General features: G+C 72.4%; 49 protein-coding genes and 1 riboswitch (2 of these 50 cut by a window edge). Of the genes, 36 read left to right on the top strand and 13 right to left on the bottom strand.

Annotated features, from left to right (window positions below):
• The 15 genes from ftsW to C8K30_RS00440 form a co-directional block, all read left to right on the top strand.
• On the top strand, positions 1-424 hold the 3' portion of the coding sequence (gene ftsW, locus C8K30_RS00510; protein WP_108490953.1) for a putative lipid II flippase FtsW. 809 nt of this gene lie to the left of the window's left edge; 424 of the gene's 1,233 nt are visible here — the last part of the coding sequence; the start codon falls outside the window, past its left edge; the stop codon is at positions 422-424.
• Positions 425-530: 106 nt separating this feature from the next.
• Complete coding sequence (gene murG / locus C8K30_RS00505; protein ID WP_369939329.1) at positions 531-1,691, top strand: undecaprenyldiphospho-muramoylpentapeptide beta-N-acetylglucosaminyltransferase; 1,161 nt, start codon at positions 531-533, stop codon at positions 1,689-1,691.
• A complete protein-coding gene (gene murC / locus C8K30_RS00500) occupies positions 1,688-3,226 on the top strand; it encodes a UDP-N-acetylmuramate--L-alanine ligase (RefSeq protein WP_233256891.1) in 1,539 nt (512 codons plus the stop codon). The genes murG and murC overlap by 4 nt, the downstream gene beginning before the upstream one ends.
• Positions 3,226-4,254 (top strand): cell division protein FtsQ/DivIB, encoded by a 1,029-nt coding sequence (locus tag C8K30_RS00495; protein ID WP_108490951.1) that lies wholly within the window; start codon positions 3,226-3,228, stop codon positions 4,252-4,254. Before murC ends, C8K30_RS00495 begins: the two co-directional genes overlap by 1 nt.
• A gap of 209 nt (positions 4,255-4,463) precedes the next feature.
• Positions 4,464-5,813 (top strand): cell division protein FtsZ, encoded by a 1,350-nt coding sequence (gene ftsZ / locus C8K30_RS00490; RefSeq protein WP_108490950.1) that lies wholly within the window; start codon positions 4,464-4,466, stop codon positions 5,811-5,813.
• A gap of 22 nt (positions 5,814-5,835) precedes the next feature.
• The gene (gene pgeF / locus C8K30_RS00485) at positions 5,836-6,630 is read left to right on the top strand and encodes a peptidoglycan editing factor PgeF (RefSeq protein WP_233256890.1); all 795 of its coding nucleotides are present in this window, start codon (positions 5,836-5,838) and stop codon (positions 6,628-6,630) included.
• Between the two features lie 268 nt (positions 6,631-6,898).
• Positions 6,899-7,369: a cell division protein SepF gene (locus C8K30_RS00480; RefSeq protein ID WP_108490949.1), complete on the top strand. Its 471-nt coding sequence runs from the start codon at positions 6,899-6,901 to the stop codon at positions 7,367-7,369.
• A gap of 129 nt (positions 7,370-7,498) precedes the next feature.
• Positions 7,499-7,777, top strand: coding sequence for a YggT family protein (locus C8K30_RS00475; protein WP_108491824.1), 279 nt, complete (start codon positions 7,499-7,501; stop codon positions 7,775-7,777).
• A 264-nt stretch (positions 7,778-8,041) separates the two neighbouring features.
• The gene (locus tag C8K30_RS00470) at positions 8,042-8,683 is read left to right on the top strand and encodes a DivIVA domain-containing protein (RefSeq protein ID WP_108490948.1); all 642 of its coding nucleotides are present in this window, start codon (positions 8,042-8,044) and stop codon (positions 8,681-8,683) included.
• Between the two features lie 187 nt (positions 8,684-8,870).
• Positions 8,871-9,338 carry a TraR/DksA C4-type zinc finger protein gene (locus C8K30_RS00465; protein WP_108490947.1) on the top strand — a complete coding sequence of 156 codons (468 nt, stop codon included), beginning with the start codon at positions 8,871-8,873 and terminating at the stop codon, positions 9,336-9,338.
• Between the two features lie 303 nt (positions 9,339-9,641).
• A complete protein-coding gene (locus C8K30_RS30585; protein ID WP_158280890.1) occupies positions 9,642-10,190 on the top strand; it encodes a hypothetical protein in 549 nt (182 codons plus the stop codon).
• A gap of 237 nt (positions 10,191-10,427) precedes the next feature.
• The gene (locus C8K30_RS00455) at positions 10,428-11,096 is read left to right on the top strand and encodes a signal peptidase II (protein WP_233256889.1); all 669 of its coding nucleotides are present in this window, start codon (positions 10,428-10,430) and stop codon (positions 11,094-11,096) included.
• A complete protein-coding gene (locus C8K30_RS00450; protein ID WP_108490945.1) occupies positions 11,096-12,025 on the top strand; it encodes an RluA family pseudouridine synthase in 930 nt (309 codons plus the stop codon). Before C8K30_RS00455 ends, C8K30_RS00450 begins: the two co-directional genes overlap by 1 nt.
• A gap of 96 nt (positions 12,026-12,121) precedes the next feature.
• Positions 12,122-15,673 (top strand): DNA polymerase III subunit alpha, encoded by a 3,552-nt coding sequence (gene dnaE, locus C8K30_RS00445; RefSeq protein WP_108490944.1) that lies wholly within the window; start codon positions 12,122-12,124, stop codon positions 15,671-15,673.
• Positions 15,670-16,164 carry an NUDIX domain-containing protein gene (locus C8K30_RS00440; RefSeq protein WP_233256888.1) on the top strand — a complete coding sequence of 165 codons (495 nt, stop codon included), beginning with the start codon at positions 15,670-15,672 and terminating at the stop codon, positions 16,162-16,164. The genes dnaE and C8K30_RS00440 overlap by 4 nt, the downstream gene beginning before the upstream one ends.
• A gap of 273 nt (positions 16,165-16,437) precedes the next feature.
• Here the strand turns inward: C8K30_RS00440 and C8K30_RS31645 are convergent, their stop codons facing one another.
• A complete protein-coding gene (locus C8K30_RS31645) occupies positions 16,438-20,967 on the bottom strand; it encodes a S8 family serine peptidase (RefSeq protein WP_146197286.1) in 4,530 nt (1,509 codons plus the stop codon).
• A 209-nt stretch (positions 20,968-21,176) separates the two neighbouring features.
• On the opposite strand from C8K30_RS31645, the gene C8K30_RS00425 reads away from it, so the two are divergent.
• The gene (locus C8K30_RS00425) at positions 21,177-21,632 is read left to right on the top strand and encodes a cupin domain-containing protein (protein WP_108491823.1); all 456 of its coding nucleotides are present in this window, start codon (positions 21,177-21,179) and stop codon (positions 21,630-21,632) included.
• 70 nt (positions 21,633-21,702) lie between these two features.
• Here the strand turns inward: C8K30_RS00425 and hisD are convergent, their stop codons facing one another.
• Positions 21,703-23,028 (bottom strand): histidinol dehydrogenase, encoded by a 1,326-nt coding sequence (gene hisD / locus C8K30_RS00420; protein WP_108490941.1) that lies wholly within the window; start codon positions 23,026-23,028, stop codon positions 21,703-21,705.
• 36 nt (positions 23,029-23,064) lie between these two features.
• Between hisD and C8K30_RS00415 the strand changes: the two genes are divergently transcribed.
• Complete coding sequence (locus C8K30_RS00415) at positions 23,065-23,304, top strand: RNA-binding S4 domain-containing protein (RefSeq protein ID WP_108490940.1); 240 nt, start codon at positions 23,065-23,067, stop codon at positions 23,302-23,304.
• 12 nt (positions 23,305-23,316) lie between these two features.
• Here C8K30_RS00415 and C8K30_RS00410 read toward each other — a convergent pair whose 3' ends face one another.
• Complete coding sequence (locus tag C8K30_RS00410) at positions 23,317-23,721, bottom strand: pyridoxamine 5'-phosphate oxidase family protein (RefSeq protein WP_108490939.1); 405 nt, start codon at positions 23,719-23,721, stop codon at positions 23,317-23,319.
• 131 nt (positions 23,722-23,852) lie between these two features.
• Here C8K30_RS00410 and C8K30_RS00405 point away from each other — a divergent pair, with 131 nt between their 5' ends.
• Positions 23,853-25,166 carry a glycosyl hydrolase family 18 protein gene (locus C8K30_RS00405; protein ID WP_108490938.1) on the top strand — a complete coding sequence of 438 codons (1,314 nt, stop codon included), beginning with the start codon at positions 23,853-23,855 and terminating at the stop codon, positions 25,164-25,166.
• 38 nt (positions 25,167-25,204) lie between these two features.
• Here C8K30_RS00405 and C8K30_RS00400 read toward each other — a convergent pair whose 3' ends face one another.
• Entirely contained in the window at positions 25,205-25,882 is a 678-nt protein-coding gene (locus C8K30_RS00400; RefSeq protein WP_158280889.1) for a class I SAM-dependent methyltransferase, read from the bottom strand.
• 80 nt (positions 25,883-25,962) lie between these two features.
• Here C8K30_RS00400 and C8K30_RS00395 point away from each other — a divergent pair, with 80 nt between their 5' ends.
• The 7 genes from C8K30_RS00395 to C8K30_RS00365 all read left to right on the top strand — a co-directional run bounded on the left by C8K30_RS00395 (position 25,963) and on the right by C8K30_RS00365 (position 33,218).
• Positions 25,963-28,491, top strand: coding sequence for a RecQ family ATP-dependent DNA helicase (locus tag C8K30_RS00395; RefSeq protein ID WP_108490936.1), 2,529 nt, complete (start codon positions 25,963-25,965; stop codon positions 28,489-28,491).
• 82 nt (positions 28,492-28,573) lie between these two features.
• Positions 28,574-29,773, top strand: a complete 1,200-nt coding sequence (locus C8K30_RS00390; RefSeq protein WP_108490935.1) for a histidinol-phosphate transaminase — start codon at positions 28,574-28,576, stop codon at positions 29,771-29,773.
• A complete protein-coding gene (gene hisB, locus C8K30_RS00385; protein WP_108490934.1) occupies positions 29,770-30,369 on the top strand; it encodes an imidazoleglycerol-phosphate dehydratase HisB in 600 nt (199 codons plus the stop codon). Before C8K30_RS00390 ends, hisB begins: the two co-directional genes overlap by 4 nt.
• Before the next feature lie 5 nt (positions 30,370-30,374).
• Complete coding sequence (locus C8K30_RS00380) at positions 30,375-30,977, top strand: hypothetical protein (protein WP_108490933.1); 603 nt, start codon at positions 30,375-30,377, stop codon at positions 30,975-30,977.
• A 2-nt stretch (positions 30,978-30,979) separates the two neighbouring features.
• Positions 30,980-31,624 carry an imidazole glycerol phosphate synthase subunit HisH gene (hisH, locus tag C8K30_RS00375; RefSeq protein ID WP_108490932.1) on the top strand — a complete coding sequence of 215 codons (645 nt, stop codon included), beginning with the start codon at positions 30,980-30,982 and terminating at the stop codon, positions 31,622-31,624.
• A 110-nt stretch (positions 31,625-31,734) separates the two neighbouring features.
• The gene (gene priA, locus C8K30_RS00370) at positions 31,735-32,493 is read left to right on the top strand and encodes a bifunctional 1-(5-phosphoribosyl)-5-((5-phosphoribosylamino)methylideneamino)imidazole-4-carboxamide isomerase/phosphoribosylanthranilate isomerase PriA (protein WP_108490931.1); all 759 of its coding nucleotides are present in this window, start codon (positions 31,735-31,737) and stop codon (positions 32,491-32,493) included.
• A complete protein-coding gene (locus tag C8K30_RS00365) occupies positions 32,490-33,218 on the top strand; it encodes an SseB family protein (protein ID WP_108490930.1) in 729 nt (242 codons plus the stop codon). The genes priA and C8K30_RS00365 overlap by 4 nt, the downstream gene beginning before the upstream one ends.
• Positions 33,219-33,228: 10 nt before the next feature.
• On the opposite strand, the gene C8K30_RS00360 is transcribed toward C8K30_RS00365, so the two are convergent.
• Genes C8K30_RS00360 through C8K30_RS00350 form a run of 3 tightly spaced genes read right to left on the bottom strand, consistent with a single transcriptional unit; the run spans position 33,229 to position 34,900 of the window.
• Positions 33,229-33,978: a S1C family serine protease gene (locus tag C8K30_RS00360; RefSeq protein WP_233256887.1), complete on the bottom strand. Its 750-nt coding sequence runs from the start codon at positions 33,976-33,978 to the stop codon at positions 33,229-33,231.
• Complete coding sequence (locus tag C8K30_RS00355; RefSeq protein ID WP_108490929.1) at positions 33,975-34,523, bottom strand: hypothetical protein; 549 nt, start codon at positions 34,521-34,523, stop codon at positions 33,975-33,977. Before C8K30_RS00355 ends, C8K30_RS00360 begins: the two co-directional genes overlap by 4 nt.
• On the bottom strand, positions 34,523-34,900 hold the full coding sequence (locus C8K30_RS00350) for a DUF1844 domain-containing protein (protein WP_108491821.1): 378 nt from the start codon (positions 34,898-34,900) through the stop codon (positions 34,523-34,525). Before C8K30_RS00350 ends, C8K30_RS00355 begins: the two co-directional genes overlap by 1 nt.
• A gap of 95 nt (positions 34,901-34,995) precedes the next feature.
• Between C8K30_RS00350 and C8K30_RS00345 the strand changes: the two genes are divergently transcribed.
• The 11 genes from C8K30_RS00345 to C8K30_RS00295 all read left to right on the top strand — a co-directional run bounded on the left by C8K30_RS00345 (position 34,996) and on the right by C8K30_RS00295 (position 51,545).
• Positions 34,996-38,052, top strand: a complete 3,057-nt coding sequence (locus C8K30_RS00345) for a glycoside hydrolase family 38 C-terminal domain-containing protein (protein ID WP_108490928.1) — start codon at positions 34,996-34,998, stop codon at positions 38,050-38,052.
• A 305-nt stretch (positions 38,053-38,357) separates the two neighbouring features.
• Complete coding sequence (locus C8K30_RS00340; RefSeq protein ID WP_108490927.1) at positions 38,358-39,641, top strand: ABC transporter substrate-binding protein; 1,284 nt, start codon at positions 38,358-38,360, stop codon at positions 39,639-39,641.
• Positions 39,638-40,594 (top strand): carbohydrate ABC transporter permease, encoded by a 957-nt coding sequence (locus tag C8K30_RS00335; protein WP_369939035.1) that lies wholly within the window; start codon positions 39,638-39,640, stop codon positions 40,592-40,594. The genes C8K30_RS00340 and C8K30_RS00335 overlap by 4 nt, the downstream gene beginning before the upstream one ends.
• A complete protein-coding gene (locus tag C8K30_RS00330) occupies positions 40,594-41,487 on the top strand; it encodes a carbohydrate ABC transporter permease (RefSeq protein ID WP_108490926.1) in 894 nt (297 codons plus the stop codon). The genes C8K30_RS00335 and C8K30_RS00330 overlap by 1 nt, the downstream gene beginning before the upstream one ends.
• A complete protein-coding gene (locus tag C8K30_RS00325; protein ID WP_108490925.1) occupies positions 41,484-42,533 on the top strand; it encodes a LacI family DNA-binding transcriptional regulator in 1,050 nt (349 codons plus the stop codon). The genes C8K30_RS00330 and C8K30_RS00325 overlap by 4 nt, the downstream gene beginning before the upstream one ends.
• Positions 42,530-45,859, top strand: a complete 3,330-nt coding sequence (locus C8K30_RS00320) for a GH92 family glycosyl hydrolase (RefSeq protein ID WP_108490924.1) — start codon at positions 42,530-42,532, stop codon at positions 45,857-45,859. Before C8K30_RS00325 ends, C8K30_RS00320 begins: the two co-directional genes overlap by 4 nt.
• Before the next feature lie 271 nt (positions 45,860-46,130).
• Positions 46,131-46,243: riboswitch (SAM riboswitch) on the top strand.
• A gap of 388 nt (positions 46,244-46,631) precedes the next feature.
• Complete coding sequence (locus C8K30_RS00315) at positions 46,632-47,795, top strand: LLM class flavin-dependent oxidoreductase (RefSeq protein ID WP_158280888.1); 1,164 nt, start codon at positions 46,632-46,634, stop codon at positions 47,793-47,795.
• A 73-nt stretch (positions 47,796-47,868) separates the two neighbouring features.
• Positions 47,869-48,222: a rhodanese-like domain-containing protein gene (locus tag C8K30_RS00310; protein ID WP_108490922.1), complete on the top strand. Its 354-nt coding sequence runs from the start codon at positions 47,869-47,871 to the stop codon at positions 48,220-48,222.
• A complete protein-coding gene (locus tag C8K30_RS00305) occupies positions 48,219-49,586 on the top strand; it encodes an O-acetylhomoserine aminocarboxypropyltransferase/cysteine synthase family protein (protein ID WP_108490921.1) in 1,368 nt (455 codons plus the stop codon). Before C8K30_RS00310 ends, C8K30_RS00305 begins: the two co-directional genes overlap by 4 nt.
• Complete coding sequence (locus tag C8K30_RS00300; protein WP_108490920.1) at positions 49,583-50,920, top strand: LLM class flavin-dependent oxidoreductase; 1,338 nt, start codon at positions 49,583-49,585, stop codon at positions 50,918-50,920. Before C8K30_RS00305 ends, C8K30_RS00300 begins: the two co-directional genes overlap by 4 nt.
• A 112-nt stretch (positions 50,921-51,032) precedes the next feature.
• Positions 51,033-51,545 (top strand): GNAT family N-acetyltransferase, encoded by a 513-nt coding sequence (locus C8K30_RS00295; RefSeq protein WP_233256976.1) that lies wholly within the window; start codon positions 51,033-51,035, stop codon positions 51,543-51,545.
• A 170-nt stretch (positions 51,546-51,715) separates the two neighbouring features.
• On the opposite strand, the gene C8K30_RS00290 is transcribed toward C8K30_RS00295, so the two are convergent.
• The 6 genes from C8K30_RS00290 to C8K30_RS00265 form a co-directional block, all read right to left on the bottom strand.
• The gene (locus C8K30_RS00290; RefSeq protein WP_108490919.1) at positions 51,716-52,702 is read right to left on the bottom strand and encodes an intradiol ring-cleavage dioxygenase; all 987 of its coding nucleotides are present in this window, start codon (positions 52,700-52,702) and stop codon (positions 51,716-51,718) included.
• A gap of 148 nt (positions 52,703-52,850) precedes the next feature.
• Positions 52,851-54,323, bottom strand: coding sequence for an NtaA/DmoA family FMN-dependent monooxygenase (locus C8K30_RS00285; protein ID WP_108490918.1), 1,473 nt, complete (start codon positions 54,321-54,323; stop codon positions 52,851-52,853).
• A gap of 11 nt (positions 54,324-54,334) precedes the next feature.
• Positions 54,335-55,498, bottom strand: a complete 1,164-nt coding sequence (locus C8K30_RS00280) for an LLM class flavin-dependent oxidoreductase (RefSeq protein WP_108490917.1) — start codon at positions 55,496-55,498, stop codon at positions 54,335-54,337.
• Positions 55,499-55,523: 25 nt separating this feature from the next.
• The gene (locus tag C8K30_RS00275; protein WP_108490916.1) at positions 55,524-56,099 is read right to left on the bottom strand and encodes a flavin reductase family protein; all 576 of its coding nucleotides are present in this window, start codon (positions 56,097-56,099) and stop codon (positions 55,524-55,526) included.
• Positions 56,096-56,680 carry an NAD(P)H-dependent oxidoreductase gene (locus C8K30_RS00270; RefSeq protein WP_165919765.1) on the bottom strand — a complete coding sequence of 195 codons (585 nt, stop codon included), beginning with the start codon at positions 56,678-56,680 and terminating at the stop codon, positions 56,096-56,098. Before C8K30_RS00270 ends, C8K30_RS00275 begins: the two co-directional genes overlap by 4 nt.
• A 141-nt stretch (positions 56,681-56,821) precedes the next feature.
• Positions 56,822-57,671, bottom strand: partial view of a PLP-dependent aminotransferase family protein gene (locus C8K30_RS00265; RefSeq protein WP_108490915.1) — the 3' portion only. 383 nt of this gene lie beyond the right edge of the window; only the last 850 of its 1,233 coding nucleotides appear in the window; the start codon falls outside the window, past its right edge; its stop codon occupies positions 56,822-56,824.

Here is a 57,671-nt window from a genome sequence, read left to right as displayed (position 1 = left end):
GAAGTGGAACTACCTGCCCGAGGCGCACAACGACTTCATCTTCGCCGTCATCGGCGAGGAGCTCGGCCTGTTCGGCACGGTGCTGGTGCTCGCGTTGTTCGCCGTGCTGGGGCTGGCGATGAGCCGCGTGATCCAGCGGCACAAGGACCCGTTCGTCAAGGTGACCACTGCCGCCGTCGGCTGCTGGATCGTGGGCCAGGCGTTCGTGAACATCGGCGTGGTGATCGGGGTGCTGCCGGTGATCGGCGTGCCGCTGCCGCTGGTGTCGGCCGGTGGTTCGGCCCTGATCACCACGATGGCCGCGCTCGGGATGGTCATATCGTTCGCCCGGACGGAGCCGGGGGCTGCCAAGGCACTCGCTGCACGCGGTAGCGTCGTCCGCAAGCCACTGGCCGTGCTGGGCGGAGCGGTCCGGAGACGGTAGAAATGTGCACAACGGCTCCATCTGTGACGAGATCCTGCACGCAGATCCCGCAGCTGGCCGTACCCGATTCGCCTGGGCGGCACGCCCGGGCGGCGACGAGAAGGTGATGATGAGCTCAGCAGTTGTGTCGGTGGTGCTCGCCGGAGGCGGCACCGCGGGCCACGTGAACCCCCTGCTCGCGGTGGCCGACGAGGTGCGGCGCCGGGAGCCCGGCGCGCGCGTGCTCGTGCTCGGCACCACGACCGGCCTGGAGGCCGAGCTCGTGCCCGCCCGCGGCTACGAGCTGCGGCCCATCCCGCGCGTGCCGATGCCCCGCCGCCCGAGCCCCGAGCTGCTGCGGCTGCCGGGCAGGCTGGCGGCCGCGGTGAAGGCCGCGGAGGACGCCATCGACGAGATCGACGCGCAGGCCGTGATCGGGTTCGGCGGGTACGTCGCCACCCCGGCCTACCTCGCGGCCAAGCGCAAGGGCGTGCCGATCGTGATCCACGAGCAGAACGCCCGGCCCGGCCTGGCCAACCGGCTCGGCGCCCGCTGGGCGGCCCGCGTGGGCCTCACCTTCGCCGGGACGCCGCTGCGCGGCGGCGTCCTCACGGGCCTGCCGCTGCGGCAGGCCATCGCTGCCCTCGTGCAGGCGCGGGAGGCCGACGCCGCGGGCGTGCGGGCCCGGGCCGCCGCCGAGCTCGGCCTGGACCCCGCACTGCCGACCCTCGTCGTCACCGGCGGCTCCTCGGGTGCGCTGAACCTGAACCGCGCGGTGTCGGGCGCCGCGGCCCAGATCCTCGCGACGGGTGCGCAGGTGCTGCACCTGACCGGCAAGGGCAAGGGCGACGAGGTGCGCGAGACCGTCGCCGCCTCCGCCGTCGACGAGCGCCGGTACCAGGTTCGCGAGTACCTCGAGCAGATGGAGCTCGCCTACGCGGTGGCCGACCTGGTGCTCTGCCGCTCCGGCGCGGGCTCGGTGGCCGAGCACGCCGCGCTCGGCATCCCCGCGATCTACGTGCCGCTGCCCATCGGCAACGGCGAGCAGCGCCTCAACGCGGCCCCGCTGGTGGAGGCGGGCGGCGGTCTGCTGGTGGACGACGCCGACCTCACCCCCGCGTGGGTGTCCACGAACGTTCCCACGCTGCTTGCGGACCGCGAGCGGCTCGGTGTCATGGCGAAGGCCGCAGGGTCGGCCGGCACCAGCGACGGCGCGGCACGCGTCGTCGATCTCGTCGAGCAAGCCGTACGGTCAGCAGGTAACGACACCTCGGAGGTCAGGTCATGAGCACCACGGTCACGGATCAGATGACGGATCAGGTCGCGAAGCTCGGCCGCGTCCACATGATCGGCATAGGCGGGGCCGGCATGTCCGTCGTCGCCCGCCTGCTCGCCGGGCACGGGGTGTCCGTGCAGGGCTCCGACGCGGCCGAGTCGGAGACCCTGGAGGCACTGCGGGCCGAGGGCATCCAGGTGTGGGTCGGCCACGACCCGGCGCACCTCACGGGTGTCGACTCCGTGGTGATCTCCAGCGCGGTGCACGAGGACAACCCGGAGCTCTCCGCCGCCCGGGCCCGTCGCCTCAACGTCCTGCACCGCTCGCAGGCGCTGGCCGCCCTCATGGAGGGGTCGCGCGGCGTCGCCGTCGCCGGCGCGCACGGCAAGACGACGACGTCGGCGATGATCGCGACGATCCTGCGCGAGGCGGGCTGGGACCCGTCGTACGCGATCGGCAGCACCGTGCGTACCGCCAACGGGTCGACGCCGGGCGGCCACCTGGGCACGTCCGACGTGCTCGTGGCCGAGGCCGACGAGTCGGACGGCTCGTTCCTCAACTACACGCCCACCATCGCGGTGGTGACCAACGTCGAGGCCGACCACCTGGACCACTACGGCACCCCGGAGGCGTTCAACGGGGCGTTCATCCGGTTCGCGCGCCGGCTGGTGCCCGAGGGCTGGCTCATCGCCTGCGCCGACGACGAGGGCTCGCTCTCGGTGGGCGCCACCATCTGCGCCACGGGCGGCCACGTCATCACCTACGGCACCAACGACACCGCACGCGTGCGGGTCACGGACATCTCCACCACGCCCGAGGGCACGACGGCGGTGCTGCGCGGCGACATCCTGGGCACCAACGAGCAGGTGGCCGACGGCGCAGGCGTGTCCGGCAACGTGCCGGGCATCCCGATGCGGCTGTCGGTCCCGGGCAAGCACAACGTGCTCAACGCGACGGCCGCCGTCATCGCCTCGGTGAAGCTGGGCGTATCGCCCGAGCAGGCGGTCGCCGGGGTCGAGGCGTTCGTCGGCACGGGCCGCCGCTTCGAGGAGAAGGGCGTGGCCGACGGCGTACGCGTCATCGACGACTACGCGCACCACCCCACGGAGATCCGGGCCATCGTCACGGCGGCCCGCGAGATCGCCGACGGCGGGCGCGTGCTCGTCCTGTTCCAGCCGCACCTCTACTCGCGCACGAGGATCTTCGCCGACCGGTTCGCCGCGGAGCTGTCGGCGGCCGACGAGGTAGTGGTCACGGGCATCTACGGGGCGCGCGAGGAGCTGGACCCGTCGGTCACGCCGAACACGATCGTCGACCTGATGACCGGCCACGGCGCCGCCTACGCGGTGCAGGACCGGCTGGACGCCGCGCACGTGATCGCCGACCTCGCCCGGCCGGGCGACGTGGTGCTCACGGTGGGCGCGGGCGACGTGACCCAGCTCGGCCCCGCCGTGCTGGCGCGCCTGGCGGGCCGCGTGGCGGGCCTCGTCGCGGGAGGTTCTGCCACTGGTGCTCGTACTTCTACCTCGGGGCTGGGCGAGGACTGATGCGGCCGCCCGCGCGCCCTCGCGCCGCGGGCACGGCACGGCCGCGCCCGGCGGACCAGGGCTCGGCACAGCAGGGAACCACGGCTCGGGAGGCGAAGGCCCGAGCTCCGCAGGCTCAGGAGCCCGACGCTCGGGCTCCTGAGCCGGGCCGGCCCGGCCGGAGGACGTCCGCGCAGCGGCATCCGGCCGAGCCGCGGTCCGTCCAGCAGCGACCGGCCCGGACGCAGCCCCCGGCGAGCCGTCCCGAAGCCGGCCGTGCGACGCCGTCGGGCCTTCGCGACGACGTGGTCTCGGACCAGCTTGCCGACCGCCTCGCCGAGCGCACCGCGATGGCCCGCTACCGCGTGTGGCGCCGGATCGGCTGGACGACGATGACCGCCGCGGTCTTGGCGGGGCTGGTGTGGGTGACGTTCTTCTCGCCGCTGTTCGCGCTCGACCCGGAGCAGGTGCGGGTGTCGGAACAGGGCACCACCGTCGACGTCGGGCAGGTGCGCGAGGCCGTGACCGACGAGGCGGGCGTGCCGCTGCCGCGGATCGACACGGTGGGCCTGCGCGAGGAGATCCTCGCGATGAACGCGGTCAAGAACGTCCGGATCACGCGGACCTGGCCGGACGGGCTGGAGGTGGCCCTCACGGCGCGCGAGCCGGTCGCCGCGGTGCCGCAGCCGGGCGACGTCTACGCCCTGATGGACGCCGAGGGCGTGCGCGTCGGCACGGCGGAGGACGTCCCGGACGACCTGCCCTCGATAGTGGTATCGCTCTCCGACGCCGAGGCCGGCCGGCGCGCACTGGACGCGGCGCTCGCCGTGCTGGGCGCCCTGCCGCCGAAGCTTGCGGCCGACATGCAGACGGTGAGCGCGGCGACCCAGGACGACGTGCGCACGACCCTTGCCGACGGGCGCGTGATCCGGTGGGGGAGCGGCGCGCAGGTGCCGCTCAAGATCAAGGTCGCCCAGACGCTGCTGCGGGCGGAGCCGTCGGCGATGACCATCGACGTGTCGTCGCCCGACCTGCCGGTCACGCACTGAGCCGGGTCCGCACGACCTCGGAATGACATCGGTGTGATTTCTCGCGTGCATCGTTGCGCGACACGCGCAACGATGTCTTCGACACACCCCGGCGGCACACCTACCGTCGAACTCAGCAGCAACCTGACATAACTCTAACCCTCTACCTCAGCCTGAGACTTGGGAGGGATGAGAGTCGGGACTCGGGACCCGAATCGAAAGGCGACGACGTGGCAACTCCGCAGAACTACCTGGCAGTGATCAAGGTGGTCGGCATCGGCGGCGGTGGTGTGAACGCCGTCAACCGCATGATCGAGGTCGGCCTCAAGGGCGTCGAGTTCATCGCGATCAACACAGACGCGCAGGCGCTCCTGATGTCGGACGCCGACGTCAAGCTGGACGTCGGGCGTGAGCTCACGCGCGGCCTCGGTGCCGGCGCGGACCCGGAGGTGGGCAAGAAGGCCGCCGAGGACCACGCCGAGGAGATCGAGGACGTCCTGCGCGGCGCCGACATGGTCTTCGTCACCGCGGGCGAGGGCGGCGGTACCGGCACGGGCGGCGCCCCTGTCGTGGCGCGGATCGCTCGCGCGCTCGGCGCGCTGACCGTCGGCGTCGTGACGCGTCCGTTCACGTTCGAGGGCCGCCGTCGCGCCGTGCAGGCCGACAGCGGCATCGAGAACCTCCGCGACGAGGTCGACACGCTGATCGTCATCCCGAACGACCGGCTCCTGTCGATGTCGGACCGGAACGTGTCCGCGATCGCGGCGTTCCACTCTGCCGACCAGGTCCTGCACTCCGGTGTGCAGGGCATCACGGACCTCATCACCACCCCCGGCCTGATCAACCTGGACTTCGCGGACGTGAAGTCGGTCATGCAGGGGGCGGGCTCGGCGCTCATGGGCATCGGCTCGGCACGGGGCGAGGACCGCGCGGTGCAGGCCGCCGAGCTGGCGATCTCCTCGCCGCTGCTCGAGGCGTCGATCGACGGCGCCCACGGCGTGCTGCTCTCCATCCAGGGTGGCAGCGACCTCGGCCTCTTCGAGGTCCACGAGGCCGCGCGCCTGGTGCAGGAGGCCGCGCACCCGGAGGCGAACATCATCTTCGGTACGGTTATCGACGACGCGCTGGGCGACGAGGTGCGGGTCACCGTCATCGCCGCGGGCTTCGACGGCGGCCTGCCCAAGGAGCGCAAGGACAGCCGGGCGCTCGGTCAGGTGTCGGGCGCGGTCGGGGCCGGTGCGGTGGCTACGCGCAGCCCCGCGACGGCGCCGGTCCCGCTGCCCGACATGTCGGACGCAGCCCGTCGCGCCCCCGAGCAGCACGGCGTGAACGGCATGCCGCCGTCGGTCCCGCCGACGCACCAGCCGGCCCCGGTGTCGACGCTGCCGCGCGTGATCGACGACGAGGGTTCGGACGACGTGCCGCGCACGCTGGACGAGCCGGCCGTCGTGGTGCAGGGCTCGTTCAACCGGCAGGAGGTCACGCGCGAGAACGGCGAGCGCGTCGAGGTCCCGCCGCTGTACGACGAGAACCCGCGCCGGTCGTCGGAGGACCTGGACGTCCCCGACTTCCTGAAGTGATCGGCCGGGTACCCTCACACTCGTGAGCGACACCCGGATCCTTGCAGGCGTGCACCCCGTCGATCTCGGCGACGGGGTGCACGCCTTCTTCACGACCGGCGCGGGCGGCGTCTCGCCCGCCCCGTGGTCGACGTCGGGCGGTGGCGGCGGCCTGAACCTCGGCCTGAACGTGTCCGACGACGCGGCGCGGGTGGCGGTCAACCGTTCCCTGGCCGCCGAACGGCTCGGCGCGCCGGTGGCGTTCGCCACCCAGGTGCACGGTGACGTCGTGCTCGAGCTGGGTGCTGCCGAGCGCGCGCTGTGGGCCGGCCGCCGACCGCCGGGGTCGGCGGGGGAGGGCGACGCGCTCGTCACCTCGGAGCGCGGACTGGGCCTCGGCGTCCTGGTCGCGGACTGTGTGCCGGTGCTGCTGGCCGACCCGGAAGCGCGGGTCGTCGGGGTCGCGCACGCGGGACGCAAGGGCGTCCTGGCCGGCGTGGTGCACCGCGCCCTGGACGCGCTGGTCGCTCGGGGCGCCGACCCCGCGCGCGTGCGCGCCGCCGTCGGGCCCGCGGTGTGCGGGCGGTGCTACGAGGTGCCGGCCGCGATGCGTGACGAGGTGGCCGCGGCCGTACCCGAGGCCTTCGCGACGACGAGCGATGGCACGCCCGGCCTGGACCTGCCGTCCGGGGTGGTCGCGCAGCTCGCTGCGCGGGGCGTCGTGGCGACGCGCGTCGAGCGCTGCACGCTCGAGGACCCGGAGCTGTTCTCGCACCGCCGCGCGAGCGCGGCCGGCACCACCACGGGGCGGCAAGCCGGCATCGTCGCGCTCCGCTGACCGTCCACGCCCGCGTCCGGCGACCTCGCGACACGCCGATAATGCCCTTCTGACCTGCGAAATCACACAGATGTCGTTTTTAACGAGCAATCGCTGAACAACTTTGGCAAAGTTGTTCGTGGCACGGCGTGTCGCACTTCCGGGTCGGATTGCGCCGGGCTACTTTTGCCAAGGCGACCTCGATCAGGGGTCAAGGTCGGACCTGTTGTACGGGCCCGCTGGACACGGACAGAAGGACGCACAGCAGGCGACGAACGGAGAATGAGCGATGGCCGGAGCGCTTCGCAAGACCATGCTGTATCTGGGCCTCGCCGACGATCAGGGCGAGCAGGAGTACCTCGACGAGTACGACGAGGGCCTGGAGGAAAACGTGGAGGATCACCGGCACGCACAGGTCACGCCGTTGCACCGCGACGGTGTGCCCCGTGAGGCCCTGTCCTCCTCGGAGCTGCGCCGCATCACGACGGTGCACCCGCGGTCGTACAACGACGCACGGAGCATCGGCGAGGCCTTCCGCGCCGGAACCCCCGTCATCATGAACCTCTCCGACATGGACGACGCCGATGCCAAGCGCCTGGTCGACTTCTCCGCCGGCCTGATCTTCGGTCTGCACGGCTCGATCGAGCGGGTGACCAACAAGGTCTTCCTGCTCTCCCCCGAGCACGTGGAGATCGCGGCCGAGGAGCAGGCGCCCACTGAGAAGCCGAACGGACGCGGCGGCTTCTACAACCAGAGCTGACCCGACACACGAGACCATGGGTGAGGGGCGGCCGCTGCTGCGGTCGTCCCTCACCCATGTCCGTCTCTGCGCTTGTCCACCACTGGCGCTTCACGCGTTTTCCGGTCCGGACGCGTTAGATTGTCCTTCGTGATCTGGGACTTCATCGGCTTCGTGCTGTGGCTCTTCCTGCTGTTCCTCATCGGACGGCTCATCTTCGACTGGGTACAGTTCTTTGCTCGGGACTGGCGGCCACGTGGCGTGCTGCTCGTGGTCGCGGAGGCGATCTACACCGTCACCGACCCACCGCTGAGGTTTCTGCGCCGCCTGATCCCGCCGCTGCGGCTGGGGCAGGTTCAGCTGGACCTGGCGTTCATCGTCCTGTTCTTCGGCGTCTCGCTGCTCTCGTCGCTGATCGGCCAGCTCTAGGGTCGCCGGTCACGTGTTGAATCTGTGCGGGTTCAAGGCGGGCCCGATCGGCGTCTGGCCGCCGGACGCGCGAAAACATTGACCGGGGCATGGATATGGCCTGGGGTGACGCGGCACACTCTGTGAGGAAATCGTGCCCGGAGGTGCTCCCGGTGTCCCGCGCCGATGTCGTCCGCTACCGTGGGCTTCGACGGAGGGCGCGCAGCTGGGCAGCTCCGACGTCCGAGATCTGCGTTCCTACGTTCTAACTTTCGAGGTGACACGATGGCACTGCTTACTGCAGAGGACATCCTCAACAAGAAGTTCTCCGCGACGAAGTTCCGCGAGGGCTACGACGTCGAGGAGGTCGACGACTTCCTCGACGAGGTCGTGCGGACCCTGACCAACGTCCAGGAGGAGAACGAGGGGCTCCGGCAGAAGGTCGCGGCAGCGGAGCGGCGTATCGCGGAGCTGTCGCGCAACGACGCCGCGGCCCCCGCTCGCTCGCAGGCCGCACCGGTCGCGGCGCCCGTCATGCCGACAGGTCCCGCCGGCCCCAAGGGCAACGGCCCGGAGCCCGAGTCGGCGACCGGGATGCTCCAGCTGGCCCAGAAGCTGCACGACGACTACGTGCGCTCCGGCCAGGAGGAGGGCGACCGCCTCATCACGGAGGCCAAGACCGAGGGTGCGCGCATCGTGCGCGACGCCGAGGAGACGTCCCACCGCACGCTCTCCCAGCTCGAGCAGGAGCGTTCGCTGCTGGAGCGCAAGATCGACGAGCTGCGCCTGTTCGAGCGCGACTACCGCACGCGGCTGAAGAGCTTCCTGCAGAACCTGCTGGGCGACCTGGACGCACGTGGATCGGCCCTGCCGCCGCGGAACAACCAGCAGTCCGGCCGGCCGGCCGAGATGGCCCAGGGAATCTGACGGCAGAGTCTCACTTTGTCGAGCACGGCGGCCGGGTGTCCCCACCTCACGGCCGGCCGCCGCGCGCGACATGCCATGCGCCCACATGATTGGGGCACGCCACATCGGCGTGCCCCGTTGTGCGTATGGCCGCATGTGCTTACGCTTCGTGCACTTGACCACCGGGGGCGACCGCGAAGGGGAACCCATGACCAAGATCTCGACTGCTACGAGGGCCGCGATCAAGCAGGAGTTCCCGAACCTGACACGTGACGTGAAGAGGTTTCCCGTCCGGGACGGTGAGGAGCCCTGGACCGTGCGTGAGGCCGAAGAGCTGGCCGCGCTGCTCCTCGAGGACAAGGAGCGGCTGGAGCGTGAGCTGCACGCCGCTGACAGGGAGCTGTCGGACCTGTTGCGGAACTCGGGCGACGGCGCGGGCGACGACCAGGCCGACTACGGTTCGAGCGCCCTGGAGCGCGAGCAGGAGCTGACGCTGGTCAACAACATGCGTGACCTCCTGGACCAGACGAACCACGCGCTCGACCGCATCCGCAAGGGCACCTACGCCACGTGCGAGCTCACGGACCTGCCGATCGGCAAGGCGCGGCTGCAGGCCTTCCCGAGGGCCACGCTGTCGGTCGAGGCCAAGGCGCGCGAGGAGCGCCGCGGGGCCTGAGTGGCAGGCGTGGCATCGGCGCCGCGCGCGATCCTGAACCGGATATCAACCCTGTGATGTCTGAGTTACGGGTATTCCTGGCGCATTGCCGGGGAGTTCGATCCTGGAATGTCTTGTTTCATTCCACGCCCGTGTCGTGCGCCGGGTCACGCTCCGATTGACAGGGTGAATTTCTCCATCGATGCTCATGCAGGTGAACCACACGTGTGTGGTTCATCGCTATTTCGTCAGAGCTATATCAAGGGGGAAAACACAATGATCCGAGGATTCCGTGCAACCTGCCGTGCAGGGGCAGCCGTGGTCATGTCGGCCGGTCTGGTCGTCGCCGCGGCATCGGGTGCGAGCGCGATGGTGATGCCGGGGGGCGACACCCCCGAGCTGATCAGCGCACCCTCCGCCGGCAGCGCGACGGACCTGGTCGACGGCGCCACGAGCGCTGCCGACGCCGCCGACGTGCTCGGCACCACGAACCCGCTGGGCGTCGTCGGCGCCGACGGCGCCCTGGACGTGCTCGAGGGCTACGGCACCACGGACGCCCCGGTGGGCGTCGACGGTGCGATGGTTCCCGAGGAGGTCGCCACCGCCGGTGAGGTCGTCGAGATCGAGAGCGACGGCAGCTTCAACGCGCTGAACGACGTCTGCGTCGCTCCCTGGTACTGGGAGGGCCCGGGCAACGTTGGTAGCACCGCGAACCTGACGGACTACCAGGCCTGCAACGACGGCGACACCGAGCTCGGGGGCGACGGTTCGGTCAACGTCCTCAACAACTGGTGTGTCGCCCCGTGGCACTGGGACGGCCCGTTCAACCTGTTCAACACGGGTAACGTGACCGGCTACGCGGCCTGCAACTGACGCACGCGTCAATTGATTGTCGCCGTGCGGTGACGCGGCGATAGTCTCGCACCAGGTGAGGCCCTTTCCCGGATTTCCGGGAAAGGGCCTCACTGCTTTTGCGCACCCATACCGCTTTCTGTATCTTGTCCGCCGACTCCCCGTATTGCTGGTTCGAGAGGCGCGGCGCGGCCTTGTGCTCGGGGCCGAGCCGACGGCCGGGCCCGGTACGGTCCGCGGCATGGGAGACTTTGCCTGATGTCTACTCCCGCTGAACCCTCCGCCGTGGCCGGTGACGAGACGAGTCCCGCAGCCACGCCCCCGCCGTCGGGCAGCCGTGTGCTTGTTGTCTGGACCGGCGTGCTCGCGGCCTTCGTCCTGGCCGCCGACCAGCTGACCAAGTGGTGGGCCGAGTCCGCCCTGTCCGTTGACGGTGCCCCGATCCCGCTCGTGGGCGAGCTGCTGCAGCTGCGCCTGATCTACAACCCGGGTGCCGCGCTGTCGATCGCGTCGGGCTACACCTGGATCCTGACCATCGTGGTGGTGGTCGTCGTGGTCTTCATCGTCCGAGCGATCGGGCGGCTCGGGTCGCGGGGCTGGGCCGTCGCGCTCGGCCTGCTGCTCGGTGGCGCCGTCGGGAACCTCGTGGACCGCCTGGCGCGGGAACCGGGGTTCGCGCGCGGCCACGTCGTGGACTTCATCGACTACGCGGGCTTCTTCGTGGGCAACGTGGCGGACATCGCCGTCGTCGGCGCGGCCGTGCTGATCGCGCTGCTGTCCCTGCGGGGGATCGGTTTGGACGGCAAGCGCCACACGGGCGAGGAGCCTGCTGAGAAGCCGGCCGACGAGCGCGATGAGGCGCCCGTCGACGAGTCCGCTGTCAAGCCGGCCGGCAAGCCGGATGCCGCCCAGGGCGACTCGGCCTGATGGCGCTGCGGACGCTGCCCGTCCCTGACGGGCTGGCGGGCGACCGCGTCGACGCCGCGCTGGCCCGGATGCTCGGCTTCTCCCGGACGCGCGCGGCGGAGCTCGCGGAGGCGGGCGCCGTGCGCCTCGACGGGCGCCAGGTGGGCAAGTCGGACCGGGTCGTGCCGGGCGGCTGGCTCGAGGTGGACATGCCGGAGGAACGCCCCGCCGTCGAGGTGGTGGCGGAGCCCGTGCCCGGCATGGGCATCGTGTACGACGACGACGACCTGGTCGTGATCGACAAGCCGGTCGGCGTGGCGGCGCACCCGTCGCCGGGCTGGACCGGACCCACCGTGGTCGGGGCACTCATCGCAGCGGGCTACCGCGTGTCGACGTCGGGTGCCGCGGAGCGGCAGGGGATCGTGCACCGGCTCGACGTCGGGACCTCCGGCCTGATGGTCGTGGCGAAGTCGGAGCTCGCGTACACGGGCCTCAAGCGCGCCTTCAAGGAGCGCACCGTCGACAAGGTCTACCACGCGCTCGCCCAGGGGCACCCGGACCCGACGTCGGGCACCATCGACGCGCCGATCGGCCGGCACCCCAGCTCGGACTGGAAGTTCGCGGTGACCGCGGACGGCAAGCCTTCGGTGACGCACTACGAGACGCTCGAGATGCTGTCGGCGGCCTCGCTGCTGGAGGTGCACCTGGAGACCGGGCGCACCCACCAGATCCGGGTGCACTTCGCGGCGCTGCGCCATCCGCTCGTGGGGGATCTCACCTACGGCGCGGACCCCGTGCTGGCCTCCAAGGTGGGGCTGACCAGGCAGTGGCTGCACGCGCACCGGCTGGGCTTCGAGCATCCGACGACGGGGCGCTGGATCGAGGTGGAGTCGCCGTATCCGGCCGATCTGGAGGCCGCGCTCGACGTGGTGCGGGGCGCGTACAAGTAGCAGTTTGCATCTGCCCTGTCGGCTCCTTTCGAAGCAGAACGCGGAACGCCGAGCGGGGTGCTTTGAGTGTCGGACAGCCGTCATAGGATCGACGGCATGCCCACCGCCACCGCTTCGAAGAGCGACGACTTCGTCCACCTCCACGTCCACACCGAGTTCTCGATGCTGGACGGTGCGGCGCGGATCGGCGACCTCATGGAGGAGGTCGCGCGGCAGGGCCAGCACGCCATCGCGACGACCGACCACGGGTACCTGTTCGGTGCGCACGAGTTCTGGGCGCAGGCGCAGAAGGTGGGCATCAAGCCGATCATCGGCGTCGAGGCGTACGTCACGCCGGGCACCAGCCGGTTCGACCAGACGCGTGTGCGCTACGGCGAGGCGGGCCAGGAGTCCGACGACGTCTCCGCGCGCGGCGCGTACACCCACATGACGCTGCTGAGCAAGAACAACACCGGTATGCACAACCTGTTCCGGGCGTCCTCCCTGGCCTCCCTGGAGGGCCAGATGGGCAAGTGGCCCCGGATGGACCGGGAGCTGCTGGAGCGGTACTCCGACGGGCTCATCGCCACCACCGGCTGCCCGTCGGGCGAGATCCAGACGCGGCTGCGGCTCGGGCAGTGGGACGAGGCGGTCCGGTATGCGGGTGAGCTGCAGGAGATCTTCGGCAAGGAGAACTACTACGTCGAGCTGATGGACCACGGGCTCGACATCGAGACCCGGGTGACCAAGGAGCTACTCGAGCTGTCCAAGGTCATCGGCGCCAAGCTGGTGGCCACGAACGACCTGCACTACGTGCGTGAGGAGGACTCGACCAGCCAGGAGGCGCTGCTGGCGATCAACTCCGGCTCCACGCTGGACGACCCGAACCGCTTCAAGTTCGACGGCTCGGGCTACTACGTGAAGTCCGCCGCCGAGATGCGCAAGGTCTTCAAGGAGCTTCCCGAGGCGTGCGACAACACGCTGCTCATCGCCGAGCAGTGCGAGGTCTCGTTCGACACCTCGGCCAACTACATGCCGCGCTTCCCCGTGCCGGACGGCGAGGACGAGATCTCCTGGTTCATCAAGGAGGTCGAGGCGGGCCTGCTGCGCCGGTACCCGAACGGCTACTCGGACGCGGTGCGCAAGCAGGCCGACTACGAGGTCGAGGTCATCATCCAGATGGGCTTCCCGGGGTACTTCCTCGTGGTCGCCGACTTCATCAACTGGTCCAAGGACCAGGGCATCCGGGTGGGGCCGGGGCGTGGTTCGGCCGCAGGGTCGATGGTGTCCTACCTGATGGGCATCACCGAGCTGGACCCGCTGGAGCACGGCCTGATCTTCGAGCGCTTCCTCAACCCGGAGCGCGTCTCCATGCCCGACGTCGACGTCGACTTCGACGAACGTCGGCGCGGCGAGGCCATCCGGTACGTCACGGAGAAGTACGGCGACGACCGCGTGGCCCAGATCGTCACCTACGGCACCATCAAGGCCAAGCAGGCCCTCAAGGACTCCGCCCGGCTGCTCGGCATGCCGTACGCCATGGGGGAGAAGCTCACCAAGGCCATGCCGCCCGCCGTCATGGGCAAGGACATCTCGCTGAGCGGCATCTTCGACCCGAAGGACAAGCGGTACTCCGAGGCGGCCGAGTTCCGCCAGGTGCACGAGGCCGACCCCGAGGCCCAGCGCGTGGTGGAGCTCGCGCGCGGTATCGAGGGTCTGAAGCGCCAGTGGGGCGTGCACGCGGCCGGCGTGATCATGTCGAGCGACCCGCTGATCGACATCATCCCGATCATGAAGCGCCCGCAGGACGGCGCGATCATCACGCAGTTCGACTACCCGACGTCCGAGGGCCTCGGCCTGATCAAGATGGACTTCCTCGGTCTGCGGAACCTCACGATCCTCGACGACGCGCTCGAGAACATCGTGATGAACGGCAAGGACCCGATCGACATCGAGAAGGTGGCGCTCGACGACAAGCCCACCTACGAGCTGCTCGCCAGCGGCAACACGCTCGGCGTGTTCCAGCTCGACGGCGGCGCCATGCGATCCCTGCTGCGGCAGATGCGGCCCGACAACTTCGAGGACGTCTCCGCCGTCATCGCCCTGTACCGGCCCGGGCCGATGGGCATGAACTCGCACATCAACTACGCGCTGCGCAAGAACAAGCAGCAGCAGATCGAGGCGATCCACTCCGAGGTCGTCGAGCCGTTCGCGGAGATCCTCGACGAGACCTACGGCCTGATCGTCTACCAGGAGCAGGTGCAGCGCGCCGCCCAGATCATGGCCGGCTACTCGCTCGGCCAGGCCGACCTGCTCCGCCGCGCCATGGGCAAGAAGAAGCCCGAGGTGCTGGCCAAGGAGTACGTCAACTTCGAGAAGGGCGCCAAGGAGAAGGGGTACAGCGCCGGAGCGATCAAGGCGGTCTGGGACACGCTGGTCCCGTTCGCCGGCTACGCCTTCAACAAGGCGCACTCCGCCGGCTACGGCCTCGTCGCCTACTGGACCGCCTACCTCAAGGCGAACTACCCCGCCGAGTACATGGCGGGGCTGCTGCAGTCGGTGGGCGACAACAAGGACAAGATGGCGCTCTACCTCAACGAGTGCCGCCGCATGGGCATCACGGTGCTCCCGCCGGACGTCAACGACTCCGCCGCCAAGTTCACGGCGGTCAAGGGCGACATCCGCTTCGGGCTCACCGGCGTGCGGAACGTCGGCCGCAACGTCGTCGACGCGATTGTGGAGAGCCGGGAGGCCAAGGGCGCCTTCACGTCGTTCCAGGACTTCCTCGACAAGGTCCCCGCGCCCGTCTGCAACAAGCGCACCATCGAGTCGCTCATCAAGGCCGGTGCGTTCGACTCGCTCGGGCACACGCGGCGCTCGCTGCTCGTGGTCCACGAGCAGGCCGTCGACTCCGTGATCGGCGTGAAGCGCAAGGAGGCCGAGGGTCAGTTCGACTTGTTCGCGGACTTCGGCGGCGCGGGCGACGACGAGGCGGGGATGGGCTTCTCCGTCGAGGTCCCGGACCTGCCGGACTGGGAGAAGAAGCAGAAGCTGCAGTTCGAGCGCGAGATGCTCGGCCTGTACGTCAGCGACCACCCGCTGTCCGGGCTGGAGCACGTGCTGCAGCGGGCCGCCGACACCTCGATCGCCTCGCTGCTCACCGACGAGCACCGCCCGGACAACTCGGTGGTCACCGTGGCCGGCCTGCTCACCTCGGTGCAGCGCAAGATGAGCAAGAACGGCAACCCGTGGGCCGCCGTGACCGTCGAGGATCTGGAGGGTGCCGTCGAGGTCATGTTCTTCGGCGAGACCTACCTTGCGTACTCGACCATGCTCGCTGAGGACCAGGTGGTGGTGCTGCGCGGCAAGGTGCGCCGTCGCGACGAGTCGATGCAGCTGCAGGCCATGGAGGTGGCTCTGCCGGACATCACGGTCGGGTCCGACTCGCCGCTGGCCGTGACCGTGCCGCACAGCCGGGCCGTTGAGCCGGTCATGATCCGGCTGCGCGAGGTGCTCGCCACGCACCCCGGTTCGGCGGAGGTGCACGTCGCGGTTGCCGAGCCCGGTAAGCGGACGGTGGTCCGGGCCGCCGACAGCCTGCGCGTGGAGAAGTCGCCGGCGCTGTTCGGCGATCTCAAGGCGCTGCTCGGGCAGGGCTGCCTGTCGTGACCGACCGCTACAGCGAGGGCGACCACGTGCACTTCTCGCTGGTACCGGCCGCCTACCTCTTCTTCCGGCGCGAGGGTCAGGTGCTGCTCCAGCTGCGGCAGGGCACCGGCTACCGCGACGGGTTCTGGGCCTGCGCGGCCGCAGGCCACGTCGAGGAGGGCGAGTCGGTCATCGACGCCGCAGTGCGTGAGGCCCATGAGGAGCTCGGCGTGGTCGTGGCGCCCGACGACGTCCGGCCGCTGACGGTGCTGCACCGCGGCGAACCGGGCGGGCCCACGATCGAGCAGCGGGTCGACTTCATGTTCGAGGTAACCCGCTGGACCGGGACCCCGTCGATCCAGGAGCCCGACAAGGCGGCGGACCTGGCCTGGTTCCCGTTCGTCGCCCTCCCGGAGCCACTCGTTCCGCACGAGGCGGTAGTGCTGCGCGCCGTGCACGACGCCGGGCGCCACGGCACCGAGGTGCCGCGCGTCTTGACGTTCGGTTTCTGAGCGGGTCGTTTCAGCCGCTTCAGCCGAGCAGCTCCCGTACCAGCGCGCCCTGCCACCACTGCTCAACACGGTCCGGGGACCAGGAGCGTTCGACGGTCAGCTCGTGAAAGACGTCCTGATCCGGACCGGCAGGGCCGGCGCCGCGGTGCGCCCCTGAGCATCCACCTCCCCGTGCCGACACGAGAGCATCACGGACACGGCCGAGCGCATCCGACACGACAACGGTGCCGCCCCCAGGGGGAGCGGCGCCGCTGCCGTCAGAGGGTCAGTGCGTCACAGGTCCTTGCACTGGCCGAGCTGCTTGCCCCGGACCGTGTTGGGCGAGCCGTTGTTGTTGGGCGGCGGGTCGTTGCTGAGGCACGTGAGCACCCCGGTGATCCGGTTGCCCCCGATCACGGGACCCTCGGACCGGGAGACGGTGACCGGGCCGGTCACCTGGTTGCCCCCGCACTCGGCCGCCGGGTCGCCGATCGTGACCCCCGAGCTCCGGCTCACGGTCAGCGTGCCCGTGAGCCGCGTGTCGCACACGCGGACCTCGGACGCTTCCGTGGCGCGGACCAGCGCGGTGAGCCGCGAGTCGGTGACGCGGAGTCCCGCGCCGTCGGACACGGTGATCTGGCCTACCACCGTGGCGTCGTCCACGCAGGTGGTGCCCTCCGTGACGGCGATGCGGCCGTTCTGCCGGCCGGTCAGCACCTCGTCGCACGGTGCCAGGCCGGACACGGCGACGTCGGCCGACGCCACGGCGGGCTCGTCGAACGGGTCGGACGTGACGTGCTCGGCGGCGTTGGTGTACGTGCCGGTGATCGCGTCAGGGTCCACCGTGACCTCGTACGACAGGGTGGCCGGGTCGACGTCCGGCCCTATGTAGTCGAGGCAGACGCTGCCGCCCTCGGTCAGGGCCGCGGCCGGGTCGCCCGCGTTCACCACGGCGGTGCCGAGGGTCCCCGCGAGGTTCTCGATCCCGATGGTGGCCAGCTCGGGCAGCGTCCCGAGGTCGCCGTACTCGAACGTGATCTCCGGTCGGTCGTCCGCCACCGTGTTGTAGATCCAGGCCTGGAAGGTCCCCACGGAGTTGGACAGGTCGGCCGGGTCGCCGCCGAAGGGGAATGGGTCGTCCCACTGAACCACCGCGACCTGGCCACCGGAGGTGGCCAGCCGCACGCCCCGGTCGTTCGCCAACGACAGCTCGAGGTCGGACCAGAGCGGCGCGATGACGCCGTTCGGGGCCGCCGCGGCCGGCAGCGACTGCGGGACCCACGGCTCGCCGCCGTACCCGCCGGCGATGGTGATCAGGCCGTCGTCGGAGACGGTGAGGTTCGGCGACTGGTCGGCGTAGTGCGGGAACGGGCCGATGTTCGCGAACGCGTTGATGGCCTGGCTGTCGCCGTCGAGCGGACTGAACCCGATGCCGACCGAACCCAGGTCGAGGAACCCGGCCCACGCCGCGCACTGCGGATCGTCCGCGGGTGTGGAGGCCTCGTAGGCGCCCACCGCGCCCACCTGCGTGGGCATGTCGACCTCCCACGTGATGGTCTGCCCGTCGACCACGCCGCCCGCGGTCACCGACTCGGGGTCGATGGTGAGCCCGTCGGGCACCGTGTCGGTGACCGTGTAGGTGAGATCCTCCGGCGTCACGTTGGGCGCGACGGAGATGTCGTACCCGATCGTGTCGCCGATCCCCGCCTCGGCCACGGACGCGGTCTTGGTCACGTCGTCGGCCATGCGGGCCAGGCGGACCGGGATCTCGCCGATGTCGCCCGGGGTGTCCGGCGAGCTGCCGAGCACCGCGGTGCCGAAGAACAGGTCGCCCTCGGCGGCGTCGGGCAGGTTCCAGTGCACCCGGACGTCGTACGGGTCGCCCACGGGCACCTCGCCCTCGGGGCCGGCCACGCCGGCGTTGCCGAGGTCCTCGGACGGGACGACGGCGGTGGCCAGCGTGTGCGCGTCCGGCTGGTTCGCGGTGCCGGTCCAGTTCTGGACCAGCACCCACCACGTCCCGGCCTCCGGGTCGGGGATGTCGCAGGCCTCGGCGGCGGACGACGTCGCGGATGCGCACACCTCGGTCGCGGCGCTCGGTGTGTCGCCGGTGCCCACGAACATGTCGAGGTCCGGCGCCTCGGCCGCGGTGATCTCCGCGACGAGCCGCGCCGCGTCGGCGGGCACCTCCAGGGTGGTGACCTCGACCTGGCTCAGGTCGTCGTACGGCGAGCCGTTCGTCGGGTCCTGGCTGAGGGAGCCCTCGTGGAGGTCGGCCGCCACCAAGCCCTGCACCGAGCCGGTGAAGTCACTGACCGCGATGGAGCGGATGTCGGTCACGGACTGCGAGCCGGTGTTCCGGCGCGTGGTGATGTCGATCTCGTCGGGCAGGATCGCCCCGGACGGGACGACGGCGACCGGCAGGGTCACCGCCGGGACGTCGGGGTTGCTCGGGGTGAGCGTGATGCGCCCGAACAGCGTCTCGCCCTCGGGGGCGTCGGCCACGTCCGCCGCGACGGAGATGCCGATCGAGTCGCCGGGCGACACCGTGGCCTGCGAGAGCGCCACGTCCAGCGACAGCCCGTCGTCGGTCACCGCGGACGCCGTCCACGTGACGTCGGCCGGTGCGGACGCCGGTGCGACCGCCGTCCGCTCCCACGAGCAGGTGGCGAGGCACTGGCCGTCGGCGAAGGACGGCAGGTTGAGCGTCTTGGGGTCGCCGCCCGCCTCCGGGTCGGCGGCCAGGTAGTTCGCACCGGTCTCGTCGAACAGCAGGCCCGCCTGCGCGGCGGCCCCGATGTCGATGTGGCCGCTGCCCTGTTCGTACGGGGTGGCTGCCGAGCCGTCGAAGTCCACCACGCTGGTGCGCGCGGTGGTCATGAGCGCCGACTGCTGCTGGGCGGGGGTCCAGCTCGGGCGGGCCTGCGTGAGCAGGGCGCCTGCGCCGGCCACGTGCGGGCTGGACATCGAGGTGCCCGAGATGATGCCGTACTCGACGTGGTCGTAGGCGCCCTCAGCGACGCCGTACGCGGCGAGGATGTCGACGCCGGGCGCGGTGATGGACGGCACTATCGTGTCGACCGCCCGGTTGGGGCCGCGCGAGGAGAAGCTGGCCATGGTGTCGCCGCGGGCGTCGTCGATGGTGAACGCGGTGCCGGAGATCGCGCCGGTGTGGCCGGAGCCCTCGGCCAGCCAGGCCCGCAGCGTCTCGCCGTCGGCGTAGCTGATCGCGACGCCGGGGACGGCGAACGCGTCACCGAGCAGGGAGCCCGCGTTGACCTGGTCGTTCGTCAGCACGAAGCCGGTGGCGCCCTGCGCCGCCACGTTGGACGACTTCGCCACGCGGCCGTTGCCGCCGCGGGCACAGACAACGATCTTGTCGGCGTAGTCCGCCTCGTGGCCAGTGGTCGTGGTGCACTGCGGGTCGCCCACGGCGCCCGCGTCGATGATCGCCGTGGCGGGCAGGGGCCCGGTCACGGACTTGCCGGTCAGGTCGGGCAGGGTGCCCGCGCTGCTGGTCAGGTTCGTGAGGCCGTTCAGCGCGTGCCGGTTGTGCGTCGAGGCGCCCACGGACGTCAGCCACGGGGCGTCGGCGGGGGAGCCGGTGGTGGCGAACCCGGGGCCCTCGTTGCCGTTCGAGGTGGCCACGAAGATGCCCGCGGCGCGCGCGTTGAGGAACCCGAGCGCGTCGAAGTCGTTCCACAGGTCCGACGGCGAGGGCGAGCCGATCGAGTAGTTGATGACGTCGACGCCGTCGGCGATCGCCTGGTCGATCGAGGCCGTCAGGCCCGAGGTGGTGCAGCAGCCCCGGTAGCTGATGACGTTCGCGTGCGGGGCGACGCCGGAGATGTCGAACGTCGGCGGGTTCGTGCCCTCAGGGGCGGTCGGCGTCACGTCGTCGACGACGTTGCCACCCGACGTCGAGCCCGTGTGCGAGCCGTGCCCGTCCTCGTCCAGCGCGCTCTTGTCGGTGGCGCTCAGGAACCCGTAGGCGCCGATGAGCTTGCCGTTGCACGGGAAGTCGGGGTCGTACTGGTCGGTGTTCGCCGGGTCGCAGACGCCCAGGTAGTTGCCCGCGCCGAGCGGGTTGGTGTGGGTGTAGCCGTCGTCACCGGTCTCGGCGAACGAGGGGCTGGAGGGGTGGATGCCGGTGTCGATGGTGCCGATCACGACACCCTCGCCCTGGTAGTTCTCCGGCAGGTCGAGCTCCTCGACGGCGTTCCACAGCGCGTCGGCGTTGCTCCAGGCCGGACCGGCGTCCGTGTGCAGCTCGTGCTCCTTGTCGAGCGCGATGTACGCGACGGCGGGGTCCTGAGCGACCTCTGCTGCCTCCTCCGGCGTCAGGACTGCCGAGACGCCGTTGACGGCGAACTGGTAGGTGAACGGCACCTCGACGTCGTGCCCCAGGGTGCGTTCCATGCGGGTGACGAAGTCGTCCTGCTCCGCCTCGAGGAACTCGGTGTACTCGCGTACCCGGGGGGCAGACGGGTCGAGCGTCCGGCCGGCCCGGGGCGTGGTGGCGTCCAGGCCGGCGACGCCGCCGTCATAGGTGGGCACGGCGGCCTCGGCCAGCCGGATCAGGTAGGTGCGCTCCGCGGTGCCGCGGCCGAGCGCCAGCTTCTGCACGTTCGGCGTCCGCTCGACGCCGGGCTGCGGGGTGGTCTCGGCCGGCACGAGGTCCTCGGCGAGGAGGTCACGCGGGTCGACCTTGTCCGCGGCCGGCGGAGCGAAGGGTGTGACCGCGACGGCGGCCGGCGCGAACGCCGCCGCTAATGCCGTTACAGCCGCTATGGCGAGCAGGGGCGTTCTGGACCGGTGCGACATCTACGGCTCCCTCGGTACGGCAGCGATGGCGGTGGTACGAGCGCGAGCAGGTGCTTGGACATTCCTCGCGTACGTCGCGGGTCGTGTCAATGCTTCCGTACAGGATTCACCCCGGTAGTGGCCATTCCGGTCACAGACTCACTCCTGTCACAGATACGCGCGGCACCCGGTCATCACAGGGAGACGAGAACCTACGGAAGGTGCAGCAGATGACGGTGTCAGAGAACCACGCGGCCCACGTGCACGCGACCGGCGAGCACACGGGGTCGGAGGGCTGGAAGACCGCGGCCACGATGCTGCAGGACGCCTCGCCGATCACCGTGCCCGACGGCGCCTCGGCGATGACCATCCATGTCGAGTGGGGGCCGGGCGACCCGGGGACTCCTCCGCACCGCCACTCGGGGCCCGCCTTCGGGTACGTCATCAGGGGCGCGGTGCGGTTCGAGCTCGAGGGTGAGCCGGAGCGCGTCGTCGAGGCCGGCGGGACGTTCTGGGAGCCGGGCGGCGACGTCATCCACTACCAGGACGGCAACGCGCTGCCGGACGCCCGGACCGAGTTCGTGGTGACGATGGTGTGCGCGCCGGGCAAGCCGATGCTGGAGCTGGTCGACGAGGAGGAGCTGACCGAGCGCGCCCACCTGCGCGCGCCGCGGCCGGCGGTCTGAGGCAGACTTCTCCGCTCCGGACGGGTCCGGAGCGGAGAAGCTCAGGTTTCGAACGTGCGAGGTGGCCGGGCTAGTGGAACCGGCCGCGCACGGCCTCGCCGTGGGCCGGGAGGTCCTCGTCGTTGGCCACCGCTACGATGCGGTCGGCTAGCTCCTCCAGGGCGTCGCGCGTGTACTCGACCTGCTGCACCGACTTGAGGAAGCTGTGCACGCCCAGGCCGCTCGCGAAGTGCGCGGTGCCCCCGGTCGGCAGCACGTGGTTGGACCCGGCCATGTAGTCGCCCAGCGAGACCGGCGACCACGGGCCCACGAAGATCGCGCCCGCGCTGTGCACGCGCGCGGCTACCCGGGCGGCGTCGGCCGTCTGGATCTCGAGGTGCTCCGCGCCGTAGGCGTTGACGACGGCGAGCCCGGCGTCGATGTCGTCCACCAGGACTATCGCGGACTGCGGGCCGTCCAGGGCGCGCGCCACGCGGGTGGAGTGCTTGGTGGCCGAGGCGAGGTCCAGGACCCGGGCCTCGACCGCGGCCGCGAGCTCGACCGAGTCCGTGACCAGCACGGACGCGGCCATCGGGTCGTGCTCGGCCTGGCTGATGAGGTCGAGGGCCACGTGCCCGGCGTCGGCGGTGCCGTCCGCGAGGACGGCGATCTCGGTGGGTCCGGCCTCGGCGTCGATCCCGACGATGCCGCGCACCAGCCGCTTCGCGGCGGCGACATACACGTTGCCGGGGCCGGTGATGACGTCGACGGGCTCGCACAGGGTCTCGCCGTCCTGCGGCTCGGTGCCCGCGGCCCCGAACGCGAACATCGCGACGGCCTGCGCGCCGCCCACCGCGTAGACCTCGTCCACGCCGAGCAGGGCGCACGCCGCGAGGATGGTCGGGTGCGGCAGTCCGCCGTTGTCCTTCTGCGGCGGGGACGCCACGGCGAGGCCGCGCACGCCCGCCTCCTGCGCTGCGACGACGTTCATCACCACCGACGACGGGTACACCGCCAGCCCGCCCGGCGCGTACAGGCCGACGCGCTGGACCGGGATCCAGCGCTGTCGCACGACGGCGCCCGGCGCGAGCTCGGTCACGTGGTCGGCGGGGAGCTGCTCGGCGTGCACCCGGCGCACGCGGCGGATGGACTCCTCCAGGCCCGCCCGCACCAGCGGCGTCAGGCTCTCCAGGGCGCCGGTCAGGGCGGCGGCGGGAACCCGCAGGTGTTCGGGCGCGATCCCGTCGAGCCGCAGCGCGATCTCGCGCAGCGCGGCCGCGCCGCCCTCGCGGACCTGGCGCAGGAGGGGCTCGACCACATGGATGGCCTCGTCCACTCCGACCTCGGCACGGGGCAGGACGTCGAGGAGGGCGCGGCGGCCCAGGGACCGGCCGCGCAGGTCGATGCGTTGGATCACCCGGCCAGTCTATGGCGGCAGGCGGGAGACAATGCTGTGGTGTCCAACTCTGAGGCTGTTCCCGAGGTCCCGATCCGCGACGACGTCATCCGCCTGGGCCAGTTCCTGAAGCTCGCCGACCTCGCCGAGGACGGCGCGCAGGCCCGCGACCTGATCGCCGACGGCGAGGTGCGGGTCAACGGCGAGGTCGAGACCCGCCGCGGCCGGCAGCTCGTGCGCGGCGACGTGGTGAGCGTGCTGATGCCCGCGGGCGAAGAGGCGGCAGTCGTCGCCTGACCGAGTCCTGGGTCAGGACGCCATGTACGTGGAAGCCATTACCTTGTCGACCGTCACGCGCAGCACGATGCGCTCCGGGTTCGGCTCCAGCGGGCGGTAGCGGCGCGCGTACCGCGCGACGGCGTCGGCGATCTCGGCCGTGTCCTCGCTGACGGCGATGGTGCCCTCCAGCGTGATCCACCGGCCGCCCGCGTGCTGGCAGAGGGCGGTGCGCGGGGCGCTGCCGTCGGGCAGGGGGGCGGCGTTGCGGGCCTTGACCGACGAGCGGTTGGTGGTGATCCGCGCGACCCCGGCGTCGGCGTCCCAGGTGAAGGCCACCGGGACCACGTGCGGCGTCCCGTCGGGGCGCAGGGTGGTGAGGGTCGCGAGATGGCGCTCGGTGACGAAGACGAGCTGCTCGGGGTTGAGTCGGATCACGCCGTGAGTCTAGGTCGGGCCGGGCTGCGCGCCTGGTGTCGCTGTGTGGTCGGGTTGTGGGTTCCCCGTATTTCCTGGGGTCGGGTATTTGGCTAGCGTTCCTGACAAATGTCCCGGCCCTGAGGAGTGCCATGAGACGGCGTACAACGTTCCTGGCGGCAGGCGTCGCCGCCCTGCTCGTCACCGGACTGGCGATACCGGCTGTTGTCGCGCAGACCGGGCCGGTGGCGCAGGCCGCGGCAGCCGACTGTTCGGCATCCGCATGGTCGGAGGGCAGCACCTACGCCGTCGGCGCGCACGTGACGCACCGCGGCCGGGCCTACACCGCCCTGGTGGCGCACACCGCGCACGTCGGCGCGGGCTGGACCCCCGACACCACACCGAGTCTCTGGACCGACGACGGCGCGTGCGCCACCGAGCCGGACCCCGATCCCACCGACCCGACGCCCGATCCCACGGACCCGACCCCGGACCCGGAGCCGACGCCCACCGACTGCAGCCAGCGGCCGCGTCCGTCGGGCAAGGTGCTGCAGGGCTACTGGGAGAACTGGGACGGCGCGAGCAACGGCGTGCACCCCGGAATGGGCTGGGTCCCGATCACGGACTCGCGCATCACCCAGCACGGCTACAACGTGGCGACCCTCGCGTTCCCCGTGATCCGGTCCGACGGCACGGTGCTGTGGGAGGACGGCATGGACTCCGGCGTGCGGGTGCCGACGCCCGACGAGATGTGCGCCGCGAAGGAGAGCGGCCTGACGATCCTGATGTCGATCGGCGGCGCCACCGCCGGGATCGACCTGTCCTCGCAGGCCGTCGCGGACCGGTTCGTCGAGACGATCGTGCCGATCCTGCAGGAGTACAACTTCGACGGCATCGACATCGACATCGAGACGGGCCTGACGGGCAGCGGCTCCATCACCCAGCTCTCGACGTCGCAGGCCAACCTGATGCGGATCATCGACGGGGTGCTCGCGGGGATGCCCGCCGGGTTCGGCCTGACGATGGCGCCCGAGACCGCGTACGTCACCGGGGGCAGCGTCGTCTACGGCTCGATCTGGGGCTCCTACCTGCCGATCATCAAGAAGTACGCCGACAACGGCCGGCTCTGGTGGCTCAACATGCAGTACTACAACGGGTCCATGTACGACTGCTCGGGCAACTCCTACGCGGCCGGGACCGTCGCCGGCTTCCAGGCGCAGACCGACTGCCTCGACGACGGGCTCGTCATCCAGGGCACGACTATCCGCGTGCCCTACGAGAAGCAGGTGCCCGGCCTGCCCGCCCAGCAGGGTGCCGGCGGCGGGTACATGGCGCCGTCCCTGGTGAGCCAGGCGTACGGCTCGTACAACGGGGCGCTGAAGGGACTCATGACCTGGTCCATCAACTGGGACGGGTCGCTGGGCTGGACCTTCGGCGACAACGTGAGGTCCCTGCAGGGGCGGTAGCCGCAAGCAGTGCCGGGCGGGCAGGCAGGGCTTCCTGCCTACCCGCCCGACACGCTCAGACTGCGCACGACGGCGTACTGATAGCGGTGGCTGCTGCCCGGGCCGCTCGGCCGCGTCCACCAGGTCTCGATGTCGCCGCGCTCGCCGAGGCGCTCGCGGACCACTGCGTCGGTGCGGCGGTGAAAGTAGCGGGGCGGCCCGTAGTCCTGGCCGGGCTCGGCCAGGTGCCCGACGGTCAGCTCCGCCCCGCCCCACATCCCGACCGCGAACAGCCCGCCGGGGACGAGCACGCGGGTGACCTCGGCCAACGCCTGGTCGAGCTCGGTGTCATCGAGGTGCATCAGGGTGCTCATCGACCATGCGGCATCAAAGCTGTGGTCGGCGAACGGCAGGTCGGTGGCCGATGCGACCCGCGCGTCCAGGCCCGCCGCGCGGGCGACCTCGACCATGCCGGGCGAGAGATCCGTCCCGGTGTACTCGAAACCAGCCGCTGCGATCACCTGGCCGTCTCGGCCCGGGCCGCAGCCGATCTCCAGCACGGTGCGCCGCCGCTCGTCGGTGAGCCGGGCGAGGTACTTCCGCTGTGCCGCCGTGCGCCAGTCCGGGATCGGTCGCCGGGCCCGGTCGGCGGACTCGGCGTCGTAGTACGCCAGGAGGTTCGCGCGACGTGTTTCCTGAGCTGCTTGCGGGTCCGGCTCATCCGTCGTGGAGGTCATGGGCAGGATTCTAAGGATCCGTCGCCGCATCTGTGGATAACCCGCTCGCGGTGTCGGTGGGTGCTCATAGGATCGATGACGTGACCAAGGACCCCTTCGCAGACCTTCCCTTCAATGTGGAGGAGCCGCCGGACGACGCGGCGTTCCTGACCGACGTCGGCGAGCCGTCGCCGCCGCCGTCCGCACGGAACACACCGGAGGCGCAGGCCGCGAAGCTGCAGATGCTGCGCGGCCTGCTGGACGAGGGTGCCGCGGCCGCGGCTGCGGAGGCCGCGGCGGCACCACGGCGGGCCCCGGCCCCGGCTCCGGCGGCTCCGGCGACTGGTCTCGCTGAGGCGGTTGAGCAGGAGGAGGCGCTCGCGGTGCCCGAGCCGGCCGCCCGCCCGGTTCCCGCGGCCTCGCCCGGCTCTGCCTTGCGCGAGGAGGCCGAGTCCGCGCTGCGCGAGCTGGTGGGCCGCGACGACGCCCGGTTGCGCGACGACCAGTGGACCGCCATCGAGGCGCTGGCGGCGTTTCACCGCCGGGCGCTCGTGGTGCAGCGCACCGGGTGGGGCAAGTCGGCGGTGTACTTCGTGGCGACCAGGCTGCTGCGAGCCCGGGGCGCCGGCCCCACGGTGATCGTGTCGCCCCTGCTGGCGCTCATGCGCGACCAGATCGCGGCGGCCTCGCGCGCGGGCATCCGGGCAGTGACCATCAACTCGGCGAACATGACCGAGTGGGACGAGGTGCACGAGTCGATCGCGCGCGGCGAGGTGGACGTGCTGCTGTGCTCGCCGGAGCGTCTGAACAACCCGGGCTTCCGGGACGAGGTGCTGCCGCGACTCGCGGCCGACGCCGGCCTCGTGGTCATCGACGAGGCGCACTGCATCTCCGACTGGGGCCACGACTTCCGCCCGGACTACCGGCGGATCCGCACGCTCCTGGCCGACCTGCCGGCGGGCATCCCCGTGCTCGCCACGACGGCGACCGCCAACGAGCGCGTCACGCAGGACGTGGCCGAGCAGCTCGCCGTGCACGGCGACGGCGCGAGCGAGGACGTGCTGGTGCTCCGGGGCGGGCTCGACCGTGAGTCGCTGCACCTGGCGGTGCTGGAGCTCGGCGACCAGCCGACCCGGGTGGCGTGGCTGGCCGAGGCGCTGCAGGACATCGAGGGCTCCGGCATCGTCTACTGCCTCACCGTGTCGGCGGCGGAGCAGGTCGCCGAGCAGCTGCGCGGCTACGGCCTCGGGGTCGCCGCGTACACCGGCCGGACCGAGCCGGCGCAGCGCGAGCAGCTCGAGGCCGACCTCAAGAACAACGAGGTCAAGGCGCTGGTCGCGACGTCCGCGCTGGGGATGGGCTTCGACAAGCCGGACCTGGCGTTCGTGGTGCACCTGGGCGCACCGTCGTCGCCCATCGCGTACTACCAGCAGGTGGGTCGTGCGGGCCGTGGCGTCGACCAGGCGCTGGTGGTGCTGCTCCCCGGTGTCGAGGACAAGGCGATCTGGGACTGGTTCGGCGCGCAGGCCTTCCCCGCCGAGGGGCAGGTGCGGGTAACTCTCGACGCCCTGGCCCGCGGCGGCACCATGTCGACGGCGGCGCTGGAGACGCAGGTGGACCTGCGCCGCTCGCGCCTGGAGACCATGCTCAAGGTGCTCGACGTCGACGGCGCGGTCCAGCGCGTGCGCGGCGGCTGGGAGGCCACCGGGCAGCAGTGGGCCTACGACGCCGACCGGTACGCCCGGGTCGCCGCCACCCGGGCCGCCGAGCAGCAGGCGATGGTCGACTACGTCAGCACCCAGGGCTGCCGCATGGCGTACCTGCGGGCTCAGCTCGACGACCCGGATCTGACGCCGGGCTGGGAGTGCGGCCGCTGCGACCGGTGCGGCGCCATGGACCTGCCCGAGGCGCCCGACGCCGAGGCGGTCGCCGCCGCACGCGCGGAGATGGACCGACCGGGTGTCGAGGTCGAGTCCCGCAAGATGTGGCCCACCGGCCTGGCCTCCATCGGGCTCGACCTCAAGGGCAAGATCCCGCCCGCCGAGCTGGCCGAGCCGGGACGGGCCGTCGCCCGACTCGACGGCCTCGGCTGGTCGGGCCCGCTGCGCGACCTGCTCGCCCCCGGCGCGAGCGACGGCGAGCTGCCCGTGCCGCTGCGCCGAGCCGCCGCGCGGGTGCTGGACGAGTGGGACGCACTCCGCCCGGCAACCGGGGCCACCGAGCCCAGCGGGTCGGGCGAGGGCGAGACCGGCGACGGCGTCGCCGAGCCCGGCCCGCTCGTGATCGAGGCAGTCGTGGCGGTCCGTTCTATTACGCGGCCGCAGATGTCTTACCACCTGGCCACGGGGCTGGCGAAGTACCTGGGCGTGCCGATGATCGGGGCGATCGGTCCCGTCGCCGGGCAGGAGCAGGCCGGCCGGCACGACCTGAACTCCGCGATGCGCCTCGCGGGCGTAGCCCGGCGCCTGCAGCTGCAGCTCGGCGAGGGCGCGCTCCGCGGGCTGCCGGGCCGGTCGGTGCTGCTGGTGGACGACTACACCGACTCGGGCTGGACGCTCACGGTCGCCTCCCGGCTGCTGCGCCAGGCCGGTGCGGCAGCGGTGTACCCGTTCGTGCTGGCCGTGCGGTGACCGGGCAGGTGACCAGTCCCACGCGCCCGGTGGGCGGACTCGCACCGGCTCGGTGCCGCGCGGTTCGTAGACTGGTCCGGTGATGACCCACGCCGTCGACCAGCACGGCACTGAGGACGGCACCGCGGACAGTGTCTCGGCGCCCTCGGTGCGCCTGCCGCTGCGCCCCGAGCTGGCGGACGAGGTGCCGTACGGCGCGCCGCAGCTCGACGTCCCGGTGCTGCTGAACGTCAACGAGAACCCCTACCCGCCCGGCGAGGACGTGGTCGCGACCATCGCCGAGGAGGTGGCGCGCGCCGCCCGCGGGATGAACCGCTACCCGGACCGCGAGGCCACGGCCCTGCGCCAGGACCTGGCGGACTACCTCGAGATGGAGACCGGCGTCCACCTGGAGCACCTCGACGTCTGGGCCGCGAACGGGTCCAACGAGGTCATGCTGCACGTGCTGCAGGCCTTCGGCGGCCCGGGCCGCACGGCCCTGTCGTTCGCGCCGACCTACTCGATGTACCCCGAGTACGCGCGCGACACGCACACCAACTGGCTGGTCGGCCGCCGGGAGGACGACTTCACGCTCGACCCGGCCTACGCCGCAGAGGCGATCCGCGAGGTAGGTCCCTCGGTGATCCTGCTGGCGAGCCCCAACAACCCGACCGGCACGGCGCTGCCGACGGCCACCATCGAGGCGGTCTGCGAGGCCGCGCTCACCGTGGACATCGACGGGGCGCACCCCGTCGTCGTGGTCGACGAGGCGTACGCCGAGTTCCGGCGCCCCGGCACACCGTCCGCGGTGGCGCTGCTGGAGCGATACCCGAACCTGGCCGTCTCGCGCACCATGTCCAAGGCGTTCGCCGCGGCCGGCGCCCGGCTCGGGTACCTGGTCGCCTCGACCGCCTTCGTGGACGCGCTGCGGATCGTGCGCCTGCCGTACCACCTGAGCGCCATCACGCAGGCCGCGGCCGGCGCGGCGCTGCGCCACCGCGAGTCGCTCATGGCGCAGGTGGCGACACTGCGCGCCGAGCGCGACGCGACGGTGACCTGGCTGCGCGAGCAGCGGCTCCCGGACGGCCTGCCGTTCGACGTCGCGGACACCGACGCCAACTTCGTGCTGTTCGGTACGTTCGGCGACCGGCACGCCGTCTGGCAGGGGCTGCTCGACCGCGGGGTACTGATCCGCGAGACCGGCCCCGACGGCTGGCTGCGGGTGTCCATCGGCACGTCCGCCGAGATGGCCGCCTTCCGCGCGGCGCTCACCGAGGTCTTGCAGGGAGAGGAAGAGGCATGAGCAGGACAGCACGCGTGGAGCGCGCCACCTCCGAGTCGAAGGTGCTGGTCGAGCTCGACCTCGACGGCACCGGGCGCACCGAGATCAGCACGAGCGTGCCGTTCTACGACCACATGCTCACGGCGCTCGGCAAGCACTCGCTGATCGATCTCACCGTGCAGGCGACCGGCGACACCCACATCGACGTCCACCACACGGTGGAGGACGTCGCCATCAGCATCGGCGAGGCGCTGCGCCAGGCGCTCGGCGACAAGGCCGGCATCTCGCGGTTCGGCGACGCGCTCGTCCCGCTCGACGAGGCGCTCGCCCAGGCCGTCGTGGACGTGTCGGGCAGGCCGTACCTGGTGCACGAGGGCGAGCCCGCGGGCCAGGAGTACCACCTCATCGGCGGCCACTTCACGGGGTCGCTGACGCGGCACGTGCTGGAGTCGATAGCGCACCACGCGGGCATCTGCCTGCACGTGCGGGTGCTCTCGGGCCGCGACCCGCACCACATCGTCGAAGCTCAGTTCAAGGCGCTGGCGCGTGCGCTGCGCGCCGCCGTCGCCGTCGACCCGCGGGTCGACGGCATCCCGTCCACGAAGGGTGCGCTCTAGCAGCCATGTCCGACAGCCCCAGGCCCGAGAACGACGGGTTCAACAGCAGCACGCCTCCCGGCGACGACCTGCCCGACTTCGATTTCGACAGCCTCGAGATCCCGGACGACCTGTCGTCCCTGACCGGCGACGGCCAGCCCGAGTTCGCGGCGCTCATCACGCAGATCGCCGGCGCGGAACCGCTCGCGGCGGCCAGCTCGCTGGCGCAGCTCGACCTGGACGCGGTGCCCACCCCGGTCGGCGCCGTCGGCGTCCTGAAGGACCTCGCGGGGGACGCGCCCGATCAGGCCGCGGCAGCGATCTCCCAGCTCGTGCGAGGTGTCCCGCTCGTCCTGATCACCCGCACGGGCGAGCAGATGACGGCGGTCCGGTTCACCGACGGCGTCCGCGGCGACGAGCTCGCCCCCGGCCTCGTGCTGGGCGGCGCGCCAGAGTCCGTGGTCGACCTCCTGACCGGCGCCACGACGGTGGCCGACGCCGTCGGTGTGGTCGGCTCGACCTCGATCAGCAAGTTCAAGGCGGTGCGGATGCTGACCTCCGCGGCGCGCAAGGCCCGCAAGGGCCTGGGCAAGGGCGAGCCCGGCCAGGACAGCAAGGACGGGGCCTGAGCGTGGGCGCACGCGTCGTCGTCCTCGACTACGGCTTCGGCAACGTCCGGTCCGCCGTCCGCTCCCTGGAGCGGGTGGGCGCGGACGTGACGCTGACCGCCGAGCGGGCCGTCGCGCAGGACGCGGACGGCCTCGTGGTGCCCGGCGTCGGCGCGTTCGCCGCGTGCATGGCGGGGCTCACGGCCGTGCGCGGGCACGAGGTGGTCGGCCGGCGGCTGGCCGGCAACCGGCCGGTCCTCGGCATCTGCGTGGGCATGCAGGTCATGTTCGACGCCGGGGTGGAGCACGGCGAGCGCACCGACGGCATCGGTGAGTGGCCCGGCGTCGTAGAGCGGCTGCACGCCCCCGTCGTGCCGCACATGGGCTGGTCACCGGTCGAGGCGCCCGAGGACTCGGTCCTCTTCAAGGGGATCGCCGACGAGCGGTTCTACTTCGTGCACTCGTACGCCGCCCAGACGTTCACCAAGGGCTACGACGAGAACGCGGTGGGGATCTTCTCGCCGCCGAAGGTCACCTGGGCCGACCACGGCGGCCGCTTCGTCGCGGCCGTCGAGGACGGCCCCCTGGCGGCAACCCAGTTCCACCCGGAAAAGTCGGGCGATGCGGGATCCCACCTCCTGGAGAACTGGGTCCGAACCCTCGCCTAGCCCCGCCCGTTCAGCACCACACCGTTGAGTGCTGGATCTTCGCCCTCCCGGACGCCCCGGAAGGGCGAAGATCCAGCACTCGACGAAGACAGATACGAACTTGGAGAGACATGACCGACCGACTCGTCCTTCTGCCCGCCGTCGACGTGGCCGACGGCCAGGCCGTCCGCCTCGTACAGGGGGAGGCCGGCTCGGAGACCTCGTACGGGGACCCGCTGACCGCCGCCCTGGACTGGCAGTCCGGCGGCGCCGAGTGGGTGCACCTCGTAGACCTCGACGCGGCCTTCGGGCGCGGTTCCAACGCGGAGCTGCTGGCCCGGGTGGTCGGAGAGCTGGACGTGCAGGTCGAGCTGTCGGGCGGCATCCGCGACGACGAGTCGCTGGAGCGCGCCCTGGCCACCGGCGCCCGCCGCGTCAACCTCGGCACCGCCGCCCTGGAGGACCCGGCCTGGACGGCCAAGGTCATCGCCGAGCACGGCGACCGCGTCGCCGTCGGCCTCGACGTGCGGGGCACCACGCTCGCCGCGCGCGGCTGGACCAAGGAGGGCGGCGACCTCTGGGAGGTCCTCGGCCGCCTCGACGAGGCCGGCTGCGCCCGCTACGTGGTCACCGACGTGACCAAGGACGGCACGCTGCGCGGCCCCAACGTCGACCTGCTGTCCGACGTCGCCGCGCGCACCCCCGCGCACGTCGTCGCCTCGGGCGGCATCTCCTCGCTCGACGACCTGCGGGCGCTTCGCGCCCTGGGCACCATCGAGGGCGCCGTGGTCGGCAAGGCCCTGTACGCGGGCGCGTTCACGCTCCCCGAGGCGCTCGACGTCGCCGGCCGCCCGGGCGACGAGGCCGCAGGGCACGAGGCCGCCAAGTGAAGTCCATCCAGCCGTCCAGCCAGTTCGCGGGCGACGACGGTTCGGCCGACGCCGAGCTGACCCGCCTGCTGGAGGGCCACTCGACCGGGACGGTCCCGCTGCGCGACGTCGTCGCGCGGCTGGCCGAGACCCGGGTGCTGGTGCCGGTCCTGGCCGAGGCCGGCGTCGTCGAGCAGAACCCGGACGGGCTGGTCGTCGACAAGGAGGCGTCCTCCGGCGTCGTGGCGCTGGAGGCGCCGGACGGCCGCCGGGCCCTGCCCGTGTTCACCTCCGTTGCGACCATGCAGGCCTGGCGGGCCGACGCGCGGCCGGTGCCGGTCGAGGCGTCGCGCGCCGCGCTGTCGGCGGTGAACGAGAACTGGGCGCTGATCGTCGTGGACCCCGCGGGGCCGTCGACGGCGCTCGTCCCGCGGCCCGCCGTGTGGGCGCTGGCCCAGGGGCAGGAGTGGCGGCCGGCGCTCGTGCCGCACGAGGACGGGATCGTCGTGGACCCCGAGGTCGCGTCGGAGGTGGCCGTGGCGGCGGCGCCGGTGCAGCACGTGGTCCGGGCGCACGCCGAGCCGGGCCGCAAGGCCGAGGTGGCGGTGGTGCTCGGTCTGAACCCGGGCCTGGACCGGGCCGGGCTCGACGCGGTGCTGGCCCAGGTCAACGCCCGGCTGGCGGCGTCAGAGGTGATCTCGTCGCGCGTGGACTCGCTGGAGCTGAGGATCGGCGCGGCCCGCTGAGCTACCGCGCTCAGCAGCCCTTCGCCGGGGTGAACGCCGTGTCGTCGGCCAGCACGTCCTGGAGCGTCGACAGGGGCACGAGCAGGCTGTTGTCGTCGGCCGTCTTGGCGTAGACGACGCCGATCACCCGCCCCTTGGCGTCCAGCGCCGCCGACCCGGACGACCCGGGCTCGACGGGCGCGTCCGTGAGCAGCACCTCGCCGAGGTTCGCGTTCAGGGGGTCGCGCGTGGTGCTGATGACCTCGCCCTGCGTCACGGTGAGCTCACCGCCCGCGGGGTAGCCCACCACGGTGACGGGATCGCCGGGCTCCGGGTCGGCCTTCGCCAGCTCCGGGAACGACGGCAGGGGATCGGTGGTGCGGACCACGGCGAGGTCCGCGAGGCCCGCCGTCGCGGTGGTGCCGACGGTGATGTCGTGCCCGTCGTAGGTGCTGACCTCGAGGTCCTTCGAGTCGGAGACCACGTGCTTGTTCGTGATCAGCGTGTGCTCGTCGATCGCGAAGCCGGAGCCCGTCGAGAGCTCCTCGCAGCCCACGTTGCGGATGCGGACCGCCATGCGCTCCACGGCGTCGAACCCGTCGGGGCTCAGGGCGTCGCCGCCGGCCGCGGGGGACAGGTCCGCCGGCGCGGACGGCACGATGTCGGCAGGCACCGGCTCCGGCAGGGGCGGCAGCACGCCGCAGCCGCCCAGCGACCCGGTCAGGACGAGCACTCCGGCGACGAGCGCCCGGCGCGCGAGCGAACGGGCCGGCCACCTCACGGGCGCAGCTCCTTCTGCAGCGCCTCGTTGGCGTCCTCGGCGTCGGCGCACAGCGCGTTGACCTCCCGCTCGTAGCGGCTCAGGTCCGAGGGCTCGTACTGGTCGGCGTCCTTGAGGTAGCCGACGAGCTGCTCCTGGCCCGACACGCACTGCCCGAGCGCGGAGGCCACGGTCGCCGCGGCCGCGCTGACCTGCGTCTGGTAGTTGAGGTACTGCTCCGAGGCGACGTTCTCGTCACCCAGCTGGGCCTTCTCGTTCGCGAGGTCGGTGATGCGCGCGGTCGCCGTGGACAGCTGGTCCCGGGCGGCCTGCAGCTCCGAGTTGGCGCCGTCGAGCTGCATCCGCAGCGAGGCCACCTCCTCGGCGTACCCGTGCGCCTTCTCCTCCCACTCGGCGGAGGTGCTCTGCCAGCGCACCGTGGTGAGCCACAGGTAGGCGCCGACGGCGATCGTCGCCACCAGGACGATCGCGAGCACGCGTGAACCACGACGCGGCCCCGGTTCCCGTGCAGGACCGGGTGCCGCCACGACGGGAGCCTCGGTCATCAGACGACGGAGCCCGTGTACTTCTCGCCCGGCCCCTCGCCGGGCTCGTCGGGGATCACCGACGCCTCCCGGAACGCGAGCTGGAGGCTGCGCAGGCCGTCGCGCAGCGAGCGGGCGTGCTGGTTGCCGATGTCGGGTGCGCTCGCGACCACGAGCGCTGCCAGCGCCGTGATCAGCTTGCGGGCCTCGTCGAGGTCCTTGAGCTCCTCGGCGTCGTCACCCTCGGCAAGGCCGCACTTCACGGCGGCGGCGCTCATCAGGTGGACAGCGGCGGTCGTGATGACCTCGACGGCCGCGACCTCGGCGATATCGCGTGTGGCCTGGTCAGCGCCTACCGGAGCGTCGATGCCGGCGGGGGTCTCATCGGTGGTGCTCATGGAGACCATCTTTCCATCCCGGCAGGGGTGCGGGTGAACATCGAGTCTGGGCTAGCCTGCGTCCGTTCAACGGTGACACGGGGGAGGCCCTTTCGATGCATGACGACATCACACTGACCACCGGGCGCGCGACGCGCGTGCTGACGGAGCGCATCTGGCCGGCGGTCCACGGGACGTCCGTACCGCTCGACGTCGAGTGGCACGTCCTGCCGGGGGAGCCGATCCCCCCTGCTGAGGGCCTGGCCCTCGCGATGGAACCCTACGAGGTGGGCACGCCGTGGGGCCCCGCCTGGGGCACCACCTGGTTCCGGCTGACGGGCGCGGTGCCCGCCGAGTGGGCCGGACGGACCGTGGAAGCGGTGGTGGACCTGGGCTTCGACAAGAACATGCCCGGCTTCCAGTGCGAGGCGCTGGTGTACCGCCCGGACGGCAGCCCGGTGAAGTCGATCAACCCCCGCAACCAGCACGTCCCGGTGTCCGACGCCGCGACCGGCGGCGAGCGGGTCGAGCTGCTCCTGGAGGCGGCGTCGAACCCCGTGCTGCTCGACTACCACCCCTTCCTGGTGACCCAGGAGGGCGACACCGCCACCGCGTCCCCGCGCCCCCTGTACACGACCCGGCGCATGGACCTCGCGATCTTCGAGACCGAGGTGCACGACCTCGCGCTCGACATCGAGGTGCTGCTCGAGCTGCAGGCCGAGCTGCCCACCGGCCCGCGCCGCATGCGGGTGCTCCAGGCGCTCGACGACGCCCTCGACGTGCTCGACCTGCAGCGCATCCCCGAGACGGCAGCGGCCGCCCGGGCGGCGCTCGCGGACGTGCTCGCCAGCCCGGCGGAGCCGAGCGCCCACGAGATCTCCGCCGTCGGGCACGCGCACATCGACTCCGCCTGGCTGTGGCCGGTGCGGGAGACGATCCGCAAGGTCGCGCGCACGACGTCGTCCATGGCGGACCTCATCGAGCGCACCGACGACTTCGTGTACGGCATGTCGTCAGCGCAGCAGTACGCCTGGGTCAAGGAGCACCGGCCCGAGGTGTGGGCCCGGATCAAGGACGCAGTGGCGTCCGGGCGCTTCCTGCCGCTGGGCGGCATGTGGGTCGAGTCCGACACCGTGATGCCCTCGGGCGAGGCGCTCGCGCGCCAGTTCTCGCAGGGGCAGCGGTTCTTCGAGCGGGAGTTCGGCCTGCGGTCGCACGGCGTGTGGCTGCCGGACTCGTTCGGCTACTCGCCGGCCCTGCCGCAGCTGGTGCGCCGCGCCGGGTTCGACTGGTTCTTCACGCAGAAGATCTCGTGGAACCAGGTCAACGTGTTCCCGCACCACACGTTCTGGTGGGAGGGCATCGACGGCTCGCGAGTGCTGACGCACTTCCCGCCCATGGACACGTACAACTCGCAGCTCTCGGGCGAGGAGATCGCCAAGGCGACCCACCAGTTCCGCGAGTCGCGGCGCGCCACGGGCTCGATCGCGCCCGTCGGGTGGGGCGACGGCGGCGGCGGCACCACCCGGGAGATGACCGGCCGGGCCAAGCGGCTGGCCGATCTCGAGGGCAGCGCGAAGGTCCGCTGGGAGCACCCGGACGCGTTCTTCGAGCGCGCTCGCGAGGAGCTGACCGCGGCCGGCACGGGTGACAGCGCTGTCTGGGTGGGCGAGCTCTACCTGGAGCTGCACCGGGCCACTTTGACCTCGCAGCACAAGACCAAGCAGGGCAACCGCCGCAACGAGCAGCTCCTGGTCGAGGCGGAGGCGTGGGCGGCGACGGCGTCGGCCCGGACCGGGGCGGACTACCCGTACGACGAGCTCGACGCCCTGTGGCAGCAGATCCTGCTGCTCCAGTTCCACGACATCCTGCCCGGCACGTCCATCGCCTGGGTGCACCGCGAGGCCGTGGCGCAGCACGCGGCGATCACCGCGGGCGCGCAGGAGATCATCGAGCGCTCCCTGCGCACCCTGGTGGGCGAGGGGGACACGGCCCTGCGGGCCAACCCCGCCGTGTTCGCCCAGGCAGGGGTGCCCGCGCTGGGCGTTGCCCTGGCCGCTGGCCCGACGGCGGCGTCGAGCACCCTGACCGAGCTGCCCGACGGCGGCCTCGTCCTGGCGAACGACCTCGTCCGGGTCACCCTGGACGCCGTCGGCCACGTGACGTCCGCGATCGACCTGGCCACCGGGCGCGACGCGGTGGCGCCCGGGCGCGAGGCGAACGTGCTGCAGCTGCACCAGGACTTCCCGAACAAGTGGGACGCCTGGGACGTGGACCGGTTCTACCGCAACTCGGTGACCGACCTGCGCGAGGCCGAGAAGGTCACCGCGACGGTGGACGACGGCGTGGCAGTGGTCACGGTGCGCCGGCAGTTCTCGGCCTCCAGCGTGGAGCAGACGATCACGCTCGCGCCGGGCAGCCGGACCCTCGAGGTCGCCATGCAGACCGACTGGCACGAGGCCGAGAAGTTCCTCAAGGTCGCCTTCCCGCTCGACGTGCGCGCTGAGCATGTCGCCGCCGAGACCCAGTTCGGCTTCCACAAGCGGGTCACGCACACCAACACGAGCTGGGAGGCCGCCAAGTTCGAGGTGTCCATGCACAAGTGGCTGCTCGCGGAGGAGCCGGGCTTCGGCGTCGGCCTCGTCAACGACTCGTCGTACGCCTACGACGTGACCCGTGAGGTGTCCGACGGCGGCGTGGCGCCGGCGCCGGGCGCGCCCGACGTCACGACGACCGTGCGCCTGTCGCTGCTGCGTGCGCCGCGGTTCCCCGACCCGGAGACCGACCAGGGGATCCAGACGCACCGGTACGGCCTGGTGGTCGGCGCGGACACAGCCGCGGCGACCGAGGCCGGGGCGACGTTCGGCGCGCGCCCGCGCGAGCTGCGCGGCGCGACCGGCGTCGAGCCGCTGGTCGGCGTGGCCGGCGGCGTCACGCTGTCGGCGGTCAAGCTCGCCGACGACCGGTCGGGTGACCTCGTGGTGCGGGTCTACGAGGCGCTGGGGCGCCGCGCGTCGGGCACCGTCACGGTTGCGGCGCCGGTCACGGCAGCCCGCGAGGTGAGCCTCATCGAGGACGATTTGGCGGAGGTGACCCTAGCGGCCGACGGCGACGGCGTGGACCTGACCCTGTCCCCGTTCGAGGTCCGCACCCTGCGGTTCACACTGGCCTGATCACGGAAAGGCCGGGCCACCAGGGGCCATGTCCTGTCCCCTGGTGGCCCGGCCGGCTGCAGACCTTGTCGCAGGCCAGCTCGGCGAGTGCAGACTTCGTTGCGGATACAGGGTGCCTTTCCGCAACAAAGTCTGCTGTCACCGGTCACGGGTGCGGCAAAGTCTGCACTCGCCCGGCCATCTGCCAAGACCTTGACACCAGCTGGGTCACGCGGCACGCTGTCGATGCTAAAGCGCTTTAGTCGGCGTCGAAGCGACGGCATGTACCCCAGGACGCGACGATGCATCTGCTGGAAGGAACTGTCATGAAGATCCGGAGGATCGGGGCTGCGGGAGCCGCCCTGACCGTGCTGGCCGCCTTGGGCGGCTGTGCCCTCAACGGCGCGGGCACAGAGAGCGATACCGGGGCGGACGCCTCGGGTGATGTGACCGGTGAGGTCACGCTGCAGACCTGGGCGCTCAAGCCCAACTTCACCGAGTACGTCGAGGGCGTCATCGCCGACTTCGAGGAGGAGTACCCGGGCACCGAGGTGACCTGGCTGGACCAGCCGGGCGACGGCTACTCGGAGAAGGTCCTCTCGCAGGCCGCGGCGGGCGAGCTGCCCGACGTGACGAACCTGCCGCCGGACTTCGCGCTCTCGCTGGCGCGCGAGGGCCTGCTCACCGACGTCACCACCGTGGACGACACGGTCGAGGACACCTACGTGCCCGGCGCGCTGGAGGCGTACCAGTACGGGGGCATCGACGGCACGTTCGGCTTCCCGTGGTACCTGACCACGGACCTGAACTACTGGAACACCGAGATGTTCGAGAAGGCGGGACTCGACCCGGCGACGCCGCCCACGAGCCTCGACGAGCTCGTCGCGCAGGCGCGGACCATGAAGGACGAGACCGGCGAGTACCTCATGAGCCGCAAGCCCGGCCTGGGCGACTTCGCGGCCGAGGGCCTGCCGGTGCTGTCCGACGACGGTACCGAGCTCGTCTTCAACACGCCCGAGGCGGCGGAGCTGCTCGACGTCTACCGCGACGCGTACGCCGACGGCCTCATGCCCGACGACGTGCTCACCGACGCCTACCTCGGCAACAGCCAGCTGTTCACCGAGGGCAAGGTCGCCTGGTCCACGGGTGGCGGCAACTTCATCAACAGCGTGCTGGAGAACAACCCGTCGCTGGACGGCAAGATCACCTCGTCGCCGTACATGGGCACCACCCCGCTGTACGTGCAGGGCCTGTCGGTCTCGAACCAGTCCAAGAACCTGCCGACGGCGGTCGCGCTGGCCCGGTTCGTGACGAACGCCGCCAACCAGGAGGCGTTCTCGACCGAGGTGCCCGGCGTCTTCCCGTCCACGACGGCCTCGCAGGAGAACCCCGAGCTCGCCGAGAGCGACGACACTCCGCAGGGCGACGCCAAGGCGATCGCGTTCAGCAACCTCACCACCGCGCAGGTGCTGCAGCCGGTGGAGGTCAACGAGGCGATGACCACCATCATCAACCAGCAGTTCGCGGCGGCGATCGCCGGCGACAAGACCTCGCAGGAGGCCCTCGACGCGGCGGTCGAAGAGTGCAACAAGCTGCTCGCCGACCAGTGACGACGGTGCGCGGGATCCGGACCCGTCGGGGCCGGGTCCCGCACCCCGCGCCCCGCACGCCCACCGTGCGGGCCCACGCCGTGCGGACCCACGCCTGGTTCACGCCGTGGCTGCTCGTGGCGCCGGCAGTGCTGTTCCTGCTCGCGTTCAACCTGTGGCCGACGGCGAACGCCTTCTTCCTGGCGTTCACGAACGTGCGGGTGCTCTCGGGCGGTGAGCTCGTCGGGTTCGCGAACTTCGAGCGCATGCTCAGCGACGCCCAGCTCGCCACGGCACTGGTCAACTCGATCGTCTACATGCTCGTGTGCGTGCCGTTCCTGCTGCTCGCGCCGCTGGGGCTGGCTGTGCTCGTGGAGAAGAAGCTGCCGGGCATCGCGTTCTTCCGCACCGCGTTCTACACACCGGTGGTGGCCTCGGCCGTGGTGGTCGCCCTCATCTGGGGCTGGCTGCTCGACGACCGCGGCATCATCAACGCGATGGCGCTGAACCTGGGTTTCATCACCGACGCGGTCCCGTTCCTCACGGACCGCTGGCTCGTCCTGTTCAGCGCGATCAGCCTGACCGTCTGGAAGGGCCTCGGCTACTACATGGTGATCTACCTGTCGGCGCTGGGCGGTGTGCCGCGCGAGCTGCACGAGGCCGCCGCCGTCGACGGGGCGGGGGCGCTGCGCCGGTTCTGGTCCATCACGATCCCGGGCGTGCGCAACACCATGCTGCTGGTGTCGGTCATGATCACCGTCTCCGCGCTGCGTGTGTTCGCCGAGCTCTACATCCTGACCAACGGCACGGGCGGCGTCGGCGGGGCCGACGTCTCGGTGGTCATGCTCATCCAGATGTACGCGCGCGGGTTCAGCGGCAACCTGGGGTACGCGTCGGCGCTCTCGCTGCTGCTGTTCGTCATCACGCTCGGCCCGCTGCTGGTGATCGCGCGGATCAACCGGGGGAGGGACTGATGGAGGTCATGTCAGGCACGGTCACGTCAGGCACGGTCACGTCGCGCACCGGATCGCGGGGGTTCGCGACGCCGTCGACCCGCGAGGTGGTGCTGCGGTACGCGCTGCTGGTCGTGGTGCTCTTCATCACGCTCGGCCCGTTCCTGTGGCAGCTGTCCACCTCGCTCAAGGGCGCCGGCGAGGACATCTACACCGCCAACCCGAGCTTCCTGCCGAGCAGCCCCACGTTCGACAACTACGTGAAGGCGTTCCAGACCGTCCCGATCCTGGGGTTCGCCGGGAACTCGATAGTGGTGGCCGGGATCGTGGTGCTCGGCAACATCGTCGGCGCCACCATGGCCGGGTACGCCCTGGCGCGGCTGCGGTTCCGCGGCGTCCGGCTCGTGCTGGGGGCGATCCTGCTGACGATGCTCCTGCCGGGCGAGGCCACGATCGTTGCGCAGTACCTGACGATCCGGCAGCTCGGGCTCGCCGACACGCTGCTCGGCGTCGCCCTGCCGGGCGCGATCGGCATGCTCAACGTGCTGCTGATGCGCACGGCGTTCGCGGCGATCCCGAAGGAGCTGGACGAGGCGGCGATAGTGGACGGGGCCAACGCCTGGCAGCGGCTGCTGCACGTGGGCGTGCCCAACGTCCTGGGCATGCTCGCCGTCATCGCGATCTTCTCGTTCATCGGTGCGTGGGACGACTTCCTCTGGCCGCTGATCGTCCTGACCACGCCGAACAAGTTCACGCTCACGGTGGGCCTGGAGTACCTGTCCGGGACGTTCACGAACAACCCGCGCGTCGTGGCCGCGGGAACCATGATCGCGTTCATCCCCATCGTGGTGTTCTTCGCGGCACTGCAGCGGTACTTCTTCCGCGGCGTCGACGAGGGGGCGATCAAGGGGTGACGCAGGCTTCCGAACGCCCTGGCCGTCGGCCCACCATCGCCGACATCGCCGCACGTGCCGGCGTCTCCCCGACGGCGGTCTCGTTCGCGCTGAACGACCGCCCCGGCATCAGCGAGCAGACCAGGGCCCGCATCCTGGCCGCCGTCGCCGAGCTGGGGTGGCGGCCGAACGTCGCCGCCCGTGCGCTGGGCGGACGGCGGGCCGACACGGTCGGGCTGGTCGTCGCGCGGCCGGCGCGGACGCTGGGCGTCGAGCCGTTCTTCGCCCAGCTCGTCTCGGGGCTGCAGGCGCGGCTGTCGACCGACCTCGTGGCCCTCCAGCTGCTCGTGGTCGAGGACATGTCCGCCGAGCTCGACGTCTACCGCCGCTGGGCCGCCGAGCGGCGCACCGACGGCGTCGTCGTGCTCGACCTCGAGCAGGACGACCCACGCCCCGAGGAGCTCGTCCGGATGGGCCTGCCCGCCGTGCTGGTCGGCGGCGACGGCACGCCCGGACCGGTCCCCGCGGTGTTCGCCGACGACCATGCCGCCATGACCGCGCTCGCCGAGCACCTGGCTGCGCTGGGGCACGTGCAGGTCGGTCACGTGGGCGGCATCCCCGCCTACGTCCACTCCGCGCGCAGGGTCGCCGCGCTGCACGACGCCGGGTCCCGGCTCGGCCTGCACGTCACCACCGTGCCGACGGACTTCTCGCAGGACGAGGCCGCGGCAGCCACCCGGGCCCTCCTGGCCCGCGACGAAAGGCCCACTGCCATCGTGTACGACTCCGACGTCGCCGCGCTCGCGGGCGTCACCGTCCTGGCCGAGGCCGGGCTCAGCGTGCCTGGCGACGTCTCGGTCGCCTCCTTCGACGACTCCGAGCTCGTGCGCCTCGCGCACCCGCCGCTCACCGCGATGACCCGGGACACGTTCGAGCTCGGCGAGCTCGTGGCGGCGACGACACTGTCGCTGGTGCGCGGGGAGCGCGTGCCCGACGTCGTGGGTGCGCCCACGCCCGAGCTGACCGTGCGCGGCAGCACGGGACCGGTCCCTGGGGGCGCCGCATGACGGGCCCGGCGCACGTCCCGGCCGGCCGGCCCGGCGTCGGGCTGACCAGCGAGGACGCCCACCTGGTACGGCACGACGGCGCCGGCCGCACCGTGGTCCTCGACGGGCTGGACGTGCCGGTCGAGGCCGGCACGGAGCTGCGCTACACCCTGCTGCCGGTGCTCGACGAGGAGCTCACGTACCGGGCGACCTACGTGGCTGTCGACCTGCTGCTCGACGACGGGAAGTGGCTCTCGCAGACCGGGCCCGGGCGCGAGCTGCGGGACCAGCACGGCATGCCCGCGACCGCCGTCGGGCAGGGGGAGGCGCGGATCCTGGTGCCCGACCACTGGAACCTGGTCCGCGTGGACCTGGGCCCGGTGGCCGAGCGGGCGCCGGGGCGCCGCGTGCGCGCGGCCGCCGTCGTGACCGCACCGCCGCACGGCGGGCGCAGCGAGGTGTGGCTCGACGCCGTGACGGTCGGGCCGCGCCAGGCGCGCGCGATCACCGGCCGCACCGACCTCGTGGACACCCGGCGGGGCACCCATTCCTCCAGCGCGTACTCGCGCGGGAACACGGTGCCCGCGGCGGCGGTGCCGAACGGGTTCACGATGTGGGTGCCGCTGACCGACGCGTCGTCGGACCGCTGGCTGTACTCGTGGGCCGCCCACAACGGGCCGGACAACCGGCCGCGCCTGCAGGGCGTCGGCATCTCGCACGAGCCGAGCCCCTGGATGGGGGACCGCGACCAGCTCGCGTTCCACCTGGTCCCGGCGCGGGCTGACGGCGGATCCGGCGTCGACTCCGGGGGCGGCTCCGGCGACGGCTCCACCGTTACCGCCGGCGGCGAGGACGTCCCCGACGCGGCCCTGGCGGCCCGCGCGATCGGGTTCTCGCACGACGACGAGATCGCCCGGCCGCACCTGTACACCGTGGACCTGGACGGCGGCGCCCGCGTTGCCGTCGCGGCGTCCGACCACGGCGGCGTCCTGCGCTTCACCTTCCCGCCCGGGGCCGCGACGGGCCATCTGCTGATCGACGCCGTGAGCGACACCGGCGCCGACGGCGCGCCCGTGGCCGTGACGGTGCACGACGACGGCACGTTCACCGGCTGGAGCGATCACGGCAGCGCGCTGTCGGTGGGCCGCAGCCGCATGTACGTGGTGGGCCGGATCTCCCGCCCGGTGCTGCGCACGGGCCGCGCCCGCGGGCGGGACCACGCCACCTACGCGACCGTGGCGCTCGACCCCGTGGAAAGGCCCGCCGCTGGACCTGATGCTGGGCCTGACACGACGGCTGGACCCGACGCGGAGGCGGGCCGCACGGTCGAGGTGCGCGTGGCGACGTCGTACATCAGCGAGGACCTCGCCTGGCGGGCCCTGGAGCGGGAGGCGGCCGGGACCTTCGACGAGGTCGCCGAGCGCGCCCGCGCGCAGTGGGAGGAGCGCCTCGGCGTGCTCGACGTCGAGGGCGCCACCGAGGAGCAGCAGGTCACGCTCTGGTCGAACCTCTACCGTCTGAACCTGTACCCGTCCTCCTACACGGAGGTGGGGGCCGACGGCGCGCCCGTGCACGCCTCGCCCGTGCTCGACGGCGCGCCCGTCGTACCCGGCGAGATGTTCGTGAACCACGGGTTCTGGGACACCTACCGCACCTGCTGGCCGGCCTACGCTCTGCTCTACCCGGAGGTCGCGGCGCGGCTCGCGGACGGGTTCGTGCAGCAGTACCGCGAGGGCGGCTGGGTCGCCCGGTGGTCGTCGCCGGGTTACGCGGACCTGATGACCGGCACGTCGTCCGACGTCGCGTTCGCCGACCTGTACCTGCGCGGCGTGGACCTGCCCGACCCGCTGGCCACCTACGACGCCGGGCTGCGCAACGCCACCGCCCTGCCCACCCGGTCCGGCGTGGGCCGCAAGGGCCAGGACTTCGCGCTCACGAACGGCTGGGTGCCGCGCGACGTCGAGGAGTCGGTGTCCTGGAGCCTCGAGGGCTACATCAACGACGCCGGGCTGGCGCGCATGGCCGAGGCGCTCGCGGACGCGCCCGGCACGCCGGACGGCCGACGGCGCCAGCTGCGGGACGAGGCCGCCTACCTCCGGCAGAGCGCGCTCGGGTACGTGCACCTCTTCGACCCGGAGACGGGGTTCTTCCGGGGGCGCGGCCGGGACGGGGCGTTCGGGTCGGGGGCCGCCGCCGTCGCGGGGTCGGACGCCACGGGGCCGGACGCCGCGGCGTTCGACCCGGACGAGTGGGGCGGCGACTACACCGAGTCCGACGCCTGGAACTTCCTGTTCCACCCTGTGCACGACGGCGCAGGCCTGGCCAGGCTGCACGGCGGCCCCGACGGGCTGGAGCGGCTGCTCGACCGGTTCTTCGCCACCCCCGAGCGGGCGGACAAGCCCGGGACCTACGGGTCCGCGATCCACGAGATGTTCGAGGCGCGCGACGTGCGGCTGGGCCAGCTCGGGCAGTCCAACCAGGTGTCGCACCACATCCCGTACGCGTGGCTGTTCGCCGGGCGGCCGGACCGCACGCAGGAGACCGTCCGCGAGATCCTGGCGCGGCTGTGGACCGGCAACGAGATCGGGCAGGGCTACCACGGCGACGAGGACAACGGCGAGATGTCGGCCTGGTACGTCCTCTCGGCCCTCGGCCTGTACCCCCTGGAGATCGGGTCGCCGCGCTGGGCGGTCACCTCGCCGCTCTTCGAGCGGACGGTGGTGCACCGCCCCGACGGCGACCTCGTGATCGAGGCGCCGGGCGCTGCAGACCACTGGTACGTGGCGGGCCTCGACGTGTCGGGCGGTGCGGGTGACGGCGCGGGTGCCGATGCGGCCGCCGTCCGAGCCGTCACCACGCCGTCGATCGACAATCGCGACCTGGTCGGGGGAGCGGCCCTGCGGTTCGCCCTGTCCGGGACGCCGACGCGCTGGGGCGTGCCGTCGTCGGGCGATTCTGACGTGGCGCCCGCAGGTCCGTGGCAGCGGGCCGACGGCAGCTGGCACGGCGCCCGTGGACCCCTGCCGCGCCTGACGGACGGCGACCTGACGACGTCGGTCGAGGTGACCGGTTCGCTCGAGTGGCGGCCCTCCGACGAAGTTCCGCCAGGTGCCGCGCTCCGCGCCTACACGCTGACGTCGTCGGCTGCGGGCGAGGGCCGGCCGCCGTCGGCGTGGCGCCTGGTCACGGACGACGGGCGTGTGCTCGACGAGCGCACCGGCGAGCACTGGCCGTGGCCGGGCCAGCTGCGGCCGTTCGTGCTCGACGAGCCCGCCCCGTTGACGGGCCTCCGCCTGGAGCTGCTCGACGAAGGCGTCCTCGCGCAGGTGGAACTGCTCGCGAGCTAAACGCCGTCGGGTCGGGGCGCCCGCCGGAGAACGGATGCGCGAGCGGAGTGTGTTGCGCTGCGTAGACAACGTCTACGCAGCGCAACACACTCCGCTCGCCAACTGTCTTCCTGGAGGCATGCGGCGCGGCCCGGCGTTCCGTAGCGAGACGTTGTTCCGGTATGTGAGATCCGGGCAAAGATTATTGACTTCGATGGGTTCCATTCGTATCTTCTGTGACATCGAGATCAACCGCACTTATCCGATCGGAAAGGTGTAGAAAGCCTCGGCAGGTCATGAGCTCCGACGCAAAGCCCCGGCTGGTCGGACGGCAACCCCCCGCGCGGGTGGGTGCCCCGGGTGAGGACCAGGTCGGCCGCCGTCCGGCGGATGACAACACGCGTCGCTCGCCGATGGGCGAGCAGGTGAGGAGAACGACGATGACCCGGAGCGCTGCCCCCGCCGTCCACGTGTCCCTGCCGTCCTGGAACGTCTCCGCGCGGGTTGGTGCTGCCCCGCGCGAAGGCATGTGTTGTCACTGTTCCTGTCGCTGACAGCGGCAGACCCGACCCGCTGACCGGCCCTGCCCGGTCCGCCACTCGGACCACACCTCGGCGTCACGTGCCGAGCCCCGGCCGAACCCGGCCCTCACGTTCCTGACCGGACGTCTCTCGCCTGCCCCCGGCAGCCACGCCCCCGGGCGACCCATGAACGCCGTCGCGCACCATCGGTGCGCCGCCGGCCGGGTCCTCCGGGCGTCGTCGCGCAGCCGCAGCTCGAACGGAGCCCCGCCGTGCCGTACCCGTCGCAGCCCACGTCCCTCTCCTCCACCGGCCCCCTGTCCCGTCCCGTCGTGCTCGGGGTGGACCTCACCTCCGCCGGCGCCCGACCGGGCGCCCACCGTGCCCGCGGCCCGGTCGCGCCCCGGCCGTTCGACGGCGAGCGCTTCCTCCACCTGGTGCGGACCGCCGACCGCGGCCTGCTCGACTTCGTCAGCCTCGACGAGGGTTTCCTGCTCCACCCCGGGCGCAGCCAGGTGACCGGCCGGCTCGACACGGCCGTCGCAGCTGCCCGCGCCGCGCGGGTCACGGCCGGAGTCGGCCTCGTGGCCGCCGTCGACACCGTGCACGTCGAGGCGGCCCACGCCGCCGTCGCCCTGAGCAGCATCGACCGGGCGAGCAGCGGCCGGGCCGGCTGGCAGGCCGTCCGGCAGGGCACGCTCCCCGAGCCCGACGAGGCGTGGGCCGCCCGCGTCGAGCTGGGCATCCGGTCCGTGACCCAGGTCTGGACCGGCCGGCCCGGCACCGGGTCCGGGGCGGTCGAGCTCGACGCTGAGGGCCGGTTCCGCGTCGACCACGACGGCATCCGCTTCGCCGTCCGCGGCCGCCCGGCCGGCGGCGGCGACACGCTGCCTCAGGTGCCCCCGCCGGTAGTCGTGCGCGTGCGCTCCGATGCCAGTGCCGCGCTGGCCGGACGCACCGCCGACATCGCGCGGATCGCCGTGACCGACGCCGCGCACGCGGTCCGGCTGCGCCGGCTCGTGCGGGACTCGGCCCTGTCCGCCGGGCGCGATCCCGAGGACGTGCGCGTGCTCGCCGAGGCCTACGTGGTGCTCGCGGCCGAGCGGGCCAGCGCCCGGGCGCGGCTGGAGCTCGTCGAGGCGCTCGAGGGCAGGGAGTCCATGGGCGGCGGGCTCGTCGTCGCCGACACGCCGAACGAGCTGGCGACTCTCATCGCGGACTGGACCGGGGTCGGCGCCGTCGACGGGTTCCTGCTGCAGCCGTCCTCGCTCAGCTCGGACCTCGACACGATCACCGACCACCTCGTGCCCGCCCTCCAGCACGCCGGCCTGTACCGCACCGAGCGGTCGGCGACGACGCTGCGGGGCTCGCTCGGGCTGTCCGACGTCGAGACCGAGTCCCGGGCGCTGCCGACGGGCCGGCTCCTGAGCGCCTGACGAACCCCGTCCGCGCAGCCCCGTCCGCGCAGCACCGCATCCAGACAGCACACCAATCCCGAGGGAGAACATCATGACCACCCCTGAGCTGCAGACCCCCGAGACCGCGGGCGCCAAGGTCGCCGGCGGCGCCCTGCTGATCGACGTCCGCTCGGCAGCGGGCCGGGCGTCGTCGGGCGAGATACCCGGCGCCACCCTCGCGGACCGCGACAACCTCGACGCGCTGTTCGGGCCGTCCGACAACCCCGCGATCAAGCTCGACACGCCCGTCGTGATCGTGTGCGGCTCGGTCAACGGTTCCGGCCCGGTCGCCGAGGCGCTCGCCGCGCGCGGCTACACCGACGTCTCGCACGTCGACGGCGGGTTCCCCGCCTGGAAGGAGGCCGGGCTGCCCGCGACCGAGGCCGAGCCGAGCCCCGCGCCATGACCGGGTTCGCCACCCGGCAGGTGCACGGGGATCCCGGGCGCGACGGCGGTCCGCACGGCGCCGCGCCGTCGGGCCGCGTGATACCGCGCGCGACGCCGGTCTACCTGACGGCAGGGTTCGAGTTCGAGGAGTGGGAGCAGGCCGGCGGCCACTTCGGCGCCGGGGAGGGGTTCGCCTACACGCGCACCGGCAACCCGACCACCGCCGCCGTCGAGCAGCGGATCGCCGCGCTCGAAGGCGGCGCGGACGCCCTGTTCGTGGCCAGCGGGCAGGCGGCCGTCACGGTCGCCCTGCTCGGCCTGGTCGCGGCCGGGCAGCGCGTGCTCGCCGCCGCCAGCCTGTACGAGGGCACGCGCGGGCTGCTCCTGGAGAACCTGCCCCGGCTGGGCATCGAGGCCGACTTCGTCGACGACGCCACCGACCCGGCCGCGTGGGAGCGCGCGATCCGGCCCGAGACCCGCGTGCTGTTCCTGGAGTCCATCCCGAACGCGCGCAACGACCTGCCCGACCTCGCCGCCGTGGCCGACGTCGCGCACGCCCACGGGCTGGCGCTCGTCGTGGACAACACGCTCGCCACGCCGTACCTGCTGCGCCCGATCGAGCACGGGGCCGACGTCGTGGTGCACTCCGCCAGCAAGTTCCTGGCGGGTCACGGCTCGGTGCTGGGCGGCGTCGTCGTCGACTCCGGGACGTTCGATCCCCAGGCCGCCGGCGCGCTGTACCCGCACCTGGTGGCGCCGTCGCGCACCGGCGGGCCCAGCCTGGCCGAACGGCACGGCGGGCGGGCACGCCTGGCGTACCTGCGCGAGACCGTGGCGCCGCGGTTCGGTCCGACGCCGTCCCCGCTGAACGCGTTCCTCGTGGGGCAGGGCATCGAGACCCTGTCGCTGCGGGTGGCGCGGCAGAGCGCGTCGGCGCTGGAGGTCGCGCGGTGGCTGGCGTTCCGGCAGGAGGTGGCATCGGTGGACTACTCCGGGCTCGACTCGAGCCCGTCGCACGCCCTGGCCAAGCGCTACCTGCCCGACGGCCAGGGCTCCGTCTTCACCTTCACCCTGCACGACGGCGCCCCCGCGGCCCGGGCCTTCGTCGAGGCCGTCCAGGTCTTCACGCACATGACCCACATCGGCGACGTCCGCTCGCTCGTGCTGCACCCCGAGAGCACGAGCCACGTGCTGCGCACCCCCGCCGAGCGGGCCGCCGCCGGCGTCCACCCGGGCACCCTGCGGCTGTCGATCGGCGTCGAGGACCTGCCCGACCTGATCGCGGACCTCGAGCGGGCGCTCGCGGCGGTTCGCAGGGCCGCCGTCGGCGCCGCACCCGTCGGCACCACGCCCGTCGGCACCGCACGCAAGGAGACACCATGACCCGCCAGCAGCACCTGGGCTGGTTCCTGGCCCGCGGCTTCGGGCCGCACGGCTGGGGCCACGACTACCTGGACTGGAACTACGACTGGACCCGGCCCGACCTCTACGTCGAGTCCGCCCGCGCGCTGGAGCAGGCGGGCGTCGACCTCCTGATCATCGAGGACGCGCCCTCGCTCGGGAACCCCGAGACGATCGACCTGCGCGTGCGGCAGGCGTTCGGCGGCCCCAAGCACGACCCGCTGCTGCTGGCCCCGTACCTGTTCGCCGCCACGCGGCACCTCGGCGTCGTGCCCACCGTGAACCCGGCCGCCGTGCTGCCGTACACCGGGGCGCGGCAGCTCGCGACGCTCCAGCACCTGTCGGGCGGCCGGCTCGGGCTCAACCTCGTGACCGACACGGGCAGCGCCCGCCACTTCTCCGCCGCGCCCCCGCTGGGGCACGACGTCGCGTACGACCGCGCCGAGGAGTGGCTCGACGGCGTCCGCTCGCTGTGGCGGTCCTGGGACGACGGTGCGCTCATCGCCGACCCGGGCACCGACGGGGTCGGCGGCCGGTACGTCGACGGGAGCCTGCTGCGCCCGGTGCGGCACCGGGGCGAGCACTACGCGTTCGACGGCCCGCTCAACGCCCTCCCGTTCGACGACGGCTCGGGCGGCGAGCCCGTGATCGTCTCGCCCGGCGGGTCGGGCCGGGGGCTGGCGTTCGCCGGGGCGAACAGCGACGTCCAGCTCGCGCTCGCGCCGCTGACCGAGCGGAGCGTGCGCGACCACCGGGCCAAGGTCCACGCGGCGGCCCGCGCGGCCGGGCGGGCGCTCGACCACGTGAAGGTCCTGTTCGCGATCAAGCCGGTGCTCGTGTCGAGCCCCGAGGAGGCGGACCGGCTGGTGGCCGGGTCCGCGAACCCGGACGACGCCACGCTGCTGCGGATCGCCGAGCAGCAGTCGAGCGACCTGGAGACCGACCTGACGGCGCTCGACCTCGACAAGCCGCTGCCCACGGGGCTGTTCGGCGACCACGTCTCGCACGGCTCGATCCGGCGGCTGGTTGGCGACCACGACCTCGCCACCACACCGCTGCGCGGGCTGCTCGGTGGCCTCGCTCGTCTCGGCCGGATCGCCGACCGCTCGGGCTGGGTCGGCACGGCCGGCGAGCTGGCCGACCTGATCGAGGAGCTGGGGGAGTGGGGCAACGACGGCGTGCTGCTGTGGGGCGACCTGCACCCGGTCACCGTGCACCGCACCCTCGACGAGCTGGTCCCGATCCTGCGCCGCCGCGGCATCCTCCGCACGGAGTGGGCCGACGGCGGGCTGCGGGCCAACCTGCGCGCGTTCTGAGCCGGCGGTGCTGAGCCGGCGGTGCTGAGCCGACGGTGCTGAGCCGGCGGCGCTGAGCCGGCGGCGCTGAGCAGACCGTCCTGAGTAGACCGGAAGGAGCACCGCCTTGTCGGTGATCGTCTCGGACCCGACCTGGGTCGCCACCACGTGGGACGACCCGCGCGCCGTCGAGCTGCGCGAGGCCATGACCAGCGATCTCGCCCCGCGCTACGCCGAGCTGTGGGAGCAGCGCGCCCGGCTGTTCGCCCCGGCCGAGCCGGGCGGGCTGAGCGCCGTCCCGACGTCGGAGGAGATCCTCGTGACCTGGATCGCCCTGGACGGCGTGCAGGCGGTCGCCACCGGATCGCTGCGCCGGCTGGGCGGCACCGCCGGCCATCCCGAGGTGGTCCACGAGGTCAAGCGCATGTTCGTGCGGCCGACCCACCGCCGTCGAGGCCTGGCCGCGGACGTGCTGGCCGCCGTCGAACGCTCCGCGCGCGACCGGGGGATCGAGGTGCTGCGCCTGCAGACCGGGACCCGCCAGCCCGAGGCGGTGGCGCTGTACGAGCGCGAGGGCTGGACCCGGATCGACCCCTACCCGCCCTACCCGGCGGAGTCGAGCATCTGCTTCGAGAAACGCCTCTGACCCAGCACGACCGGGCCTGCGGAGCCAAGGTCGTCCGGGTCGGCAGTCTCCTGTGCTGTCGGCAGTTTGCATCGAGGTCGGTCCAGGCCTGGACCGACCTCGATGCAAACTGCCGTGTTTGTGATGCAAACTGCCGACGCCGCACCGGATACGTTCGACGGCCCCGCAGGTCACCCCTCCGGCGGCGCGCCCGACGGCGGCTCGCCGGACGGACCGCCCGACGGCGGCTCCCCGCCACCGCCACCGGCCCCGCCCCCACCGCCCGGCGCCGCGCCACCGGTGGGCTCCGTGGCGGTGTCCACGCGGACGGTGAGCGCCACCGTGTAACCGGAGTCGGCGTCGCCGGACACGGTGGCCAGCTGCAGCTCTCCGCCGTCGTCGCTGAAGACGTTGTCGGTGTCGAGGGTGACCTGGTCGAGGTTCTCGGTCGAGCCGGCGTACTCGTCCAGGGCGTACACGGTGCGGGCCACGTCCTCGGGCAGCGCGACCTGCGAGGTGGCGATCGCGTTGGTCGAGTCGTCGATCGAGCCCACGTCCGGGTAGACCTCGAAGTGGATGTGCGGCCAGCGGCCGGTGTAGCAGGCCGGGAAGATCGACGTCCAGGTCGCGACGCCGTCGGAGTCGGTGACCTGGACACCGCGCAGGTACGTCTCGTCCTCCAGGCCCTCGGAGTACATCGAGTAGCCGCCGGCGGCGTCGCAGTGCCAGACATAGACGGCGACGTCCTGGAACGGGGCGTCGTCGTTCGCCATGTCCAGGAGGGTCAGCGTGAGGGTCATCGGCACACCGGCGGCGGTGGCGCCCCCGCCGATGCTCGAGCGGATGTCGCTGCGGACGATCCCGGTCTCCTCCAGCACGTCCGGGCCGTTGGAGCCGTCGCCCGGGTAGGGGCCGGCGGTCTCGTCGGGGATCTCGCCGTCCGACGTCGTCGCCGCGGAGCTTGACGTCCCGGTCGGGTCGGACGCGCCGCAGGCGGCCAGCCCGACGGCCCCGATGCCGACCCCGAGCAGCGACAGGACGCGCCGCCGGCTGACGAGGGTCCCGACGTCGAACGACAGGCCCTGGTCGACCACCTCGTCGTCCGGCCTGGGCAGTGGCCTGCCCTGATAGCTCAGGCCGGACTGCGAGGGAACGGGGGGTTCCGGTATGCGGGCCATGTATGTCTCCTTCGTTGGGCACGAGGGTCGTGCGCGGTGCTGCTCAACGAGGAGAACTTACGAACGTTGCCTGCGCTCGTCCTGACGCAGAACTGACAGCCCGCTATGAGGCGGCGGCCTGGCCCGACACCCCTGGCCGGTGCGCGGGCTACGCCGCGCCGACGGCGGCGCGCCGGGTGAGCGGCGCGCGCAGCCCCAGGTTCTCGCGCAGCGTGGTCCCGGTGTACGACGCCGGGTAGGCGCCGCGCTCCTGCAGCTCCGGGACCACCTTGTCGACGATGTCGTCGAGGCCGGACGGCACGATCCACGGGCTGATGTTGAACCCGTCGACGGCGCCGGTGCGCACCCACCGGACCAGGTCCTCGGCCACCGCCGCGGGCGTGCCCTGGAACCCGCGCTCGCTGCTGTTGCGGACCACCAGCTCGCGGATGGACAGGTGCTCGGCCTCGGCCAGCGCCCGCCACTGCGCGGCGATCTCGCGGGTCCGCGCCCCGGTGGTGGCCGAGCCGCGCTCGCCGCCCAGCTCCTCCACCACCGGGTCGTGCGCGGGCAGCGGGCCGTCCGGGTCGTAGCCCGACAGGTCCTCGCCCCAGATGTTGCCGACTGTCGAGAGCGCAGTGGCCGGGGTGACCTGGTTCCAGCGGACCCAGCGGGCCTTCTCCTCGGCCTCGGCGGGCGTGTCGCCGACGATGATGCCGGTGCCCGGGAAGATCTGCACGTCGTCCTCGGGCCGGCCGGCCGCCACGGCCCGGCGCCGCACGTCAGCGGCGAACTCGAGCGCCTCGGCCAGCACGGAGCCGTGGCGCGAGAAGATGACGTCCGCGTTGGCCGCCGCGAAGTCCCGGCCCTGCGGCGAGTCGCCGGCCTGGAAGATCACCGGGTGGCCCTGCGGGCTGCGCGGCGTGGTCGGGTCGAGCTCGACGTCGAACAGGTCGCTGTGCTCCGAGACGTGGGCCACGCCGCCGTCGGAGGAGCCGGGCGAGCCCGCGCCGTCCGCGGAGTCGGGGAAGGCGTCCCAGATCTGGCGCGCGACGTTCAGCTGCCCCTGCGCCCGCTCGTAGCGCAGGGCGTGGTCGAGGTAGCCGCCGCGGCGGAAGTTGGCCCCGGTCCAGGCGTTGTCCGTGGTCACCACGTTCCAGGCGGCGCGCCCGCCGGACAGCACGTCGAGGCTCTGCAGGCGGCGGGCCAGGTCGGCCGGGTCGTTGTAGGTGGTGTTCTGGGTGGCCACCAGGCCGATGTGCGTGGTGATCGCCGCGAGGGCCGCGAGCTGCGTGATCGCGTCCGGGCGGCCGACGACGTCCAGGTCGTGCAGGGCGCCCCGGGACTCGCGCAGGCGCAGGCCCTCGCCGAGGAAGAACGCGTCGAACAGGCCGCGCTCGGCGGTGCGGATCACGCGCTCGAAGGTGGCGAAGTCGGTCTGCGAGCCGGACTCGGGGTCGGACCAGATGGTGGTGTGGTTGACGCCCTGGAAGAACACGCCGAAGTGCACCTGGGCGGCGGGGCGGGTGATGGGGTGGCTCGGGTGGTCGGGGTGGTCGGGGTGGTCGGGGTGGTCGGGGTGGGTCTGGGGGCGGCTGGGGTGGGTCTGGGGGCGGCTGGGGCGGGTAACAGGAATGGTCATGGCGGGACTCCTCAGGCGCTCAGCGCGTCGGCCTGGACGCGCGTGTCGTAGCGGTTGGCGGGGCGCGGCAGCCCGAGGGACTCGCGCAGCGAGGCGCCCGGCCGGGGCACCGCGGTGAGGCGGGCCGCACGCAGGGCGGGCAGGACGTCGCGCGCGAGCACCGGCAGGTCGACGTCGAGCACGGCGGGCAGCAGGCGCACGCCGTCGACCGGCCGCCGCCCGTCGGGACCGGGCGTGGCGAGCTCGGTGAGCAGCGCGACCAGCCCGGCCGCGCTGCCCACGTGGCGCAGGGCGCTCGTGTCCCACGGCGACCGGACGCCGGCGGGCGTGCTGGCGTCCAGGACGGCGAGGCGGTCGGCGCCGGTGCGCCCGCCGGCGTCGAGCACCACCTCGATGTCGATGCCGGTCAGCGGCGAGTGCTCGCGAGCGGCCACCGCGTTGCCGCGGGCCGTGGCGGCCCCGGAGCCGCCGACCAGCGTGACGTCGACGAGCGGCCCGGCGCCGCCGGCCGGGTCGAGCACCGGCGCGACGTCGCCGTCGGACGCCAGGACGACGAGCTGACCCTGGGGCGGCCGGGGCGTGATGAGCGGCCCCTTGACCGAGAAGGTCTCGCCGCGGAAGTCCACGTAGTGCAGCCGTTCGCGGTCGATGTACCGGCCGGTGGCGACGTCGCGGATGACCGCGTCGTCCTCCCACGAGTCCCACAGGTCCCGCACCACTTGCACGACGTCGCGCGCCTCGCGGGCTACGTCGCCGACGACGGCGCGGCCGTAGGCGTCGGCCGTGGCGGCGTCACGCGTGACCGACGGGATCCAGCCCCCGCGCCCCGCCGCAGCGATGTCCAGCGACGCGAGCTGCGCGGCGACGTGGAAGGGCTCGGGATAGGTGGTCGGCACCTGCGGCACCAGGCCGATCGCCGTCGTCGTGCGGGAGACGAACGCGGCCCGCGTGACCGAGTCCAGGCGGGCCGACGCCGGCGAGCCGGGCACTGCAGGCAGCAGCGCGTCGGTGAAGGAGACGAAGGTCAGGCCGGCGTTCTCGGCCTGCCGGACCGTGCGGGCCAGCCGGGTGCCGGACACCAGGTCCGTGCCGGCGAGACGAGCGACGGCAGCGGCCGCCGGGTGGGCGCCGGCCCCGTCGGCGTCGAGGCCGACGAAGAAGGGTGAAGAGGGCAAGGAGATCCTCCGATGTCGTCGTGGGTCAGATCGTGGTGTCGTCGCCGAGCCGGTGGTAGTTGCGGTTCTTGTAGACCAGGGGAGAGGCCTTCGGTTCCCGGGGGTTGTCGTCGCCGGCCGCGGTGAGGTTGGACTCCAGGGCGCGCAGCGAGACGAGGTAGCTGTCGCCGATTGGCGTGCGCTGGACGACGCGGGCCCGGAACCAGGACACGGCGCCGTCGATGACGGGCTCGCCCGTGGGCAGCGGTGTCCAGCCGCCGTCGGCGAACCGGTCGATGCCGCTGGTGGCGAACCGGGCGGAGACATCGTCCTGGTGGTCGGCGAGGAAGCTGACCGCGAGGGTGCGGGCCTCGGAGATCGCCGGCCAGGAGGACGAGGTGGAGGCGAGCGAGAACGCCAGCAGCGGCGGTGCCGCGGACACGGAGATGACGGAGGTGGCGGTGAAGCCGACCGGCCGGCCCTCGTGCTGGAGCGCGACGACGGCGACGCCCGCGGGGTGGTTGCGGAAGATCGTCTTGAACTCCTCGGGGCTCAGCTGGGGCTCGTCCTGCTGGGCCAAGAGCTCCTCCAGGGCAGACAGGTCGATGTTCTCGGCGGTCATCGGACGACCTCCTCGACGAGGGCGGTGGCGCCGGCACCGGCGAGGACGACGGCGGGGCTCGCCGCGCGCCGCAGCGGCTCGCTCGCCCTGTCCAGCCAGGCGTCGATCACCGGGTCGAGGTCGGCGAGCTGGGCCTCCGTGACGGTCAGCGACCGGGCGGGCACCACGGCCCCGAGCTCGACGAGCACGGGCCGCAGGTGCACCTCCCCGGCCAGCGCGTGCGCGGGGCTGCCCGAGACCACGAGCGGCACCGCGACGACGCCGGCCAGGCCGTCGTTGCCGTACAGGTCGAGGAAGGACTTGAGCAGGCCGGTGTAGGCGGCCTTGTAGACGGGGGTGGCGATCACGGCGACGGTGGCGCCCGCGAGGCGCTCCTTCGCGGCGTCGGCCGCCGGGTGCTCGGGGGCGAGGATCTCGGCGGCGAAGGTCGCCAGGTCGATCGTCGCGACGTCGTCGATGCCCAGGACCGTGGCGATCCTGCGCGCGGCCGCCTCGGCGGCGCCCAGGGTGCGGGACCCGGGACGGGGGTTCCCGGACACGACCACCACGGTGGGTGCGGACGGAGGGTTCGGTGCAGTCATGGAGAGCTCCTCGCAACTTGTTGATCTGGCTGGTCGCGCGGCGGGCGGGTGACCGTGAGGGAGGTATAGGCGGCAAGACCGGAGATGACCAGGACCAGGCCCGGACTTCTCACTATCCGGACCCGGTCTCGCCCGACGGCCTCACCCGAGGGCCTTGGCCAGGCGGTCGACGGCGGTGCGCAGCTCCTCGTCGGTCCGGTCGCCGTACGCGAGCCGCAGGCGGCGCTCGGAGTCCGTGCCGGGTCCCGTGATGAAGAACTCGCCCTGCTGGTAGTCGATTCCCTCGGCGGCGGCGCGCGCGTGCAGCTCGCGGGTGTCCACGCCGTCGTCGGTCAGCCGCGGCCAGAGGAAGAACCCGCCCTCGGGCGCGGTGACCTCGAACCGCCCGGGGAGCCGGGTCTCCAGCTCGGCGACGAGCACCTCCGCGCGATGCCGGTACAGCTCGCGCGCCTGGGCGAGCGTGGTGTCGAACCAGCCGGGGCGGCTGACCAGCAGGTGCTCGACGAGCGTCTGGACAAACGTCGAGGAGTGCGAGTCCTGCCGGTTGCGCAGCCGCAGGACGGCGTCGACCAGGTGCTCCGGGAGCACCAGCCAGCCCAGGCGCAGGCCCGGACCGAGCGTCTTGGTGAACGTGTTGACGTGCACCACGTGCCCGGAGTCGAAGAACACGCGCCGCCCCTGGTCCTCGCCCGCGAACCGCAGCTCGCGGTACGGGTCGTCGGCGATGACGACAAAGCCGTACCGCTCCGCCAGCCCCACGAGCGCGGCGCGCTTGGCCGCCGACAGCGTGCCCTGCGACGGGTTGTGGAAGTCCGGCACCGTGTAGACGGCGGCGATGCGCTCGCCGTCGGCCAGCCGCTTCGCCAGGTGCTCGACGTCGAGCCCGTCCGCCTCGACCGGCACGGGTAGCGTGCCGGCGCCGACGAGCTCCAGGGTGCGCAGGAACAGGGGATAGACCGGGTTGTCGACGGCGACGACGGCGCCGTGCTCG

This window comes from Promicromonospora sp. AC04, from assembly GCF_003058225.1.
In the GTDB taxonomy this organism is placed as follows: Bacteria; Actinomycetota; Actinomycetes; order Actinomycetales; family Cellulomonadaceae; genus Promicromonospora.
This window is presented reverse-complemented; position numbering and strand designations above follow the sequence as displayed.

What these genes read in the sequence shown, in the direction of transcription:
- murG (WP_369939329.1), top strand. Translation starts at nt 531, where the DNA reads ATGATGAGCTCAGCAGTTGTGTCGGTGGTGCTCGCCGGAGGCGGCACC.
- murC (WP_233256891.1), top strand. Translation starts at nt 1,688, where the DNA reads ATGAGCACCACGGTCACGGATCAGATGACGGATCAGGTCGCGAAGCTC.
- C8K30_RS00495 (WP_108490951.1), top strand. Translation starts at nt 3,226, where the DNA reads ATGCGGCCGCCCGCGCGCCCTCGCGCCGCGGGCACGGCACGGCCGCGC.
- C8K30_RS00480 (WP_108490949.1), top strand. Translation starts at nt 6,899, where the DNA reads ATGGCCGGAGCGCTTCGCAAGACCATGCTGTATCTGGGCCTCGCCGAC.
- C8K30_RS00470 (WP_108490948.1), top strand. Translation starts at nt 8,042, where the DNA reads ATGGCACTGCTTACTGCAGAGGACATCCTCAACAAGAAGTTCTCCGCG.
- C8K30_RS00465 (WP_108490947.1), top strand. Translation starts at nt 8,871, where the DNA reads ATGACCAAGATCTCGACTGCTACGAGGGCCGCGATCAAGCAGGAGTTC.
- C8K30_RS30585 (WP_158280890.1), top strand. Translation starts at nt 9,642, where the DNA reads ATGTCGGCCGGTCTGGTCGTCGCCGCGGCATCGGGTGCGAGCGCGATG.
- C8K30_RS00455 (WP_233256889.1), top strand. Translation starts at nt 10,428, where the DNA reads ATGTCTACTCCCGCTGAACCCTCCGCCGTGGCCGGTGACGAGACGAGT.
- C8K30_RS00450 (WP_108490945.1), top strand. Translation starts at nt 11,096, where the DNA reads ATGGCGCTGCGGACGCTGCCCGTCCCTGACGGGCTGGCGGGCGACCGC.
- dnaE (WP_108490944.1), top strand. Translation starts at nt 12,122, where the DNA reads ATGCCCACCGCCACCGCTTCGAAGAGCGACGACTTCGTCCACCTCCAC.
- C8K30_RS31645 (WP_146197286.1), bottom strand. Translation starts at nt 20,967, where the DNA reads ATGTCGCACCGGTCCAGAACGCCCCTGCTCGCCATAGCGGCTGTAACG.
- C8K30_RS00425 (WP_108491823.1), top strand. Translation starts at nt 21,177, where the DNA reads ATGACGGTGTCAGAGAACCACGCGGCCCACGTGCACGCGACCGGCGAG.
- C8K30_RS00405 (WP_108490938.1), top strand. Translation starts at nt 23,853, where the DNA reads ATGAGACGGCGTACAACGTTCCTGGCGGCAGGCGTCGCCGCCCTGCTC.
- C8K30_RS00400 (WP_158280889.1), bottom strand. Translation starts at nt 25,882, where the DNA reads ATGACCTCCACGACGGATGAGCCGGACCCGCAAGCAGCTCAGGAAACA.
- C8K30_RS00390 (WP_108490935.1), top strand. Translation starts at nt 28,574, where the DNA reads ATGACCCACGCCGTCGACCAGCACGGCACTGAGGACGGCACCGCGGAC.
- hisB (WP_108490934.1), top strand. Translation starts at nt 29,770, where the DNA reads ATGAGCAGGACAGCACGCGTGGAGCGCGCCACCTCCGAGTCGAAGGTG.
- C8K30_RS00380 (WP_108490933.1), top strand. Translation starts at nt 30,375, where the DNA reads ATGTCCGACAGCCCCAGGCCCGAGAACGACGGGTTCAACAGCAGCACG.
- priA (WP_108490931.1), top strand. Translation starts at nt 31,735, where the DNA reads ATGACCGACCGACTCGTCCTTCTGCCCGCCGTCGACGTGGCCGACGGC.
- C8K30_RS00355 (WP_108490929.1), bottom strand. Translation starts at nt 34,523, where the DNA reads ATGACCGAGGCTCCCGTCGTGGCGGCACCCGGTCCTGCACGGGAACCG.
- C8K30_RS00350 (WP_108491821.1), bottom strand. Translation starts at nt 34,900, where the DNA reads ATGAGCACCACCGATGAGACCCCCGCCGGCATCGACGCTCCGGTAGGC.
- C8K30_RS00345 (WP_108490928.1), top strand. Translation starts at nt 34,996, where the DNA reads ATGCATGACGACATCACACTGACCACCGGGCGCGCGACGCGCGTGCTG.
- C8K30_RS00340 (WP_108490927.1), top strand. Translation starts at nt 38,358, where the DNA reads ATGAAGATCCGGAGGATCGGGGCTGCGGGAGCCGCCCTGACCGTGCTG.
- C8K30_RS00330 (WP_108490926.1), top strand. Translation starts at nt 40,594, where the DNA reads ATGGAGGTCATGTCAGGCACGGTCACGTCAGGCACGGTCACGTCGCGC.
- C8K30_RS00320 (WP_108490924.1), top strand. Translation starts at nt 42,530, where the DNA reads ATGACGGGCCCGGCGCACGTCCCGGCCGGCCGGCCCGGCGTCGGGCTG.
- C8K30_RS00310 (WP_108490922.1), top strand. Translation starts at nt 47,869, where the DNA reads ATGACCACCCCTGAGCTGCAGACCCCCGAGACCGCGGGCGCCAAGGTC.
- C8K30_RS00305 (WP_108490921.1), top strand. Translation starts at nt 48,219, where the DNA reads ATGACCGGGTTCGCCACCCGGCAGGTGCACGGGGATCCCGGGCGCGAC.
- C8K30_RS00300 (WP_108490920.1), top strand. Translation starts at nt 49,583, where the DNA reads ATGACCCGCCAGCAGCACCTGGGCTGGTTCCTGGCCCGCGGCTTCGGG.
- C8K30_RS00290 (WP_108490919.1), bottom strand. Translation starts at nt 52,702, where the DNA reads ATGGCCCGCATACCGGAACCCCCCGTTCCCTCGCAGTCCGGCCTGAGC.
- C8K30_RS00285 (WP_108490918.1), bottom strand. Translation starts at nt 54,323, where the DNA reads ATGACCATTCCTGTTACCCGCCCCAGCCGCCCCCAGACCCACCCCAGC.
- C8K30_RS00275 (WP_108490916.1), bottom strand. Translation starts at nt 56,099, where the DNA reads ATGACCGCCGAGAACATCGACCTGTCTGCCCTGGAGGAGCTCTTGGCC.
- C8K30_RS00270 (WP_165919765.1), bottom strand. Translation starts at nt 56,680, where the DNA reads ATGACTGCACCGAACCCTCCGTCCGCACCCACCGTGGTGGTCGTGTCC.